The following is a 57,671-nucleotide window of genomic DNA, read 5'->3' on the forward strand; positions in this document are numbered from 1 at the left end:
CCGACGGGGTAGGCAGCGACGGGGAGGGCGCCGACGGGGTGCGTACGACGCCGAAGCCGCGCCGAGGGCCGCCCGCCGGAGCGGAGCCGCCAGCACCGGAACCCACCAGCGACTCGGCCTTGTTCACCCGGACGGTGCTCTGCTCGGCGGTGTGCCGCGGCTTGACGTGCAGGTAGTAGGTGGTCTTGACGCCCTTGGCCCAGGCCGCGGAGTAGATGTCGACCATTTCACCGATGTCGCGGGTCTCGAGGTACATGTTCCGGCTGATCGCCTGGTCGATCCACTTCTGCGCCCGCGCCGCCACCTCGATGAAGGCGTACGGGGAGAGCTGGAACGAGGTCTTGTAGACGGCCTGGAGGTCGGCCGGGACCGCCGCCAGCGCCGCGACGTCGCCTTGGGCCCGCAGCAGGTCGTCACGGACGTCCTCCCAGAGGCCGCGCGCCTTGAGGTCGGCCACCAGGTTCCGGTTGACCTCCAGGAACTTGCCGGAGCTGGTGGCGCGGCTGAACAGCTGCGAGAAGCGGGGGTCCAGCCCAGGCGTGGTAGCGGCGACCAGCCCGATGGACGCCGTCGGCGCGATGGCCATCAGGGTGGCGTTACGCATACCACCGCGCACCTTGGCCCGCAGCTCGTCCCAGTCCAGGCGGCTGGCGCGGGAGACCGTGATCGGCACGCCACGCTCCCGCTCGGCGACGTCGATGGTGTCGATGGGCACCAGGCCCTGGCTCCACCGCGAGCCGTCGAAGTTGGGGTAGGCCCCGCGTTCGCGCGCCAGGTCGGCGCTCTTGTCGATGGCGTGGTAGCTGATGAACTCCATCACGCGGTCGATGAGGTCGTAGGCCTGCTCGCTCTCGTACGACCAGCCCAGCCGCTCGACGACGTCGCTGAAGCCCATGATGCCCAGCCCGACGGCGCGGTTCAGCTCGTTGGAGCGCTCGGACTCCGGCACCGACGAGATGGTGATGTCGATGAGGTTGTCCAGCTGCCGGACGGCGAGCCGGACGCTCTCGCGCAGGCGGTCCCAGTCGACGACGCCGTCGACGAGATGCTGGGACAGGTTCACCGACGCCAGGTTGCAGACGGCGATGTTGTCGCGGTCCTGCGGCAGCGTGATCTCGGTGCACAGGTTCGACAGGTGGATGGTGCCGGTGTTGTTGTTCAGGGCACGGTTGTTGATGGTGTCCTTCCAGGTCAACCAGGGGTGCGAGGTGGTTTGGAGGCTGACCAGGATGGCCCGGAACTGCTCGCGCGCCTTGATCTTGGTGAACGTGCGCAGCTCGCCCGCCTCGGCCGCGGCGACGTACTCGGCGTAGCGCCGGCTGAACGCGGCGCCGTGGAGCTCGGGCAGGTCGGGGACCTCGAGCGGGTCGAACAGGTACCAGTCGTCGTCGCCGGCGACCCGGGTCATGAACTCGTCGGAGATCCAGACCGCGGTGTTCGCCGTGCGCACCCGGCGGTAGGGGTCGCCGGCGTTCTGCTTGAGGTCGAGGAACTGCGGGAAGTCCAGGTGCCAGTTCTCGATGTAGAAGCACAGCGCGCCGAACTTCTTGCCGCCGCGCGACACCGCACGCAGCGTCGAGTCGATGGTGTGCATGAACGGGACCGGCCCGGTCGAGACGGTGTTGTTGCTGCGGATCGGCGAGCCCTCGGCGCGCAGCTTGGTGACCGACAGCCCGATGCCTCCGGTCCCCTTCGTCAGCCACATGACGTCTCGGACGCTCTTGGCGATGTGCTCGATGTCGTCGTGCATCTCCATGACGAAGCAGTTCGACAGCTGCGCGTACGCGGTGCCGGCGTTGACCAGCGTGGAACCGGCCGCCAGGTAGTCCAGCCGCGACATCTTGTCGTAGAACGCGGTCGCTGCGGCCGTGGCGTCGGCTTCGTTCAGCGACAGCCCCATCGCGACCCGCATCCAGAAGAACTGAGGCACTTCCAGGCGGTGGCCGTCCCGGTCGTTGATCATGTACCGGTTGCTCATGGTGACCGCGCCGGTGTAGGTCAGCCGGTCGTCGCGGGACGGGTCCAGCGCGGCGGCCAGCCGGTCCACGTCGAAGTGGGTCGCGAGCCGTTCGTCGAGAAGCCCGGCGGCCACGCCGTCCGCAACGTAGCCGGCGAACCTCGTGCGGTGCAGCTGCGCCAGTTGGGCCGGTGTCTCGTAGTCGCCGAGCACTCGCTTGTAGACCGTCTTGAGCAGCACCCGGGCGGCGACCGTGTCGAACGCCGGGTCGTCGCGGACGTTCTGCAGCGCCACCTGGACGACCGCCTCGTCCAGCTGCTGGCTGGTGATGCCGTCGAAGAGGGTGATCTCGAGTTCGGACTGGAGCTGGGTGACGCGGGCGACCTGGATGTCCAGGCCGACGCTGGCGGCCTCTATGGCGGCCGCGATCTTGTAGCCGTCGTACGGCTCGACCGATCCGTCGCGCTTGACGACGTTGACGCTCATGCTCTCTCCTCGCGAGCTCGGCGGGCTCGGACCGCGGCCGGAGCGGGAGAGGCAGGAGAGATGCGCCGCCGGCGCCACGCCGGCGCGGATGCGGCCGGTGCGGCGGTGAGTACGTCGCCGTATCGTCCCCTGGCCCCTCCCTCGGGGGCCGCGGACCACCGCACACGTGGCTGTGTGCGGCGCGCTGGCAGGTCTTCGGACTCACGGGCTCGAGCGGCCACCTGGCTGATGGCTGATCACCTACTGGCCGTCGCTTCCCAGACCGGATGGTTGCGGCCCAGTGCTTCGTTGACGGCGGTCGTTCCCGTTCACCGCTGCGGGGCAGTCCCGGACTCACACCGGGTTCCCTGTTGCCTCCGTCGATCTGGGTGACCGGCGGAACCAGCTGCAGAAGCCACACTATCTGGTAGTTACAAAGATGCAAGTCACCTACATGTAGTGTCTCGCGTGTCGGGCACGTGAGTCGCATCAGCAGGCCAGCAGCCAAGCGCCGGACTTGTCACCCTTCTCCGAGATGCCGGCCGATCCGGGTCGTCGGCGGGTTGTCGCGATGTGTGAACCACATGGCCGAAACTCGCTGTCGCTCTGCGGTGCGCGTACCCCACAATGAGCGTCGGTACAGTACCCATCTCTGGAGACGCTCATGACACCGACGCCCGCCCGGCCGGCCCTGATCTGGGCCGCCCTGATCACGGTGTACGTGGTGTGGGGGTCGACCTACCTGGGCATCCGCATCATGGTCGAGGCGGACATGCCGCCACTGCTCGGCATGGGCATGCGTTTCCTCGCCGCAGGGCTGCTGCTGGCCGGATTCATCGCCGTCCGGCACGGCCCCACCCGGCTGCGGGTCACGATCCACGAGCTGCGTGGCGCGGCTACCATGGGCCTCCTGCTGCTGGTCCTCGGCAACGGCATGGTCGCCGTCGCCGAGCAGACCGTCCCCAGCGGGCTGGCCGCTCTCATCGTCGCGGCCGTCTCGCTGTGGTTCGTACTGCTGCAGGTCGCCGGTGGGCAGCGCCCTCCGGTCATGACCTGGATCGGCGTACTGATAGGCCTGATCGGTGTCGGCGTGATCAGCCTGCCCCGGGGCGGCATCGAAGGCGTCGAGCTGTGGGGAGTGCTCCTCCTGCTGTTCGCGACGATGTCCTGGGCGTGCGGATCCTACTTCTCACCCCGCCTCGGCCTGCCACGCAACGCCCTCGTGGCATCGGCCTACGAGATGCTCGCCGCCGGTGTCCTGCTGACGTTGGCTTCGGTCGTGACCGGCGAGCCCGCGGAGTTCAGCCCGGGCGCGGTGCCCGCCGACGGCTGGCTGGCCCTCGTCTATCTGATCGTCATCGGCTCGATCGTCGGCTACACCGCGTACGGCTACGCGCTGGCGAACGCGCCGCTGTCGCTGGTGGGCACCTACGCCTACGTCAACCCCGTCGTCGCCGTGTTGCTCGGCTGGGCGATCCTGTCCGAGCCGGTGACCGCGGTCGTGCTCGGCGGTGGCGCCCTGGTGGTGGGAGGCGTCTCCCTCGTCGTCAGCAGCGAGCGACCGGCCAGGCGCGCCACGACGAACGAACCCGCACCGGAGACCGCGACGGTGTGACAGCCGGCGCGGCGCCTGGTCGTGCCGCCGCGCCGCCCCGTTCCCCCGGCCGGTGCGGGCGGGCGGCACGCGAACGGCGGGCGGCGCAGGGAACGTTGCCGTCCCGCTCGCGCCGCCCGCCGTGATGCGTGCGTTCGCCCGCCCTACGTGTTGGCGAGCTCCGAGCGCGCGATGTCGATGCCGGCGGCCGGCTCCTCGTCGACCAGACTCGCACCCAGACGCGGCGCCACCCGGACCGACCGGAGCGCGTTGTCGTAGGCGTCCAGGGCCTCGTCGGCGCGACCGAGTTCGCGGTAGAGGTCGGCCAGCTCCCGCCAGGCCGACGCCGCGACCCGAGAGGCGCCCATGGACTCCAGCATCGAGGCGGCCAGCGCCGCGACGCGGATGCTCTCGTCGACCTCGCCCTGAGCGCGCAGGATGCGAGCCAGACTGAGCTGCGCCAGTGCGGTGACGACGCGCGGCTGCTGGTCGCCCAGCTCGCTCAGCGCGGACTCGGCCGCCGTGCGCGCCTCGTCGAGCCGGCCGAGCTGGAGCAGCGCGTCGGCACGTCGGACGTGGAAATTGGCGATGTCGGTCTTGCCGCCGTACCGCTTGATGTTCTCGGCGACGCCGTCGAGGATCTCCAGCGACTTCTGCGGCTCCGGCTCGCTGCCCTGCAGCAGCAGCCAGGCGTGCGCCACCCGCAGCCGGGCGAGGTTGCGCAGGTCGTCGCCCTCGCCGAACATGGCCAGCGCCCGGTCGACCAGGTTGAGCGCCAGTGCCAGCTCGCCGCGCGACTCCGCGACCAGGGAGGCGTTCCAGTACGCCGCACCGCGGGTCTGCGGGGTGCCGATCCTGTCGGCGGCGGCGACCAGTTCCGCGGCGAGCGCCTTGGAGCGCACCATGTCACCGCGGCCGCCGTAGGCGCCGAGCACCGTGCAGCCGAGACGGATGTACTCGTCGGTGCTCTCCAGGCCGAGGTCGGCCGCCGAGCGGCGGGCCTCCTCGCCGATCTGGATGGCCATGTCGAAGTCGCCCGCGCGGTCGTAGCAGCGGGTCAGCGCGATCGCGACGTCGAGCCAGGACTGGACGGCAGGAGTCTGCCGTGCCTCGTCGGCCAGCTCGCTGAGCAGGTCGATGGCACCCTCGAGGTCGCCCTTGAGCTCACGGGAGAGCGCGCGGCCCAGGCGGGCACTGCGGCTCTGCTCGTCGTTGAGCCCCGGATCCCCCACCAGCTCGGTGAACTGCTCGTACGCCTCCTCGGCGCGGCCCTCGCGCAACGCCATCTCGGCGCGGCCGAGGGAGAGGCGGGCCTTGGTGCGCACGGACGCGTCGACGCCGTCACGCAGGTACTCCACGTCGATGCGCAGCCGCTCGGCGATGTGCGCGAGCGCTGACGCGGCCGGCTGACGGCGGCCGCTCTCGACGAGGGAGACGTAGCTCGGCGACAGCATGCCCTCAGCGATCTCGGCCTGCGAGAGGCCGAGCTCCAACCGGCGGGACCGGATACGCTGCCCGACGGGCGTCGGAAGCGGCGCCTCGTCCACTGTTGCTGGCTGGTCTTCTGTCATGACAGTATTGGACTACAGCCAGTCACATTTTGCCAGTCCAAATGCCGACTTTAGGAGTTCGATCAAGGATGGGGCGTGCTAAGCGAGTTGTGATCGCCGTCGCCGCAGCGTTCGCGCTCTCGTTCATGGTGTCTGCTCCCGCCGTGGCTGGGCCGAACGAGATGAACGACCCAGGGCAGTACTGCTGCTGAAGCAGCCATAGACCGCACGGACGGCATCCGGCGTCTCGCCCCCCGAACGCTGGATGCCGTCCGTGCTCACATCACCGGTCTCGGCGGGCCGGATGCCGGATTGGCCGCCTGATCGGCGCCGTTGGCGCGACAGGCGGCCTCAGCTGGGCGGACGCCGCTCCCACGGCGCTGTTCGCCGCCCTCCTGCGCTCAACCCGCCAGCCACTGTTCGGCCAGTTCGATAAGGCGGTCGTTGGCCTCGGGCTCGGCCACCGTGGCCCGGCATCCTTCGCCGGCGAAGGGCCTGACGATCAGGCCGGCTTGCTCGCAGTGGCGGGCGAAGTCGAGCGTCCGCTCCCCCAGCTCGAGCCAGACGAAGTTGGCCTCGCTGTGAGGAATCTCCCATCCGAGCTTCCGCAGGGCCTCGCCCACCCGCTCGCGCTCGGCGACCAGGGCCGTCACCCGCTCCAGCAGTTCGGCCTCGCGCGACAGCGACTCGATGGCCGCGTGCTGGGCCACCACCGAGACGCCGAACGGCACCGCTGTCTTGCGCAGCGCGTCGGCCACGGCGTCGTGCGCCACGGCGAAGCCCACCCGCAGGCCGGCCAGCCCGTACGCCTTGGAGAACGTGCGCAGCACGCAAACGTTGGGGTGGTCGCGGTACAGCCGCAACCCGTCGACGGCGTCGGGGTCGCGCACGAACTCCCGGTAGGCCTCGTCCACCACCACGAGAACGTCCGCGGGCACTCGGCCGAGGAACCGCTCGAGCTCGTCGTGGTGCACCGCGGGGCCGGTGGGGTTGTTGGGGCTGCACACGAGGACGAGCCGGGTCCGGTCGGTGATGGCCGCGGCCATGGCGTCCAGGTCGTGACGGGCGCCCGGTCCCAGCGGCACCCGGACGGAGGTCGCGCCCGAGATGCCCACGACGATCGGGTAGGCCTCGAAGGACCGCCAGGCATAGACCACCTCGTCGCCCTCCGCGGCCGTCGCCTGGACGATCTGCTGCAGGATGCCGACGCTGCCCGTGCCGGTGGCCAGGTGCGCCGGCGGAACACCGAACCGCTCGGCCAGCGCCGCCACGAGACCTGTGGCCAACATGTCGGGGTACCGGTTCATGGTGCCCGCGGCGGCGACGGCGGCCTCGAGGACCCCCGGCAGCGGCGGGTACGGGTTCTCGTTGGACGAGACCTTGAAGGCACGTTCGGCGCCGGCTGCCGGCGCGGCGGCCGGCTTGCCCGGCACGTAGGACGGCAGGCCCTCCAGGGCCCGCCGCAGCCGCACGCCGCCGGCGCCCGGCACGGCCGGGCCGGAGGCGGCGGCGTCGTCAGGAGTCTCGTCCGTTGGGCTCATGACGGCACGATAGTCGCTCCCCAGCGGCGCCTCGGATGTGTACGCTCGGCCTCCGTGATGTCCTTCCTCGTACGCCTGATCGTCAACGGCATAGCGCTGTGGGTGGCCACTCAGATCGTCGACGGTGTGACCATCAGCTCTGACAGCACGTCAGACGAGCTCCTGACCTTGCTTGTCGTGGCACTCATCTTCGGCGTGGTCAATGCCCTCATCAAACCGGTCGTACAGCTCTTGTCATTGCCACTGCTGATACTGACCCTGGGCCTGTTCACGCTGGTCGTGAACGCGCTGATGTTCTGGTTGACCTCCTGGATCTCCGACCAGCTCGACGTGCCGTTCCACGTGGACGGATTCTTCTGGGAGGCCGTTCTGGGTGCACTGGTCGTATCGTTCGTCAGCTGGGTGCTGAATCTTCTCCTGCCGAACTGACGAACGTCCTACCAAAAGTTCATCCGTCCGGCCTTCCCGTATGGGCTCTCGGGCCATCCGGTGCAAACGCTTCTTCCGCTGCGGCGCGGGATGACGTACCTTTGGCCTAGCATCCTTCGCACGACGGATTGGGCGCCCGCGACTCGGGCGTCAACGGGGGTTCGTTGTGTCCTGACTTTCGCATGGGCATGGTGAACATATGACGATCGGCTACGGCCCCGTCGGTTCGGTCCTGACCGAGCAGCCTCCTTCCGGGCATGAGCGCAACGCCAGGCTGGGAGATCGCGGCTTCGCCGCGCCGCGCTCCGTACCGCTCGCGGTCACCACGCCGCCGGGGTATCCGGAGCCGGACACCAACCGGCACGCACTCGTGGGATCCATGGTGTTCGAGGTCGTGTACGACGACCCGCAGGGCAACCCGATGCTGGCGTTCGCCGACGGTCAATGGTTCGACGTCACGTCCATCGCGCCCCGGCCGGTCTCCGTCCGGCACGCGCTGCGGCGCGACCCGGCGTGGTCCGGCGCGGTCGTGCAGACCATCTGCCTGTGGATGCGCAGCAACCCGAATCACGAGCGGTCGTTCGATCTCGCCACCGAGCTCGCCCTGGCCGTCGGGGAGCTCGCCCGCCAGCGCCGTTGATCGGCGCGCCGGATTGTGAGTGATTCGAGCCGCCCGTTCCGTCTCTGCGTTGTCTGCGCCGGGAACATCTGCCGGTCGCCCATCGCCGAGACCGTCATCCGCAGTCGCCTGGCCGACGCCGGCCTGGGCCGCCTGGTAGTCGTCGACTCCGCCGGCACCGGCGGCTGGCACTCCGGTGAGCCGGCCGACCACCGAGCGCTGGCCGCGCTCACCCGCCGCGGCTACGACGGCAGTGCCCACCGTGCCCGGCAGTTCCGCCGCGACTGGTTCGACGACGTCGACATCGTCTTGGCCCTGGACCGCGAGAACTTCGCCGACCTCTATGCGTTGGCGCCCGACGACGACGCCCGCGCCAGGATCCAGCTGCTGCGATCCTACGACCAGCTGGCGCTGGCCGCCGAGGACACCGACGTCCCCGACCCGTACTACGGCGACGACGACGCATTCGAGCAGGTGCTGGTCATGATCGAGACCGCCGCCGACGGGCTCGTCGAGGCCATCCGCGACGAGCTGTCCCAGCCGCTTGACCCCGATCTCGCCGGGCGATGATCGACGACGAGGCTGAGCAGCTCAGCCGGCTGCTGAAGGCGACTGTGTCGTCGGTGAGCCCGGTCGGCGGTGGTTCCATCTGCGAGGCCCGCCGCGCCGAGCTCGGCGACGGCCGGACGGTGTTCGTCAAGACACGTGCGGGCGCACCAGCCGGCTTCTTCGCCGCCGAGGCAGGCGGGCTGCACCGGCTCGGCACCGCCCGCAACGGCGTCCCGGTACCGAAGGTGCTCGCCCACGACGACCACCACCTCGTCCTGGAGTGGGTCGCTACCGGCGTGCCCTCGGTCCAGGCGGCCGAGCGGCTCGGCCGCTCCCTGGCCGCCACCCACCGGCACGGCGCGGACACCTTCGGTTCCGACAGCGACGGCTGGATCGGCAGCCTGGAGCTCCCCGGCGGCCCGTGGCCCACCTGGCCGGAGCTGTGGGCGTACGGGCGCATCGAGCCGTACCTGCGCGCGGCCCGCAAGGCCGGCGCCGTAGACCGGCGCACCGTCGCCGACGTCGAACGGGTGATCACCGAACTGCCGCGGCTGGCCGGGCCGGCCGAGCCGCCGGCACTGATCCACGGCGACCTCTGGGCGGGCAACGTCTTGTGGAGCGTCACCGGTGCCACGTACCTCATCGACCCGGCCGTGCACGGCGGACACCGCGAGACCGACCTGGCCATGCTCGCGCTTTTCGGGCTGCCGCACCTGGAGCGGGTCGTCGCCGCATACGACGAGGTCTGGCCGCTGGCGCCGGGCTGGCGCGAGCGGGTCGCCCTGCACCAGTTGCACCCGGTGCTCGTGCACGCGGTCCTGTTCGGCGGGTCCTACGGAGCCCAAGCCGGGCAACTGGCCCGCGCCGCTCTGCGCGCCGCCTGATCGTTCTGCGGGGGTTCGCCGGGCTTGCGGCTCCGTCTGAGGGCGGACACGCATCCTCGGCATCACGAATGAGCTGGCCCCGTGGGTCGAGCCGGTAGGTTCTCAGTCGACCGATCGATCGAGCTGGAGATATCCGTGATCACGGCCCAAGGACTGCACAAGCGATACGGCGCCAAAGTCGCCGTCGACGACCTCTCGTTCGAGGTCCGCCCCGGCATGGTGACCGGCTTCCTCGGACCCAACGGGGCCGGCAAGTCAACGACCATGCGCCTGATGCTCGACCTGGACAACGGCAGCGGCCAGACCCTGTTCGACGGCCGCCGCTTCGGCACCATCCGCCACCCGATGCGCGAAATCGGCGCGGTCCTAGAAGCCAAGGCGTTCCACCCCACCCGCACCGCCCGCAACCACCTGCGCATGCTCGCCGCGGGTAGCGGCATCCCCGCGACCCGCGCCGACGAGGTCCTTGAGTTCGTCGGTCTCGCCGACGTCAAACGCAAGAAGCCCAAGAGCTTCTCCCTCGGCATGGCCCAACGCCTCGGCCTGGCCCAGGCCCTGCTCGGCGACCCAGGCACCCTCATCCTCGACGAACCCGCCAACGGCCTGGACCCCCACGGCATCCACTGGCTGCGTGACGTCCTCAAATCGCTGGCCGGCCAGGGCCGGACCATCTTCGTCTCCAGCCACCTGCTCTCCGAGATGTCGCTCATGGCCGACCAACTCGTCGTCATCGGCCGCGGCCGCATGATCTACAACGGCGACGTCGACGGCTTCGTCCGCGAGTTCACCCAGGCCACCGTGCTCGTCCGCACCCCGCACACCACTCAGCTCACCACCGCCCTGGGCAGCCTCGACGGCGTCACCGTCGAGGCGCTGCCCGCGGCGGCGGCCGTCGCGGCGGCCACCGCCGATCCGGTCGACCCGGCCGCGGTTGCCGCCCTGCCGGCCGGCTCGCAGCCGTCGGGGGCGCTGCGAGTGGCAGGCACCGACGCCGCCACCGTCGGCGAGGTCGCCTTCCACGCGGGCGTCCTGCTGCACGAGCTCACCACCCAGACCGCATCGCTGGAGACCGCCTTCATCACCGCCACCGGGGCCAGCGAGGAGTACGTGGCGCACGATCTGGGCCCGGCGCCGCCACCACCGCAACCGCCGCCAGCGGCCGGTGCCGAGACCACTGGGGGTGCGGCGTGACCGACGCACTGCGCTTCGAGTGGGTGCGGCTGCGCACCCTTCGGTCCACCTACTGGCTCATCGGGCTGGGCCTGCTGGTCACCGCCGGTGTGGCGTTCATCATTGCGTTCGCCACCCGCAACGATCCGCTGGACGCCACCAATGTCGCGGCGGTCCTCACCGGCGGTGCGGAGTTCGCCACGTTCATCCCGGTGTTCATGGCCATCATCGGCATCTTCGCCACCGGTCACGAGTATCGGCACGGGACCATCCAGCCCACGCTGACCGCGATCCCCCAACGCTCCCGGCTGCTCCTCGCCAAGATCATCATGACCAGCCTCGTGGCTGTGGTCGTCGTGGCACTCTCTCTCGTGATCAACCTGGTGATCGGGCTGATCTTCTGGGGTGAGGTGCCGTCGTTCGACGCTCCCCTCGACGAGGTCGTCCCCGGCTACTTCCTGCTCGTCGTGCTCTACACGATCCTCGGCCTGGCACTGGCGCAGCTGTTCCGCGGCGTGCCGTCGGCGCTGGTCGTCCTGCTGGTCACGCCGCTGCTGGTGGAAGGGCTGATCTCCGGGCTGTCGCTGGTGCCGGCGCTGGACTGGCTGCAGCCGGCGCTGAAGTTCCTACCGTTCTCGGCCGGCGCCCGGCTGCTGGCCACCGAGCCGTACGAGCCGAACGGCGGGCCCGAGTTCGACTACCTCGACCGCTGGGCCTCCGGCGGGGTGTTCGCGGTGTTCGTCGCGATCATCCTGGCCGTCGCCTGGATGCTGTTCAAGAAGCGCGACGCCTGAGCGGCCGGACGGCCCGCGGTCAGACGCGCACCACGCCGCGGGCCGTCCGGAACGACACCGCCTGCACGCCGGGCGCACCGTCCGGCGCCGACCACACCACGTCCACATCGTCGAGCGGGTGGTTCTCCGGCTCGCCCAACCACTCCGACACGCGGTGCGGGTCGCCGGCGATCTCGATGCTGAGCAGCTCGACGTCGTGCCCGCCCTTCGACGGATGCTCGGCCGGGTCGGACTCCCAGTGCACGAAGAACGGCAGCTGGGAGTCGTTCATCAGGCCCATCACGCCGATCTGGCGCCACAGCAGTTCGAACCCGTCCGGGCGCTTGCGGTTGCCGGCGACGGCGGGCCGGCCGAGCCGCCGCTCGACCGGTTCGAGCTCGTCAACGGCCACCACCCAGCCCAGCCAGCCGCCGCCGGCCTCCGACCGCGCTTTGACCGCCTGGCCGAACGGCACGTTGTCGGCGGCGGGGTGATCGAGGACCGCCACCACCTCGAGATAGTGGCCACCGGAGAGCGGGAGCACCCGGTTGCGGGTGCCGAAGCGGGGGTGCAGGCCGCCCTCGACGAGGTCGACACCGAGGTCGGCGGCGAGTTTGCCGGCCGTGGCGTCGAGTCCGTCGGGCCCCGCGGCGTACGACACGTGATCGAGGCGCATTCGTGCATCGTGGCAGCCGCACGATCCATTGGCCAACCCGACCGGGCCCACCAGGACGTGAGACCGCGGTGCGTTACGGTTGCCGACCATAGCCGGCAACAGGACCAAAGGGCGGCGAAGAACCACGAACAGCGCAATGGATCAAGTACGTTCTCTGGCATCGGTTTCAGCGACACCTGGAGGCGAGCGCGCGTGAGCATCGAGATCACCAGGACCGCTCGAAGCTACGCCGCCTATCTGGACGGAACCCGGGTCGGCGAACTCACCTATGCCCGCCGGGGCGACCAGATCGTCGCCCTGCACACCGAGGTCGACCCGGCCGCCGAGGGCAAGGGCATCGGCGGCGCCCTGGCCCGTGCCCTGCTCGACGACGCCCGCCAAAGCGGGTCCTCAGTGGTGCCGCAGTGCCCGTTCGTGGCCTCCTACCTGGACCGGCACCCGGAGTACGGCGACCTGGTGGCCAGCTGACCTCACGGCGGCATGGCGACATTGGCGCGAACACGTCACCGCTGGGCCTGGTCCCCGCCTGCCGGCCGATCCACAGTGATGTCGGGGCCGGGCGCTCCTTCCCGCCCGGCCCCACCCGAACCACCGGTGACGGCGGCGCGCAGCCGGCGGGCCGCCCGCGTCGGGTCGTCCGCGGCGGTGATGGCGCGCACCACGACGACGCGGCGGGCGCCCGCCTCAACGACCAGCTCGACGGTGCGCTCGTCGATGCCGCCGATGGCGAACCACGGCGTCGACGGGTTCGCCGCCGCGACAGCCCGGACCGTTCCGACGCCGACGGGCGGCCGGCCCGCTTTGGTGGGTGTCTCCCACACCGGGCCGACGCAGAAGTAGTCGACCTCCGGGTCGGCCTCGGCCACCGCGGCCTGGTCCACGCTGTGCGTCGACCGGCCCAGCAGCACGTTCGGTCCGAGCAACCGGCGGGAGGCCGCGACCGGCAGGTCGGTCTGCCCGGTGTGGAAGGCGTGCGCGCCGGCCAGCTCGGCCAGGTCGGCGCGGTCGTTGACGGCGACCAGCGCGCCGTACTCGGCGGCGACTCTCGCGACCAGCGGCTGCAGGGCCAGCTCGTCCGCGGCGTCGAGGGTCTTGTCGCGCAACTGCACGATGTCGACGCCGCCGGCCAGCGCGGCGTGCAGGAAGCGTTCCAGATCGCCGCGCTCGCGGCGAGCATCGGTGCACAGGTACAGGCGGGCGTCGGCGAGCCGCCGGCGCCGGGTCTCACCAGTGGACGTGGTCACGGCAGGGAGTCTGCCACCGAGCCGGCCGCGCGCACGCGCTACGGTGGGAAGTGCGCGGGAGCCCTGGCGGCAGGGCTGAGAGGGCCAGCAGGCCGACCGCTAGAACCTGACCTGGGTCATGCCAGCGGAGGGAGCGAACTCGTGAACGACGCCGTCGTGGTCGGCTGCGGCATCATCGGCGCCAGCGTGGCCTGGCGGCTGTCGCAGGTCGGTCTCTCCGTCACCTGCCTCGACCCTACGCCCGGCGACGGTGCCACCTTCGCGGCCGCCGGCATGCTGGCCCCCGTCACCGAGGCGGAGTTCGGCGACGCAGAGCTGACCGGGCTGAACCTGGAGTCCGCCCGGGAGTGGCCGGGGTTCGCCGCCGAGCTCGCCGAGGCCGCCGGAACCGAGCTCGGCTTCGGCCGCACTGGGACGCTCACCGTCGCCTACGACGCCGGCGACCGGCAGGAGCTGCGCCGGCTCATGGAGCTGCGTGCCGGCCTCGGCCTGGCCACCGAGGAGGTCTCGGTCGACGCCGCCCGGGCTATGGAACCACTGCTCGGGCCGCGGATCGCCGGTGCCGCCTGGACCCCGGACGAGCACCAGGTCGACCCCCGCCGGGTGCACGCCGCACTGCTCGCGGTTCTGGCGGCGCGAGGCGTGGAGGTGGTGCGGCGCCGGGTGGTGGCGCTGGCCGAGCAGTCGCCCGGCGGGCCGGTCACGGGCGCCGTCGACGACCAGGGCACGACGCACTCGGCCGGGGTCCTGGTGCTGGCGGCCGGGTGGGCCAGCCGCGAGCTGACGCCGTCGTCGGGCGGCTACGGAGCGGCGACGACCACCACGCCGACCCGGCCGGTGAAGGGCCAGGTACTGCGGCTGGACGCCGGCCCGGAATCGGCGTTCTCGCTGGGCCGGGTGGTGCGCGGCTTCGTCCAGTCCCGCCAGGTCTACCTGGTGCCGCGCGCCGACGGCGAGGTCGTGGTCGGCGCCACCAGTGAGGAGCAGCCCGACGATCGCCGGGTCACCGCCGGCGGCGCGTTCGGCATCCTGCGCGACGCCCGCGCCCTGGTGCCTGGCATCGACGAGCTGCCGTTGGTCGAGCTGACCGCCCGGGCCCGGCCGGGCAGTCCCGACAACTTGCCGATGATCGGCGGCTCGGGCCGGCCCGGACTGGTGCTGGCCACCGGCCACTACCGCAACGGCATCCTGCTCGCTCCGCTGACGGCCGCGGCGATCACCGCGTACGTTCGGGACGGAGCGGTACCGGCCTGGGCGGCCGCGGCCGACCCGCGGCGGTTCGTCCGCGCTGTCGGCCCGCGCCGCCTCGCACCCACGGGAGGACGACCATGACCACACTGGTGACGGTCAACGGCGACATCGTCGCGTTCGAGGACGCCGCTACCCTCGGCGACGTCGTGGCCCGGACCGTGGCGAAGCCGGACGGCTCCCACAGCGACCGCGGCATCGCCGTCGCCGTCAACCAGCTGGTGATCCCGCGGGCGGACTGGCACACCACCCCGCTGCGGGCCGACGACAAGATCGAGATCATCACCGCGGTCCAGGGAGGCTGACGTGTCCACCGACGATCCCCTCGTCATCGCCGGCACCGCACTGTCGTCGCGGCTCATCATGGGCACCGGCGGCGCGCCGAGCCTCACCGGCCTGGAGGCGGCGCTGCTGGAGTCCGGCACCGAGCTGACGACGGTGGCGCTGCGGCGGGTGCAGGCCGGCGGCGAGGACTCGATCTGGGAGCTGCTGCGGCGCAACGGCATCCGGGTGCTGCCCAACACCGCGGGCTGCTTCTCCGCCGCCGAGGCCGTGCTGACCGCGAAGCTCGGCCGCGAGGCGTGCGAGACCGACTGGGTGAAGCTCGAGGTCATCGCGGACGACATCACCCTGCTGCCGGACCCGGTCGAGTTGGTGTCGGCGGCGCGGACCCTGGTCGGTGACGGCTTCACCGTGCTGCCGTACACCAACGACGACCCCGTCCTGGCCCGCAAGCTGGCCGACGCCGGCTGCGCGGCCGTGATGCCACTGGGCGCACCGATCGGCACCGGCCTGGGCATCCTCAACCCACGCAACATCGCCGCGATCGTCGCCTCGGTCGACGTCCCGGTGATCCTCGACGCCGGCATCGGCACCGCATCGGATGCCGCGCAGGCGATGGAGCTCGGCTGCGACGGCGTGCTGCTCGCCACCGCTGTCACCCGGGCGGCGGACCCGGTCCGGATGGCCAGGGCGATGCGGCTCGCGGTCGGGGCCGGCCGCGACGCGCACCTGGCCGGCCGCATCCCGCGGCGCGAGGACGCGCTGGCGTCGTCGCCGCTGGACGGCCGGGCCAACCTCGACCTGGCCATGTGACGCCGCGGGAGTCAGACCGGCAGCGCGGTGACGGTCACGGCGGCGGGCCGCCCGCCGCGTTCGTTGCGGTAGGCGCCCGCGACCTTCGGACCGGCGCCGTAGAGCTGCAGGTGGATCCGGTCGTCCGGCTCGCTGTCGAGGTCCCAGCCGTGCCTGGTGCGCAGCAGATAGGAGCCGTCGTCGGCCTTGACATGCAGGATGCTGCCGGTGCTGTTGCGCCCCTTCTCGACGACGACGGCGTCGAGGACGCGGTCCGGGCGCTGCGCGGTCGCGGCGCGCCGCCACCGTCGTCCCTCCCGGGTGGCGAACAACCCGAGCGCCACCAGGAGTCCGAAAGCGGCCACCAGGACGAGCACGAGGGGGACGCTGAACTGCCACTCGACGTCGTCGCGGAACGCGGCACCGGTCATGGCGACGGCCATGAAACCGAGCATGAACCAGGTGGCGCGGCCAAGCCAGCGGAACGGCACACCGACCCGGCGCAACTGGCGCGATGACAGCAGCGGCTCCACCGGGTCATGGTACGCGGGCACCCGGGCGACCGATCTTCGGGTGCGGACTGTTGCCGGTTGATCGTTCCTGGCACGATTCGTCCTCATGGGTCTGATCGACGTCCTGCTGCTCGACCTCGACGGCGTGGTGCGCCACTTCGACCCGGAGGTGACGGAGGCGATCGAGAAGCGCAGCGGCCTGCCGCCGGGCAAGCTGCACGAGACGGCCTTCGAGCCGCGGCTGCTGCAGTCGGTGACCACCGGCACGATGACCCGGGCGGACTGGGTGACCCGTATCGCCGACACCGTCGGCCCGGTCGCCGCGACGGCCTGGGCGGCGCAGCGTCCCACCGTCGACCGCGACGTGCTGACCACGGCGCGTGCGGTCCGCGCCAGCGGCGTGCGGGTGTGCCTGCTCACCAACGGCACGGACCGCATCCGGGCCGAGCTGACCGAGCTGGGCATCGCCGACGACTTCGACGTGGTCTTCAACAGCGCCGAGCTCGGGGTCGCCAAACCGGACCTGCGCATCTTCATGCACGTGCTGCGCACCCTGCAGGTGGACCGGTCCGCCGTGCTGTTCCTCGACGACTCGGCGGGGCACGTCCGCAGCGCCGCGGCCGTCGGTATGCGGGCGCATGTGTTCCGCACGGCCGGCGACCTGAGCGACGCGTGCAAGACGTACCACCTGGATTGACCCGCACGGCACCGCCATCCGCTACGGTCTGAGCCACGAGGTGAGGCCGATGACCGACGTCGATGCCGTCGTCCCGCTCGACCGGGTGGAACCACCGCTGCGGGCGAACGAGAAGGACGCCCTCGTGCTGCGACTGGACTTCCTGCGCGAGACCGTCGTCAACAAGGTCGCCGGGCTCAGCACCGAGCAGGCCACGACGGCGTCGGTGCCACCCAGCACGCTGACGCCGGCCGGGATCGTACGGCATCTCATGTGCATCGAGCGGTGGTGGTTCGCCATCGACTTCGCCGCGATGGACGTCCCGGAGCCCTGGTCCGACGACGACGCCGGCGGGTTCGACCTGGCGCCCGGCGAGAGCCTCGCCACCGTCGTGCGCACCTACCTCGCCGAATGTGCCCGCTCCAACGAGGTGATCGCGGCACACGACCTCGACGAGGTGGCCCGCGGCGAAGGCATGGATTTCGACCTGCGCTATGCCGTCGTGCACGTCATCGAGGAGACCGCGCGCCACTGCGGCCACATCGACCTGTTGCGCGAGGCCATCGACGGCACCGTCGGCGAGTGACGCCACGGCGTCCCTGCCGTTGAGCTGCGGCGACGCGATCAGGTGGGCAGGGTGATGCGCACCCGGCGGAACCCGCGGCCCTTGTTCTCGACCTTCGTCACCTCGATCCGGCCGATCTGCCGGGTCGAGGCAACGTGGGTGCCGCCGTCGGCCTGGAGGTCCAGTCCGACGACGTCGACCAGTCGCACGACCTCGAGGTCGGGCGGCAGCAGGTCGGTGGCGGTCTTGATGATGGGCCCGAGCGCGTATGCCTCGTCGCGCGGCAGCACCCGGACCTGGATGGCGCGGTCGGCGGCCACCTCGGCGTTGAGCGCCTCGGTCAGGGTGTCCTTGAAGCCGGCGGGCACCTCGGCCAGGTCGAAGTCGAGCCTGGCCTGACCCGGCTCCATGTTGCCGCCGGTGACCGGCACCCCGAAGTCGCGGAACATCACGCCGCACAGCACGTGCAACCCGGAGTGGGTACGCATGAGCATGCTGCGCCGCGTGTCGTCCACCGCGCCGCGGACCTGGGTGCCCACCGGCGGCAGGGGATCGTCCGCGTCCGGGACCAGCCACAGGTCGTCGCGGGGACGGACGCCGACGATGCGGGTCTGCACGCCACCCCACAGCAGCACGCCCTGGTCCGGCGGCTGGCCGCCACCGCCGGGGTAGAAGGCGGACCGATCCAGAACCAGACCGTCCTCGGGATCGCTCGCGAGCACCGTGCAGTCCCACTCGCGCAGCGTCTGGTCGTCCAACTCGAGCCGGTGAGTCCGGCCATGATGATCGTGACGCACCTCCCCGACGCTACTCCCCCGATGAGTGGCTGGCCGATACGGCGGCGGATGTCGGCCCAAGGCTCGCACCGGGCAGACCACCGCGGGGTGGTGGCGGGGGATGTCGGCCAGGGTTCGGTCGGGCATCGGGGGTGAGGAACGAGCCCCCGCGGGCGGGGCCGGCATCGCCCGCCACCACCCCGCCCCGGGCAGGACCTGGACCCGAAGAAGGCCTCAGGACGGCAGGCTCACCGCGACGTACTTGGTCTCCAGGTACTCCTCGATGCCCTCGACACCGCCTTCGCGGCCGAAGCCACTGGCCTTGACCCCGCCGAACGGCGCGGCCGGGTTGGAGACGATGCCGGCGTTGAGGCCGACCATGCCGACCTCGAGCCCTTCGGATACGCGCAGCGCGCGCTCGAGGTCGCGGGTGAACACGTAGGCGACCAGGCCGAACTCGGTGTCGTTGGCCGCGGCGAGCGCCTCCTCGTCGGAGGAGAACGTGGAGATGGGCGCGACCGGCCCGAAGACCTCCTCGGCCAGGATGCGGGCGTCCGGCGCCACCTGCCCGAGCACCGTCGGCTGATAGAAGTAGCCGGCGTCGCCCCAGCGGCCGCCGCCGGTGACGACCTTGGCGCCGCGGTCGACGGCGTCCGCGACCAGCTCCTCGACGGTGCCGCGTTGCTTCGCGCTGACCAGCGGGCCGACGTCAACGCCGGCGTCGGTGCCGCGGCCCAAGCGCAGCGCGGACATCCGCTCGGCCAGCCGGTCGGTGAACTCCGCGGCCACCGACTCGTGGACGTGGAAGCGGTTGGCGGCGGTACAGGCCTCGCCGACGTTGCGCATCTTCGCGAGCATGGCGCCGTCGACGGCGGCGTCGAGGTCGGCGTCGGCGAAGACGAGGAACGGAGCGTTGCCGCCCAGCTCCATGGAGACCCGCAGCACCTGCTGCGCGGACTGCTCGATGAGCGTGCGTCCGACCGCCGTCGAGCCGGTGAAGGACAGCTTGCGCAGCCGTGGGTCGCGGATGATGGGCTCGGAGACCGTGCCGCTGGTCGACGTCGGGATGACGTTGAGCACGCCGTCGGGCAGCCCGGCCTCGCGCAGGATCTCGGCGAGGGCCAGCATGGACAGCGGGGTCTCGTGTGCGGGCTTCACCACCATGGTGCAGCCGGCCGCCACCGCCGGGGCGATCTTGCGGGTACCCATGGCCGTCGGGAAGTTCCACGGCATGATGAAGAACGACGGCCCGACCGGCTGCTTCATGGTCAGCAGCCGGCTGCCGCCGGCCGGGGCCTGCGAGTACCGGCCGGCCACCCGCGCGGCCTCTTCAGAGAACCAGCGCAGGAACTCCGCCGCATAGGTGATCTCGGCGCGTGACTCCTTCACCGCCTTGCCCATCTCGAGCGTCATGAGCACGGCGAGGTCGTCGCTGCGCTCCCTCACCAGCTCGAACGCCCGGCGCAGCAGCTCGCCGCGCTCCCGCGCCGCAGTGGCCGCCCACGACGGCTGCGCCGCGACGGCCGCGCTCAGGGCCGCGTCGCCATCGTCGACGGTCGCGTCGGCGACGGTCGCGATGACCTCCCCGGTGGACGGGTCCTCGACCTCGAACCGCCCACCGGAGCCGGACTCCCGCCACTCACTCCCGATCAGCAGCCCGGTCGGCACTGCGGACACCACGTCACGCTCTTTGTCGGCAGTCATGTATCCATTCCTACCCCGCCGGCGCGTGCCATGTCGCGGCCCGGTCCACCGGACTCATGAGCCGCGCCCGGGAATGGTCACCTCCGGCCCGCTCACGTCGAGGACGTCGCCGTCGATGGTCAGCTCCGCACCCAGCGTGTACGTGCCGCCGGGCAGCCCGGACAGCACGTGCAGGTATCGCACCATCACCCAGCGCAAGTCGTGGCGAGCCACCTCGGCGCCGCCGGTGTCGCGAACGACGAGCTCGGCGCCCTCGGCCGGCTCGTCCGCGGTGGTCCGGCCGTCCAGGGCGAGCATGACCGGCCGGCTCCGGCCGGAGCCGGTCACCGTCCACTCCGGCTGCCACCGCTCGACACGCACCGCCGGCGACGGTCTCGACTCACCCGCCGCGTTGGCCGCGACCGCTGTCAGCTCGTTCGCGCCGACGGCCACCGGCACCGACGCCGTCCACGTGCCGTCCGCCGCGGTGTCGGCCCGCGCCGCGACCGCGCCGTCGACCAGCACGGACACCGTCGACGGCCAGTCCGCACGGCCGGTGACCTCGACCGTCTCGGTCGCCGTCACCGCGGGCGCCTCGGCCGTCGGGGCACCGGGCGCCGTCAGCTCCGCGTCGCGGGCCCACGCCACGGCGTTGAGAAGCAGCTGGCCGCCGCCGGCGGTCCAACCGCGGCCGGGCCCGACTGCGCCGGTGACGGCGCTGGCGGAGAGCACCACCTCGACGCTGTCGGCGGTGCGCCAGTCGTAGCCGGCGGCGATGCCGGTGACCGGCTCGGCTCCCTCACGAGGCACCGTGAGGGTCGCGAGCGGGCGGCCGGCGTAGTCGTCCAGCGCGCTGTAGTAGCCACCGTCGGTGATGATGGTCGCCGGGTCGGCCAGCCCCGCGAACAGGTCGTGCGCCGGGTCGAAGCCGGTCACGGTCACCGGGCCGTCGCCGTAGCCTTGGGCTCCGACGGTGACCCGGTCGGTGTAGGTCTCCAGCAGCCGCACGCCACCCTGGTCGACACCCCAGGTGCCGGTGAAGACCAGGCTGGTCTCGGCCTCGTCGGCCGCGGTGAGCAGTGCCTCGAACGTCGCCCGGTCCGGGTCGCCGCCGTTGACGACGATCACCTCGTACGGGTCGAGGTCGCCGGCCGCGTCGCTCCAGTCCAGCTCGGCCGCCGCCACGTCCGCCGCGCGCAGGTGACCGGTCACCGTGCCGTCCACGTCGCCGAGCACCCCGACGTCCAGCGGCCGCAGCGCCACGTCGACCCGGGAGGCGTCACCGGCGCGCACCGTGATCGACGCGGACCCGGGCAGGAACCCGTCGGCGGTGACGGTGACGGCGTACTCGCCCTCGAGCAGCCCGTCGGCGGCGAACGCGCCATCGTCGTCCGTCGTCGCGGTCCAGCCGTCCGGCCCGGTCCCGGTGACGACGGCGCCCGCGACGGGCTCGCCGTCGGCCGAGGTGACGGTGCCGGCGACACCACCGCGCGGCAGCGGCTCGAGCTCGATGTCGAGCGTGACGGTCCCGGACGACGGCACCTCGACGCTGTGGATGGCCGCGGCGAAGCCGAACACCTCGACCCGGATCGTGTGCGTGCCGGCCGCGAGGCCGAGGGTGTACGCGCCGTCGGCCGCGGTGGTGACGGCGACGCCGGCCTCGACCGCGGTGACCGTCGCGCCACTCACCGGCTCGCCGCCCGACGACACGACGCCGGTCAGCTCGGCCTGCCGGGCCTGGGTGGCCCAGCCGACCGCGTTGAGGTAGATGTCCTCGGCGCCGGCGGTCCAGCCGTCGCCGGGGCGTCCGTAGCTGCTGGCGGCGAGGCCGCCGAGGAGGATCTCGACGCTGGTCGGTGAGCTGAACCGGTAGCCGACCGCGTTGCCGAGGTCGGCGCCGTCCGTCGCCGAGCGCAGGTTGGCGATCGTGGTGCCGCTGTAGCCGGTGTAGGCCAGGTACTGCTGGTTGCCGCCGGGGTTGGCCAGCAGCGGCACCGGCTCACCGACCGGGTGCCCGGCGAAGATCGGGTGCTGGGTCGCCGGCACGTAGTCCACCGCCTCCGGCACGAAGTCGTACTCCACCTCGGCCGGGTCGCCGCGCAGGTCCGACAGCGCACCGATGGCGTAGCCGCCCCACTGGCCGGCGAAGATGACCGAGACGCCGGCCGCCTGCGCCGCATCCACCACGTGGCCGAACGCAGCCCGTTCGGAGGTGAGGATCGTGCCGTTGAAGATCACCAGCCGGTAGTCCGCGACCCGGGTGGCCAGGTCGGCCAGCTGCGCTCCGGTGACCTGCTCCACGGCGTAGCCCTCGGCGGCCAGCAGCCCGGTGATCGAGCTGGACAGGTCCTTCACCACCGCGACCGGCAGCGACGCGACGAGGCTGACGTCCGCCGTCAGCGCCTGGCCGGCGGTCACCGCGATCGCCCGCTCCGACGCCTGGAAGCCGTCGGCGGTGACGCGCAGTGTCCACGAGTCCGCCGGCACGTTCATCAGCGTGAACCGGCCGTCCGCACCGGTGGTGGCCGACAGCGGGGTGTCGTTGAGGCTGACCGAGGCGCCGGCGACGGGCGCGCCGTCGCTTCCGGTGACGGTGCCCGCGACGGTCCCGGCCGGCCGGGCCGCCAGCTGGATCGAGCGGTTGAGCACCTCACCCGCGGTCACGGTCACCGCGACGTCCGCGGTGGCGTGGCCGAAGCTGGCCGCGCGCAGCGTCCACGTCCCGGCGTCCAGCGGCACGACGAAGCTGCCGTCGCCGGGCCGCGCGGACACCGTCTCGCCGGTCTCCACGACGGTGACCGTCCCGGTCAGCGCGGTGCCGCCGGCGTCGGTCAGCGCACCGCGGACCTCCGCGCCGAGGCGGTCGGCGTCCAGCGCGTAGCCCAGCGCGTTGCGCAGCAGCCGCTCCGCCTCCGGCGACCAGCTCAGCCCGGCCGCGTCGCCGTAGGACGGGTAGCCGTACGTGCTCACCGAGAGCGTGCCCAGCAGCACGTCGACGGCCCGGGCGCCGCGGTGCCGGACCCCGGCCAGGCCGCGTCCGGACTCGCCGGCCGAGCTGACCGTCGCCACGGTGGTGCCGCTGAACTCGTCGAACCAGGAGAACTCGCCCTCGTCGGCCACCAGCGGGAATGTCGCAGGCAGGCCGGCGAGCAGCGGGTGGTCCGGGTCGACACCGGTGGCCGTCACAGCGCCGTCGTCGCGGGTCTCCCCGGCGACGCCCGGGTCGCCGCCGTAGTCGGACAGGTACCGGAACGAGCCGCGGCCGAACTGGTCCAGCCAGACCGCCGGCACGCTCGCGCGGTTCAACGCGTCGGCGAACTCCGCCCAGCCCGCGGCGCCGGGGTCGAACCCGGACGACGAGCCGAGGTTGCCCACCACCAGGTCCAGCTCACCGATCCTGGCGGTGTCCTGCCAGGTCAGCGGTTCCGGAGCGTAGCCCCAGTACTCGAGGTAGCCGGCCAGCCGGCCCTGGTAGTCGTCCACGACTCCGACCACGGGCGACGCCCGCAGCTCGACGTTCGCGACCGTCTGCTCGCCGATCGAGACGGTCACCGCGACCCGGGTGCGCACATGGTCGGCCGTCGCGACCTCCAGCTCGTACGTGCCCGGCTCCACCAGGTCGATCCGATACGTGCCGTCCTCGGCCGCCGTGGTGCTCAGCCCGGTGCCCAGCAGGGTCACCGTCGCGCCGGCCACCGGGTCGCCCAGCGCCGACGGGCCGCTGATGTCGGCCTCGCCGGTGACGGTGCCGGTGACGGTGCCGGCGACGGAGCCGGTCTCGCCCGGGGACAGCTCGACATCGAGGCGGACCGTGCCGTTGCGCTCGACGGTGACGACATGCTCGACCGGCTCGTAACCGAAGGCGGTGAAGCGCAGCGTGTGCTCGCCGGCCTCGAGCGGCACGACGTACCGGCCGGCGGCGTCGGCGGTGGCCGTGCGCTCGGTCTCCAGCACCTCGACGCTGGCCGGTACCGGGACGCCGTCGACGCCGGTCACCGACCCCTCGACGCTGCCGAGCCCGGGGGCGGCCGCCCAGCGCACGGCGTTGAGGTACAGCGCGCGCCCGTCGTCGGTCCAGTCCTCGGTGGGGTTCTGCAGGATGGTCGCGGCCAGCCCGGCCAGTAGCAGGTGCACGCTGCCCGGGGTGCGCGCGGTGTAGGAAGCGCCGACACCGCGGTCGCCGCCTTCTTCGGTGATCGTGTCGGCCAGCGGCGTGCCGGAGTACCCGACGATACCGGCCGCGTACCGGTCGGCAAGCAAGATCTCCGGCTGCGCGGCCAGACCGGCGAAAAGCGGGTGGTCGCGAACGCGCGGTGCATACGAGACGATGCCCTCACCGCTCACCGGAGTGGTGCCGGCGGGGTCGCCCAGGTACTTGCGCAGCAGCCGCGCACCGCCGTCGGAGCTGAACCTGTCGTCCGGGAAGATGCCACTGACCTGGGCGGCGTCCATCGCGTCGAGGAAGGCGAGGAACGTCTCCTCTCCCGGGTCCGGCGGATCGTTGAACACGACGACGTCGAACTCGCCCACCCGCGCGACGTCGTCGAAGCCGATCGACTCGGCCGTGACCTCCGCGGCGGTCAGCAGGGCGATGACACCGTCGCTGCCGTAGTCGCCGATGACGCCGACCCGCGGCGCCGCCTCGAGCTCGACGTAGGCGAGGCTCTCCTGCCCGGCGACGACGTCGACCGCGGCCGTCGCGGTGAAGTGGCCGGCCGCGGCGACCCGCAGCTCGTACGAACCGCCGGGCACGTCGTCGATCCGGAAGACGCCGTCGGTGCCGGTGGTCGCGCTCAGCTCGGTGCCGGCCAGGCTCACCTGCGCGCCGGCGACCGCCGTGCCGTCGCGGTCACTGGTGACGACGCCGCGCACGGCGCCCAGCCCGGAGCCGGCCAGCGCCACGTCGACGGTGGCCGACCCGCCGGCCGCGACGGCGACGGCCCGCTCCACCGGCGCGCTGCCGACCCGGCTGTACCGCAGCGTGTGCTCGCCGGGCTCCAGCAGCAGCCGGTACGTACCGTCGGCGGCCGTGGTCGCGGTTCGCGCCGTCCCTGTGACCTCGACCGTCGCACCGGCCAGCGGCGCGCCGGACTCGTCGGTCACGGTTCCGTCGACGGCACCGAACGAGGCGTCGGCGGCGTAGCGGATCGCGTTGTCGAGCACCGTCTCGGCGGCGGGCAGCCAGTCGCTGTCCGGCACGCCCCAGCTGGCCGCAGCGGCCAGCGAGCCGAGCAGCACGTGCGCGCTGTCCACACCGCGTGGTGCGTAGCCGATGCCGCCGCCGGCCACGCCGTCGTCGTCGGTGTGCAGCTCAGCGACCGTGACACCGGAGTGGCCCTCGAACGCCGACCAGCCGCTGTTCGGGACCAGGATCTCGGTGCGCTCACCCAGCGGCAGCCCGGCGGTCAGCGGGTGCTCCACGGTCGGAAGCAGCGACACCCGGCCGGAGCCGCCGCTGTCGCCCGGGGCGCTGACGGGGTCGCCGACGTAGTCGACGAGGTGGTTGATGGCGCCCCAGCCCAGCGACCACTGGTCGAGCCAGACGACGCTGGTGCCGGCGGCGTCGGTGGCCGCGAGGAAGTCGAGGAACGGCTGCTGCCCCGGCTCGGTGCCGTCGGCTCCGTTGGCCACGACCACCTCGAAGTCGGCGGGGCGGGCGGCGACGTCGGCGTAGTCGGTGGCCTGTGCCTGGTAGCCCAGGTCCTCCAGGACGGCCAGGATGCGGCCGTCGTCGTCACCGACCACGGCCACCTCGTAGCGGGTGAGCGTGAGGTCCGCCGTCGCGGTCGCACCGGCGACGACGGCGACCTGCTGGCGCAGCGGCGCGTAGCCGGTCAGCTCCGCCTCCAGCACGTAGGTGCCGGCCGCGACACCGTCCAGCGCGAAGCTCCCGTCGTCGCCGGTGGTGACGGGGTCCAGCGGCGTCCCGGCCAGCCCGACGGTGACGCCGGGCAGCGGTGCTCCGGACTCGTCGCGGACCGTTCCGGTGACGGCGCCCGCCTCGACGGCGGCGAGCTCGGCGTCGACGGTGACCGTGCCGCCGGCGGCCAGCTCCACCGTCCGCGTCTGCCTGGTCAGGCCGTAGTGCGCGATGGTGACCGTGTAGGAGCCGGGCGGCTGGGTGAGCTCGAACCGGCCGGTCCGTGGGTCCGCGGTGATCTCCGTGCCGGTCTCGGCACCGGCCGCCGTGACGTGCACGGTGGCGGCGACCGGTCCGTCCGGTCCCGTGACCGTGCCGTCGATGGTGCCGGTCGGGTTGAAGGCGTGGATGTTGCCGCGCACGTCCGCGCCGACCAGGAGCCCGTCGGCGTAGGCCGGCGCCGTCGTCACGTTGCCGCCGGCCGGTGCCTCCCAGACCAGCTCGCCGGTCGCCGCGTCCAGCGCCCACAGCCGGAAGTCCAGCTGCGAGCCACCGACGACGAACCCGTCGTCGGTGACCATGACGGACGCGCTGACCGCGCCGGCCACCGCGTACTGCCAGACGGGCACGCCGGTCGCGCGGTCGTAGGCGACCACCAGGCCCAGGCCGTGCGAGCCGGCGATGACGAGGTCGCCGTAGACGGCCGGCGTGGTGCCCTGCCCGTCACCGTGCCGGTCGGCCTCCCACCTCAGCTGGCCGGTGGCCGCGTCGACCGCGAGCAGGCTGCCGCCGCCGTCGCCGTCGGTGGTGGGGATGTAGACGGTGCCGTCGACGATGCTGGCGCCGCCGATGAAGTAGTCGCCGGTGCGTGTGAGTGTCCACCGATGCGCACCGGTGGCGGCGTCGAGCGCGGTCAGCTCGCCGGCGTCGGCGTTCCCGACGACCGCCAGGCCCTCGCCGACCGCCGGACCGGCGAAGACCGAGGTGCCGACGTCGGTAGCCCACACCTGCTCGCCGGTCGCCGCGTCGAGGGCGTAGACGGTGTCCTCGCGGTCCTGGCTCGGGCCGGTCGCGGCGTAGACGACGCCGTCGACGATGCTCGGCGCGGTGTAGACGGTGAGCCGGCCGGGCGTGGGCACGGACCAGCGCTGCTCGCCGGTCGCCGCGTCCAGCCCGTAGAGTCCGCCGGCCAGCCCGCCACCGGTGACGACGAGGTCATCGACGACGGCGGGAGTGCCGCGCAGCGCGTCACCGGCCTCGAAGATCCAGAGGCGGTCACCGGTGCCGGCGTCGCGGGCGACCAGTTGCCCGCCGTCGGAGCCGAGGAACACCCGGCCGTCGGCGAGCACCGGCGAGGCGAACGTGACCGCGCTGTCGGCCTCGGCGGCCCAGCTGGGCTGGAGCGTGGACGCGGCCAGTGGGTCGCCGGTCATGCCGCTGCGGGTCGCGTTGTTCTGGTACTGCGACCAGCCCGGATCGGTCGGCTGGTCGAGCGGTTCGAGCGTGACGTCGAGGTGGTCGTCGCCGTCGACGACGACCTCCTGCGTGCGCGGCTCGTGGCCGGTCGCGCTGACCCGAAGGGTATACGTGCCCGCGGCGACGTCATCGAAGGCGAAGCCGCCGTCAGCGTCGGTGGTGGCCGGGTCGAGCCGGGTGCCGCCGAGGACGACCCGGGCGTGCTCGACCGGCGCGCCGTCGGCGGTGACGACCCCGGTGACCTCGTGCCGGTCTGCCGCGGCCAAGTCGACGTCGAGCGTCGTCGTCGCGTCGATCTCGACCGTGACGCCGGCGGTCGCGGTGACGTAGCCGTAGGCGGCGACGGTAACGGTGTGCTCGCCGGCGGCGACGGCGACGCTGTAGGCGCCGGACTCGTCGGTCGTCGCCGTCGCGGCCGTCGGAGTGTCGTCGCCGACGGTGACGGTCGCGTTCGCGACGGGACCCTCCGGGCCGGTGATCGTCCCGGTGACGGTGCCGGCGTACGCGGCCCGGGTGACCGCGGCGTAGGCGTCGACGATCCCGGTGCCGTAGTTGTCGTTGGGCAGCTCGCCCATGTGCGGCTCGGTGCGGGCGGTCTCCTCGAGCACCGTCCTGATCTCGTCGATCGTGAGATCCGGGTTGGCCGAGAGCATCAGCGCGACGACACCGGTGGCATGCGGCGCGGCCATCGAGGTGCCGGAGATGGTGTTGTAACCGTCCTCGCTCAGCTGCCGCGGCCAGGTGGAGCGGATCTGGTGGCCGGGTGCGCTGACCTGGGGCTTGCGGACACGCTCGCCGTCCCAGACCGCCGGGCCGCGGCTGGAGAAGCCGGCGATCAGGTCGTTGACGTCGGTGGCGCCGATGCCGATGGCGTTGGGGAAGCTGGCCGGCGACCCGACCGTCCCGGGTGCCGGCCCGTTGTTGCCGTTGGCGAAGACCGGCACGATGCCCGCCGCCTCCCACGCGGCGACGTCGTCCCAGAACGTGGTGGCCGCGCCGGCGTCGGAGCCCCAGGAGTTGTTGACGACGTCGGGTGCGGCCGCCGGGTCGCCGCCGGGCGCGAGCATCCACTGGAACCCGTCGTGGATGATCGACTCGGTGGAGCTGCCGGAGTCGCGGAAGATCTTCGCCGCGATCCACTGCGCGCCGGGGGCGACCCCCGTCAGCTCGCCCGGGGCGGTGCCGACGATGCTGCCGGTGACGTGGGTGCCGTGGCCGTCGCCGTCGCCGGGCGCCGGGTAGTTCTCACCGGTCGGTGCGTACCAGCTGCTTGCCGGGTCGCCGGTGGTGCCGCGCCACGACGCCGCGAGCGCCGGGTGTCCGCCGTCGGCGCCGCCGTCCATGATGCCGACGACGACGCCCTCGCCGCGCACGCCGTAGTCGCCCCACACGTCGGGCGCATTGATCGACTCCAGGCTCCAGCTGGGCAGCAGCGGCTCCCCGGGCTCCGGCTCGATCGGCTCCTCGAGCGTGATCACCTCGTCCAGGCCGACGCTGGCGACGTCCGGGTGCCGCTCAAGTGCCCGCAGCGTTCCGGCGTCGATGGTGGCCGCGACACCGTTGAAGATCCAGTACGGCGTGACGGCGGTGGCGGCGGCGTCGGCGAGCAGGTCCAGGACGGCCGGCTGGCTGGTCTCCGCGGTGTCCCGGAGCTCGCCGACGACGGTGGCCGTTCGGGCCGCGCGGGCCTCGTCGGCGACCAGCCGCTCGGTGTCGGCGTCGGGGCGGCCGGTCGTGGCAAGCAGCCGGGAACGGGCATCTGCGGCCGCGGCGCTGGCGGCCTCGGTGGCCCGGACCGCGGCGGCGTCCAGGTCCACCTGGTCTCGCAGCCGGACCACCACCGCGGCGGTGCCGTCGGCCTCGATGGTGGAGCGGACCGCGTCCTCGACCCCGGTCGGCTCGGCGGAGGTGGCGGGCGGCGGCTCGGCAGGATCGAGGCCGAACGTGTCGGGGTTCAACGGCAGGCCGGTGGTGAGGTCGAGCGGATCGGCGGGTGTTGACGTGGGCGCCGCGAGCGCGCCGGTCGCCGAGGGCAGTGGACCGGACGCCGCCGCCGTCGGCGACAGCAGGCCCCCCAGCAGCAGTGGCCCGGCAAGAGCGGCGAAGATCCTGGGCACCAGCGTCTGAACAGCCATGATGACCGCCCTTCACCATGAGGTCAGCGACCCTCGTCCCCCCCATTTGGCCGGACGAACCGCTGCATTGTGGTGCGTAACGGTATAGATCAGTCACTGAGGGTGTAAAGGCTGATTCATGCCAATGGCGGAAACCCGACACGCCGCCCGGACACCGGGATCAACCGGGCAGGTGCGTGCCGCCGCGCTGATGGGCGTCCCGGTAGGCGGTCGGCGCGACTCCGATGCGGCGGCGGAAGTGCTGACGCAGGTTGCTCGCGGTCCCGAAGCCGGTCAGCCTGGCCACCTCGGACACGTCGAGGCCGGTGGTCTCCAGCAGCGACCGGGCGTGGTCGATGCGCTCGTGGTGCAGCCAGCGCAGCGGCGTGGTTCCGACCTCGGCCTGGAACCGGCGGTGCAACGTGCTCGGGCTCATCGCCGCCCGTCCGGCCAGCGCGGCCACCGTCAGCGGCTGGTCGAGGTGCGCGAGCGCCCACTCCATGACCTCGGCGAGCGCTATACCGGGTCTGCTCGGCACCGGCCGCTCGATGTACTGCTGCTGCCCGCCGGGCCGGTGCGTCGGGAAGACCAGCCGCCGGCTGACGGCGTTCGCGACGGCCGCGCCGTGGTCGGCCTGGATCAGGTGCAGGCTCAGGTCCATCGCCGCCGCGCTGCCGGCCGCGGTCAGCACCCGGCCGTCGTCGACGAACAGCACGTCGGGCCGCAGGTGAACGCCGGGGTACCGGCGGCGGAACTCGTCGGTCCAGCGCCAGTGCGTCGTGACCGTGTGCCCGTCGAGGAGGCCGGCCTCCGCCAGGGTGAACGTGCCGGTGCAGAAGCTCACCAGCCGCGCACCGCGAGCCGCGGCCGCACGCAGGGCATTGAGCACCTCGGCACCGAAGCCGCACTCGGGGTCCGGGCGGTTCGGCGCGATGACGGTGTCGGCGGCCGCCACGTCGGCGAGCGAGCCGGGGCAGGTCAGGGTGAACAGCTGATCGCGCACCGGCACAGCGCCGTCGGCGGCGCAGACGACGAAGTCGTACCACTGGACGTCGAGCTCCGGACGGGGCATGCCGAACAGCTCCATCGCGATGCCCATCTCGAACGGGTTCGAGCCGGGCCCGACGACCAGCGCGACGCGGTGTCGTTCCCCTCGGCGAGGCTGCGAGGATCGTTGCGACATGCGCCATTTCTACTACTCGCCGGACGGCGGCGACAGCGGCAGGCTGGCGATGTGAGCAACCAGCCGATCAACCTCGACACCGCCCTGGCCTCCTTCGACGCGCTGTGGAGTCCGCGCATCGTCACTCGCGTCAACGACTACGACGTGCGCATCGCGAAGGTGGCCGGCGACTTCGTCTGGCACTCCCACGAAGACACCGACGAGTTCTTCCTCGTGCTCGACGGCGAGCTGGACATCGCGCTCCGGCAGGGCCGAACCGCCGAGCGCACCGTACATCTGAGCCGAGGCGACGTCTTCGTCGTGCCGCGCGGCACCGAGCACCGCCCGTCGTCGGCGGCCGGCGCGTCGATCCTCATGTTCGAGCCGACCGGCACCGTGAACACCGGCGACCGCCACGATGAGGTCCCCGGCCACATCGCCAGTTCCACCGGCCAGGCACTCTCCGGGTGAGGCGCGGTCAGAACAGCGGTGAGCCCCAGCGGTCGAGGTAGCTCAGCTCCTCGACCGGCTGCCGCGTGCCGGGCTTGAAGTCCTGCGACGTCGTGTACGCCACCGGCAGCAGGCCGACCTGCGTGACGCCGTCGGGGATGCCGAGGATGCGTGCGGCCTGCTCCTCCCGCTCCAGGTGGTACGACGTGAGCGTTGAGCCCAGCCCGCGCGAGCGCAGCGCCAGCTGGAAGCTCCACACTGCCGGGAAGATACCGCCGTAGAAGACGGAGTCAGCGGCGTTGCGCCCGGTCGGCCGGCCCACGACGCACGGGATGACCAATACCGGCACCCGGTCGATGATGTCCACGAGGTGCTGCCCGGACTCCAGGATCCGCTTCATCGGCGCCTCGTTCGCCGCGGCACCCGCGACGGCGATCCGGTCACGCATGTACTGCGCACCCACCTCGCGGAAGAGCTCGGCGATGCGACCTCTGGTCTCCTGGTCACGCACCACCAGCCAGCGCCAGCTCTGTGACGGTCCGGGTGTCGGCGCCTGGACGGCCAGCCGCAGGCACTGCGCGATGACCTCCGGCTCGACCTCCCGGTCCAGGTCGAGCTTGCGCCGCACCGCACGCGTGGTGCTCAGCAGGTGATCAGTGACCCTGGTGTCCATGCGGCGCCTCCTCTGGGCCTGCCGTGACGTTCAGCTCGATGCTGCTTCGGCAGCTTCCACGCGCCTCGCGGCAGCACGCAGCGCCGCCTTGAGCCTCGTGTCACTGACGAAGTCCGCACCGTAGTGGGCCGCGTCCTCGACAGCCAGCGCGGCTGTCACCTGGCGAGCCAGGTCCTCGCCATGAGGAGAGACGGCCGCCAGGCCGGCGCGACGGGCGCGGTCTTGATCCGGAGCAGGGCTGCGGACTATGGTCATGGGACAGAGGTCAGACCAGATGGGATGGTGCCATGCCAGAACAACCTCCGGACTTCCTCGCCCACCGGGTCGGTGACTCCGTCGCCGTCGCCGTGCGGAACCTGACCGCGGGACCGGCGCGGGGAGCCCACCTCGACGACCCCGGCACCATCGAGGTCACGGTCGCCAGCGACGTCCCGCTGGGTCACAAGATCGCGTTGACCGACATCGTCGCCGGCGCCGACGTCGTCGAGTACGGCGTCCGGATCGGCGTGGCCTCCACCGACATCGCGACGGGCGACTACGTGCACACACACAACCTGAGGAGCGCCAGATGGCACAGCAGCGTCGCCTGAACGGGTACCGGCGCGAGGACGGTGCCGTCGGCATCCGCAACCACACGGTCGTGATCCCGGTCGACGACCTGTCGAACGCCGCGGCCGAGGCGGTCGCCGCGGTCGTGCCGGGGGTGCTGGCGCTGCCGCACGCCTACGGTCGGCTGCAGTTCGGGCCGGACCTGGAGCTGACGTTCCGCACCCTGATCGGCACCGGCAGCAACCCCAACGTCGCCTCGGTGGTGGTCATCGGCATCGAGCCGAACTGGACGGCGCGCGTGGCCGACGGCATCGCCGCCACCGGAAAGAAGGTCGCGTCGTTCTCCATCGAGGGCAACGGCGACCTGCGCACCATCGAGCAGGCGGCGCGTGCCGCGGCCGGGTTCCTGCAGGACGACTCCGAACGCACCCGCGAGCCGGTGGAGCGCGGCGAGATCATGATGTCCATCAAGTGCGGGGAGTCCGACACCACCAGCGGCCTGGGCTCCTGTCCCACCACGGCGCAGGCGGTCGACCGGTGGGTCGACGCCGGCGGGACGGTGCTGTTCGGCGAGACGACGGAGTTGACCGGCGGGGAGCACCTGATCGCCGAGCGGTGCGTGAACGACGAGGTCAGGAAACGGTTCCAGAACCTCTACGACAGCTACATCGACATCGTGGAGCGGACCGGCGCCAACCTCCTCGGCTCGCAGCCGACGCAGGGCAACATCGCCGGCGGGCTGTCGACCATCGAGGAGAAGGCGATGGGCAACATCGCCAAGACAGGTACGAAGCCGGTGGTCGGCGCGCTGGCCGCGGCGGAGCAGCCGGCGTCCGGTCCGGGCCTGTACTTCATGGACACCTCGTCGGCCGCCGCCGAATGCATCACCTTGATGGCCGCCGCCGGTGCCGCGATCCACCTGTTCCCGACCGGCCAGGGCAACGTCATTGGGCACCCGATCGAGCCGGTCGTCAAGCTCACCGCCAACCCGCACACTGCCGCCACCATGACCGAGCACATCGACCTGGACGTGTCCGGGCTGCTGCGCCGCGAGTACGACCTGACGACGGCCGGAGACCAGCTGATGGAGGTCATCGACCGGACGGTGAACGGCCGCCTCACCGGCGCGGAGGTGATAGGGCACCGTGAGTTCTCGCTCACCCGTCTCTACCCGAGTGCGTAGCGGCACGGCGGTCGCGGCCGACCTGGTCGGCGGGGTGTGGGATCGCCCCGCCGACACGGTCCCGGTGCTGGATCCGGCGGACGGGAGCCTGGTCGGCGAGGTCGGCCGTAGCGGCGCGGCAGAGGCCACCGCGGCCGCCGATGCCGCCGCGGCGGCCTTCCCGGCCTGGGCGGAGCTGCCCGCGCGCGGCCGCACCGACCTGCTGCTGCGCGGCGCGGACGCCATCGCCGCCCGCGCCGACGAGCTCGGCCTGCTGCTCGCACGCGAGGCGGGCAAGCGGTTGCCGGAGGCGGTCGCCGAGATCGGGTTGTCCGCGGAGTACTTCCGCTGGTTCGTCGAGGAGGCTCGGCGCCCGGCCGGCGCCGTGCATCCGCACGAGGCGGCCGACCGGCGCCACCTCACGCTGCACCGGCCGAGCGGCGTGGCGGCCTGCCTGACGCCGTGGAACTTCCCCTGCTCCATCCAGGCCCGCAAGCTCGCCGCCGCGCTAGCCGCCGGCTGCACCGTCGTCGCCCGGGTCTCGGAGAAGGCGCCGCTCGCCGTCACCGAGCTGATCCGCTGCCTGGTCGACGCCGGCCTGCCGCCCGGCGTGGTCAACCTGGTGCACGGCCCGGCCGCGGAGATCACCGACGCGTACCTGGCGCACCCGGCGGTGCGCGTCGTGTCGTTCACCGGGTCGACGCCGGTGGGCGCGGCCGTCATGGCGACGGCCTCGCGGCGGATCGTGCGCCCGCTGCTCGAGCTGGGCGGCAACGCGCCGTTCATCGTCTTCGAGGACGCCGACCTCGACCGAGCGGTCGGCGCGGCGATGCTCGCGAAGTTCCGCAACACCGGGCAGTCGTGCATCGCGGCCAATCGCTTCCTCGTCCACGACACCGTGCACGACGAGTTCGTCTCGCGGTTCGCCGCGCGCATCGACGCGATGACCGTGGGCGCGGGGACGGCCGATCCGGTGCCCGACCTCGGGCCCTGCATCGACGACGACCGCGTGCGGGACGTCGCCCGGCTGGTCGAGGATGCCGTCGAGCGCGGCGGCCGGCTCGCGACCCGGGCCGCAGACGTACCCGCCGGCGGCGCGTTCCACCCACCGGCGCTCGTGGTCGACGCGCCGGAGGACTGCGAGCTGACCAGCACCGAGGTGTTCGGACCGGCCGCCGGCGTGTTCCGGTTCGCGTCCGAGGAGGAAGCGGTGCGCCGGGCGAACGCCACCGAGATGGGCCTGGCCGCGTACGCGTTCACTCGCGACGCCGACCGGCTGTGGCGGCTGGGCGAACGACTCGAGGCCGGCATCGTCGGCTTCAACCATCCGCTGCCGACCGCCGTGTTCGCCCCGATGGGCGGGGTGAAGCAGTCCGGCCTCGGCCGCGAGGGCAGCGACCTCGGGCTGGCGGAGTTCCAGGACGTCCACTACGTGGCGGTGGGCCTGTGAGCGCCGGTGCCACCGACACCGCCGAGGCGGAGATCGTCGTGGCCGAGGACGTGTGGGGCGAGCCGTTCGACCGGTTGGCGGCGGCGCGCAAGGTACGCCGCATCGACGGCCTGCCCTGCGCCGACGACCTCGCCGGAGCCGCCGCGCTGGTGGTCCGCAACCGCACCCAGGTGACCCGCGAGCTGCTGGCGGCGGCGCCCGGGCTGCGGGTGGTCGCCCGCGCCGGCGTCGGGCTGGACAACATCGACCTGGCCGCGGCCGACGACCTCGGCGTCGTCGTGGTGGCCGCGCTGGGCGCCAACGCGGTGAGCGTCGCCGAGCACGCCGTCGGACTGGCGCTGGCGGTGGCCCGGCGCATCGTCGAGCTGGACCGGTCGACGCGGGCCGGAGGCTGGCAGCGCCGGCCCGGCCGGGAACTGGCCGGCGGGGTCTGGGGCCTGCTGTCGGCCGGCGCGACCGCGCGGGCGACCGGGCGGCTGGCCCGCGGCCTCGGCATGTCGGTGCTGGCCAGCGACCCGTACTGTGACCCGGCCGACCCGGAGCTGGCCGAGCTCGGCATCGAGCTGCGGACCCTGGAGGACGTGATGGCCGTCGCCGACGTCGTCAGCATTCATCTGCCCGCGACCACGGAGACCCGCGGCCTGGTCGGCCAGCGGCTGCTCGACCTCGCCAAGCCCGGCGTGATCCTGGTCAACGTCGGCCGGGGCGAGGTGATCGACGAGGCGGCACTCGCCCAGGCGCTGCGGGACGGGCGCGTCGCCGGCGCCGGCCTGGACGTGCGCGGCGACGAACCGCCGCGGCCGGGCGAGCTGGAGACGCTGCCCAACGTCGTGCTCACCCCGCACGTGGCCGGCATCACCGGCGCGTCGCAGGCGCGGATCGCCGAGGTGCTGTGCGCCGGCATCGAGGCCGTGCTCGCCGGCGGCGCCGCACCGAGCGCCGTCACCCGGTCGGCCCGGTCCACCCGGGTGGTGGCCGCGTGATCGCCGTCGGCACCGCGCGTGACCTCGCCGCCTCGGCACTGCGCGCCGCGGGCGTACCGGCGGACAAGGCGGACCGGACGGCGCAGCTGCTGGTCACCGCCGACGTGTGGGGCGTGGGCTCGCACGGGCTGATGCGACTGCCGCGTTACCTGGCTCGCCTCGCCGCCGGCGGCCTGCGGGCCGACGCCGAGCTCACGGCGGTTCGCACCACCGGTCCGGTCGTCGCGTTCGACGGCCACGACGGGCTCGGGCACTGGCAGCTGTGGGACGCCGCCGCGGCGGCCGCGGAGCGGGCCGCCCGGTACGGCGTGGCCGCGGCCTCGGTCGGCAACTCGTCGCACTGCGGTGCCCTCGGCCTCTACACCGCGCCCGCGCTGCGCCGTGGCCTGGTCAGCCTGGTCTTCTCGACCGGCCCCGCGGTGATGGCACCGCCCGGAACCGCGACGCCGCTGCTGTCCACCAGTCCGCTGGCCGCCGGCGTGCCGGGCGCCGCGACGGGCACCACCCCAGGCAGCCAGTCCGGCGGGCACACGATCGTCGACCTGGCGACCTCGGCGGTCGCCCGCGGCCGCATCGCCGCGGCCGCCCGCCGCGGCGAGCCGCTGCCCGCGGGCTGGGCAGTCGACACCGACGGCCTACCGACGACCGACGCCGCGGCGGCGCTGACCGGCATGCTCGCCCCGATGGGCGGCGCCAAGGGGTTCGCGCTGGCCTTCCTCGTCGAGGCGCTGGCCGGGGCCGCGGTCGGGCCGGCGCTCGCGACCGGCGTGCCGGACATGTTCGACGCCGCCAGCGACACCGAGCCGCAGCGCATCGGCCACCTGGTCATCACGCTGGACCCCGCGCTCGTCGACGTGGACGGCGGCGGCCCGGACCGGCTGGCGCGGCTGCGCGCGGACGTCACCGCCGCCGGTGGACGGGTGCCCGGCGCGGGCAAACCGCTGCCGTGGGAGATCGACCCGGACGCGGTCGTCGACATCGCCGACGACGTGATCGCCGAGCTGCGATCCTGGCCGGGCGGCGACACCCACGCTCCACCGGACGGGGAGGGCACATGTGGCAGCCTGTCACGCAGCGCGGAAGCCTGACCGAGCGCATCGTCGAGCAGGTCGAGCAGCTCATCCTCGACCAGAGCCTGCGCCCGGGCGACCGGCTGCCGTCCGAGCGCGAGATGGCCGCGCTGCTCGGCGTCAGCCGCCCGTCCATGCGCGAGGCCGTCCGTATCCTGCAGGCGGGCGGCCGGTTGACGGTCCGGCACGGGCAGGGCGTGTTCGTGACGACACCGCGCTCCGAGCGTGACCTGCGCGCCCGGCTGGCGAAGGAGGAGATCACCTTCAACGAGCTCTACGCCATGCGCGAGGTGCTGGAGGTGCCGGCGGCCGGCTGGGCGGCGGAGAAGGCCAGCGACGATCAGCTGGCCTCGCTGCGCGACATCCTCGGCCGGATGGACGCGCTGCTGGCCACCGGCGAGCCGGACATGGAGCGGCTCGCCCACCTGGACATCGACTTCCACATGGGCATCGCGGCCGCCGCGGGCAACAGGTTCCTGCAGCAGAGCTCGCACGTCCTCTACGACATCCTCCGCTCGGGCATGCAGACGACGCTGGCCATCCCCGGCCGCACCGAGATCGCCCGGGCCGACCATGAGCGCATCTGGTCCGGGCTCGCCGGCCGGGACCCCGCCGCCACCCGGCGGGCCGTCCGTGCGCACATCCGCGGCGCGCACGCGGCCGCGCTGCGCCGTGTCGAGGAGCGCCAGCCCGGAGCACAGGAGGACACGTGAGCCCACCCGATCCGACTCCACGCCGGCTGACCGGCCAGGTCGCCGTCGTCACCGGTGCCGCCGGCGGCCTGGGCCGGGCCATCACCGCCCGGCTGGCCGCCGAGGGCGCGCGGGTGCTGGTGGTCGACCTGGACGCCGCCGGCGCCGAGGCGGTCGCGAAGGCCGCGCCGGACGCCGTCGTCGCCGTCGCCGCGGACCTGTCCGACCCGGCCAGCCGCGGTGAGGTCGTCCCGGCCGCGCTGAGCCACTTCGGCCGCGTCGACATCCTGGTCAACAACGCCGCCTACCACGGCGTGCGCCGGCCGTTCCTGGAGCTGCCGTCGGAGGACTGGGACCTGGTGCTCGCCACCAACCTGACCGCGACCGCCGCACTCTCGCAGGCCGCCGCGCGCGACATGGTCGGCCGCGGCAGCGGCTCGATTGTCAACATCACCGCCATCCAGGAGCGGTTGCCGCTGGCCACGCACGTCGCCTACGGCGCCAGCAAGGGCGGCGTCTCAGCGCTGACCCGGTCGCTGGCCGCCGAGCTCTCCCCGCTGGGCATCCGCGTCAACGCCGTCGCGCCCGGCATGATCGGCTCGCCGGCGTTGCGGGCCAGCAGGGGCGACGACGGTGTCGGCTCACCCACGCTGCTCGGCCGGGACGGCACCCCCGACGAGCTGGCGGCCGCGGTCGCGTTCCTGGCCTCGCCCGACGCGTCCTTCGTCACCGGCACCGTGCTCACCGTCGACGGCGGCCGCACGATCAGCCGCCGCAACGACCCGCTCGCGCGGCGGTTCGAGCCGCTGGCTCCAGGGGGCGACCAATGACCGCGACCCGGATCGAGAAGATCGAGACGTTCCAGATCCCGCCCCGGTGGCTGCTGGTCCGGGTGACGACGGCGGACGGCGCGGCCGGGTGGGGCGAGTGCATCGTGCCGAAGCGGGTCCGGGCCGTCACCGGCGCGGTCGCCGACCTGGCCGACAACGTCGTCGGCCGCGACGCGCGGCACATCGAGGACCTCTGGCAGCGCATGTACCGGGGCGGCTTCTTCCGCGGCGGCCCGATCCTCGCCACCGCCTCGGCCGGCATCGAGCAGGCGCTGTGGGACCTCAAGGCCCGCGCGGTGGGGCTGCCGGTGCACGACTTCCTCGGCGGTGCTGTCCGCGAGCGCATCCGCGCCTACGCGTGGGTCGGTGGCGATGCGCCCGCCGACGTGGTCGAGCACGCGCGCGAGCGCGTGGAACAGGGCTTCACCGCGGTCAAGATGAACGCCACGGCGACCGCGGACCACCTGGACCGGCGCGCCGTCGTCGACGACGTCCTCGGCCGGGTGGGCGCGCTGCGCGACGCGTTCGGCGCGGACCTGGACATCGCGCTGGACTTCCACGGCCGAGTGCCGCGCACCGTCGCGAAGATCCTGCTCCGCGAGCTGGAACCGTTCCGGCTGCTGTGGGTCGAGGAGCCGATCACGCCGGACACCGACGACGCGCTGCGGCACGTCGTCCCGCCGGGCTCGTCGGTGCCGATAGCGACCGGCGAGCGGCTGACATCGCGCTGGCAGGTCAAGGAGCTGCTGGCCGCGGGCGTGGTCGACATCCTGCAGCCGGACGTCTCGCTGACCGGTCTGTTCGAGCTGGAGAAGATCGCCAGGATGGCCGAGCCGTACGACGTCGCCGTCGCGCCGCACTGCCCCAACGGGCCGGTGTCGCTGGCCGCGTCCCTGCAGGTCGGGTTCTGCTGTCCGAACGTCGTCATCCAGGAGCAGAGCGGCGGCATCCACTACCACCAGGGCTACGCCGGGCTGCCGGCCGCGGACCTGTTCGACTACCTGCGCGATCCCGATCCGCTGCGCACGCCCGATGGATACTTCCGCCATGGCACGGCGCCCGGCCTGGGCATCGACGTCGACGACGACGCCGTCCAGGCCGCGGTGGCACAGTGGCGGCTGCCGGACCCGGACTGGCGGCACGACGACGGGCGGTACGCGGAATGGTGAGCTCGAGTGATCTGCACGGCATGCACGTCGCGCTGGCCACGCCGATCGGCGACGACGGCGAACCGGACCCCGCCGGCCTCGGCCGGCTGCTGGACCGGGTCAGCGACGGCGGCATCGACGCGGTCTGCCCCACCGGATCGACCGGTGAGGGTCCGCGACTCACGGTGGCCCAGCGCCGCGCCGTGACCGCCGCGGTCCGGGCGCACCTCGGGACCGGCCACCTGGTGCTGTCCGGCGCGTCGGCCATGACCCCGGCCGACGCGGTCGACGAGATCGCCGGGCTGGCCGCCGCCGGTACGGACGCGGTGCTGCTGGCACCTCCCTCGTACTACCCGATGGCGCCGGCGGAGCTGGTCGCGTGGTACCGCGCGGTGGCGGGCCGGACGGCGCTGCCGATCGTGCTGTACAACATCCCGGCGATGACGGGGGTCACGCTCGCGCCGCACGCTGTCGCCGAGCTCGCCGGGGTCCCCGGTGTGGTCGGCATCAAGGACAGCAGCCGCGACCTGGAGTACCTGCAGGAGGTGCTCTACGCGACCAGTGGCGCCGATTTCGCGGTGCTGACGGGCACCGACACCATGCTGCTGGCGTCACTCACCATCGGTGCGGTGGGCGCCATCGCGGCCAGCGCCAACCTGGTGCCGTCTCTGGGTCGGGCGGTCCATGCGGCGTTCGTGGCCGGAGACGCCGACGAGGCGGCGGCGGCGCAGCGGCGCCTGGTCGACATCGTCACCGCATGCCGGCGCGGTACGACGCCGGCGGGCTGGAAGGCGGCATTGGCCTGGGCCGGCGTCTGCTCCGCGAACTTGGTGCCGCCGGCCGCGCCACTGCCGAAGCCGGATCAGGATGCGCTCGGAGCACGGCTGGAGGAGCTCGGTGTCCGCTGATCCGGTCGAGGTCGCGGCGCCGGCCCGGCTCGGCGAGGGGCCGCTGTGGGACCCGGTCCGGGCCCGGCTGATGTGGGTGGACCTGCTCGCCTCGACCGTTCACGAGTTCGACCCGGCGACGGGTCACGACGCCGTGGTGGAATTCGACCGGCCGGTGGCGGCGCTGGCCCTGCTCTCCGGCGGCGACGGTTACCTCGTCGCGGCCGGGCTCGAGGTCGCGGTCTGCGCGTGGCCGTCGCCGCGGCTGCGCCCGGTCGCCGGTCTGGACCGAGGTGAGCGCGCGAACGACGGCGCCGTCGACCCGGCCGGGCGGTTCGTCGTCGGCACCATGGCCGACGAGGCCACCCCCGGCCAGGCCGCGCTGTACTCCGTCGCAGGCGTGACGGCGCGGGTCGTGGTCGAGGGCGTGACCATCTCCAACGGCCTGGACTGGAGCCCGGACGGCATGACGATGTACTACGTCGACACGCCCCTTGAACGCGTCGACGCCTTCGACTACGACATCGCCACCGGTGCGCTGTCCCGCCGGCGGGTCCTCGCCGACCTGCGCGACGTGCCGGGCCGGCCCGACGGGCTGACGGTCGACGCCGAGGGCGGTGTCTGGGTCGCGATGGCACGTGGCGGTGCCGCGGTGCGGCGCTTCGCCCCGGACGGCCGCGCCGACCACGTCGTCGGCCTGCCGGTGCCCAACGCGACCAGCGTCGCATTCGGCGGGCCTGACCTCGGTGACCTCTACGTCACCACGTCCCAGCTGCGAATGACCGAGGACGACCTGCGCACGTGGCCGTCCGCCGGCGCGCTGTTCCGGGTCGACGACCTCGGCGTCACCGGCCGCCCGCCGGTGCCGGCCCGCGTCCCCCTCGACCGTCCCGTCCCCCACTTCCGTTGATCCAAGATCAACGGAAGTGGGGGACGGATCTCAGTCCTCGGCGACGACGCGGATGTCCCAGGCGCTCAGGTGCAGCGGCCGGCCGGGGCCTACCGCGGCGTCGGCGAACAGGTCGGTTCCCTTCAGCAGGTCGTCCGGGAGCGTGTGCTCGTCGAAGGACCAGTTCGAGACGAACCACAGCCGCCGTCCGTCGCGTGCCCGGGCACGAGTGACGCGGACCGGCTCGGGGAGCCCCGCGCCCAGCGGCTGGACCCCGGCCGAACGCAGCACCCAGTCGCCGACCGCACGGGCCAGCGCCGCGTCCGGCAGCGTGCCGACGTACGTGACCCGCCCGGCGCCGTAGGGGTGCGAGGTGACCGCCGGGAACCGCCCGAAGTGCGGATGCGTGTAGCTCGCCAGCACCTCCGTCGACTCGTCCTCGACGACCAGCTCGTCCATCCAGCCCAGCGCCTGCGCACCGGACGCCACCTCGAACCCAGCACCGTCGCCGGCGACGCCGACCGGGGCCGCCAGGTTGGAGTACAGGTTGTAGCCGACGCCGGCCGCCTCGCGAAGCGGTCCCGGTGAGCGGACCCAGCGGGCACGCGCGTACTCGTCGGCGTACCCGGTGCGGATGGTCAGCACCAGGTGGCCGCCGTCGCGGGCGTAGTGGGCCAGTCCCTCGAGCAGCGCGTCGTCGGCCGAGTACAGCGCCGGTGCGACGACGACGGGGTACGCCGACACGTCCGCGCCGGCCCGCAGCACGACGGACTGCGCCCGGGCGTCGAAGAAGCCGCGGTAGGTGGTGTCGAAGATGCGCTCGTAGCTGCGCGGGTCTGGGCCGGCGCCGTCGGCGGTCTTCAGCGGCGGCTGGCACGCCATCGCCCAGCGGCTGTCGTAGGAGTAGAGGAACGCCACCTCGGCCTCCGGGGTCAGCCCGGTGAGGGTGTCGCCGTGCCGGGCCAGGTCGCGCCCGATGGTCGCCACCTCGTCGTAGTTGCGGTTCGGTTCCAGGTCGTGGTTGAGGATGCCGTGCGAGTAGATCTCGTGCCCGTAGTGCAGGCTGTGCCAGTGCCAGTAGGCGACCATGTCGGCGCCGCGGGAGATGGTCGAGAACGCCGCCATCCGCCACTGGCCGTCGTAGCACGGGAACACGTTGTCCGACCCGGCGATGCTGATCGGGTTCATCTCGGTGATGAAGAAGTTGGCCTTCTTGACCCCGTAGGCCATGTCCGCGCGCTGGTACAGCTGGGCCGGGCCGGTCCCCGTCGTGCGGGCGGGGTACATCGCCAGCCCGTCCACCGGCGGGTGTGCCAGGCCGTCCTGGGTGGCGTGCGGGAAGTTCTCCGCCACCACGTCCATCACGTCGCCGATGGTGTACCGGTCGGCGTCGGACTTGCCGTGGAAGCCGACGACGTCCTGGATGACGATCTGGTCCGCGCGGGCGTACTCGCGCACGATACCGACCTGCCAGGTCAGGAACTCCGTCGTCATGGCCGCCTGGAACCGCCGCCACTCGAGGTCGTAGCCGGGGCTGGTGTTGCCGGCCGGCGCCCACAGGTCGGCCCAGTCGCCCAGCCGGTGCGACCAGTACGTCAGCCCCCACAGCTCGTTGACACGATCGACCGAGCCGTACGTCCGCTTGAGATGCTCGACGAACGCATCGACGACGGCGCGGTTCTGCGCGCCCGCGGTGCCGGTCTCGTTGTCCACCTGGAACCCGATGATGCTCGGGTGCTGGGCGTAGCGCTCGAGCAGCAGCCGGGTGATCCGCTCGGCGTAGTGCCGGTAGGTCGGGTTGGTGACGTCGAAGTTCTGCCGCGCGCCGTACGGGATGGGGCGGCCGTCGCCGCGCACGGCCATGACCTCGGGGTACCGGCGGTGCAGCCACGGCGGGATCGCGTACGTCGGCGTCGTCAGGATGACCTTGATGCCGGCGGCGTGCAGCGCGTCCAGGACCCGCTCCAGCCACTCGATGTCGAACGCGCCCTCGGCCGGTTCGCACAGCGACCAGATCGAGTCGCCGATCCGGGCGTAGTCGATGCCGGCCTCGGCCATCATGCGCACGTCGTCGTCGAGGCGGTCGAACGGCTGGTACTCGAAGTAGTAGGACACGCCGTAGAGCACGAGGTTTCTCTCCTTCGCAGGTGGACGGTTCGGCCGCTGGGCGGTGCCGGTCAGCCGCGGACGGCGCCGGCGACGCCCTCGACGAAGTAGCGCTGCAGCGCCAGGAAGACCAGCACGATCGGCAGCAGTGCGATGGTCGACGCCGCGGCCATGCCGGACCAGTCGGTCATGTTCTCGCCCTGGAACGAGTAGACGCCGACGGCGAGCGTGCGCAGCTCCGGCCGTGGCAGCGTGAGCACCAGCGGGATCAGGAAGCTGTTCCACACCCTCATCAGCGAGAGGATGATCGCGGTCGCGATGGCCGGCTTGGTCAGCGGGAGCATGACCTTCCAGAAGATGCGCAGGAAGCCGGCGCCGTCGATGCGAGCCGCCTCGTCCAGCTCGTTCGGCAGCTGCCGGAAGTACCCGGCGAACAGCATGATCTGGATGACGTGCGCGCCGCCGGACTCGGCCAGGATGATGCCCCACAGCGACCCCGACAGCCCGAGCTGGTTGATCAGGTCGAACACCGGGATGATCGTGTAGCCCTCGGGCAGGAACAGCGTGGCGATCAACACCACCACGAGGACCTTCTTGCCCGGGAACGTGTACCGCCCGATGACGTAGCCGATCATCGCGGTGGTGATGGTGACGACCGCGATGGTGAACGCCGTGATGAAGATCGTGTTCCAGAAGTACGGGCCGATGTTCGCCTCGTACCAGGCCCGCGAGTAGTTTTCCCACTGCGGTTGTTCCGGCAGGACGCTGACGCTGCCGAAGATCTCGGTGTCGGTCTTCAGGGAGGCGCCGACCATCCACAGGAACGGGTAGATCCAGATCAGGCAGATCGGCAGCAGGACGATGCTGACGATGATCTCGCGCCGCCAACTGCGCCAGCCGCGGTGCTTCCTCGGCTTGGTCCCCGCCGGCTGCTGGCGACCGGCGCGCGCGGGCGCGGCCTGGCCGGACACCGTCGTCGGGACACTCATGCCTGCCCTCCCTGCTTGACGTCGCGCTGCAAGGCCGACGCCCGGCGCAGGCCCCACGCCTGCGCGAGCGTGAACACCAGGACGGTGATGCCGAAGAAGACGGCGACGGCGGAGGCGTAGCCCAGCCGCGGGGTGCTCCCGGAGGCGAAGGCCAGCCGGTAGATGTAGAGCTCGACCAGCTCGGTCGCGAACGCCGGCCCGCCGGAGGTCATCGCCTGCACGAGCGGAAACGTCTGCAGCGCGCCGACGAACGTGATGAGGACGATGACGATGCCGAACGGCATGATCAGCGGGATGGTGACGTCGCGGTGCATCCGCCAGCGCGACGCGCCGTCGACGCGGGCCGCCTCGTACAGCTCCTGCGGTACCGTCTGCAGCGCCACCAGCCAGTAGATCATCGACATGCCCATCCACTTCCAGACGAACACTCCGGAGACCGACCAGAGCGCGAGGTCGGGGTCACCGAGGAAGTCGATGGGCCGGTCGATGATGCCGATGTCGAGCAGCACCGCGTTCAGCGGGCCGTCGAACGGGTTCATGATCAACGACATGACGACGCCGACGATCGCCGTCGTCGTCACCACGGGCAGGAAGAACATGGTGCGGAAGACGGTGCGCATCCGCAGCGAGGTGTCGTTGAGCACCAGCGCCGCGAGCAGCGCCAGCGTCAGCATCACCGGGACGGTGACGAAGGTGAACGCGAACGTGCGCCCGAACGATCCCCAGAACGCCGAGTCGGCGACCGCCTCGCTGTAGTTGTCCAGCCCCACGAAGTGGCGGTCGGAGTCCAGCCCGGACCAGTCGAGGAACGAGATGTACCACGACGCGATCATCGGGTAGAGCGTGAACAGCGTCCCGAGGATCACCGAGGGCAGCATGAACGCGTAGCACCAGCGCGCGTTCCACAGTCGTTGCCGCAGCGTGCCGGCGTCGCCGCCACGGCGGGCGTCGGCCAGCTGCCGGGCCGGTCGGATGATGGCCATGCGTCTCCCCGCTCAGCGGCCCGCGTAGTCCTCGGTCGTGTAGTCCCGGGTGGGGTCCCAGTTGGAAAACACCCAGTCCTGCCGGGTCGCGGTGCTGCCGTCGCGGGTGGTGGCCTCCTGGATGGCGGCGTCGCGAGCCCGCTCGTGCCGGTCCTTCAGGTCGGTGAGCGCGGCACGGATGTCGGTGACCTCGCCGACCAGGATGCTCTGGATCACCTCGCCGAAGTTCGGGCTGGGCGCCACCTCGCGCTGGGCGACCAACGCCACGTCCGGGTTGACGATGGCCGGCTGCGGCAGCGCGGTCATGGTGTCCGCCAGGTCGAGGCAGGCGCGTGCCTGCTCGCTGTAGTCCGCGGCGCTGGCCTCGCGCGCCTCGTCGTGCATGGGCGGGTTGCCGACGCCGGTGATCTCGCCCCAGCGGGTCTGCCCGTTCAACGACGTGACATAGGCGAGGACGTGGCCGGCCACCTCCTTGACCTGACTGGTGGCCGACATCACCAGGGCGTCCGCGCCGAACGGGATGTAGCCGACGGGGAGCGGGTCGCCACCGCCCGGGGTGGGCAGCGCACCGACGCCGAACTCGAAGTCGGGGTTCTCGTTCTCCCACTGGACGGTGACCCACGGGCCGGCGAAGACCATGCCGGCGTTGCCGCGGACGACGCGCGGCCAGCACTCCGGCGCCGTCAGCGAGTTGGAGCCGGGGAACAGGCTGCCGTCGCTCTGGACGGCCAGCAACAGCTCGATGGCCTCGACGATCTCGTCGCCGGTGTGGATGAACTCGCCGGAGGGCTGCAGGATGTTGCCGGTGGCGGGCAGCCCGGCGATGCGGGCCATGTACTCGACCCACATCGAGAGCCGGCCGGGCTGGTTGATCTCGAGGATCAGCCCGTACGCCTGCCCGTCGCCGGCCTCGGTGACCTTGCGCGCGGCCTCCCGGAACGTGTCCCAGGTGAGCGGCTCGCTCTGAGGGTCGAAGCCGGCGTCGTTGACCAGCTGCTTGTTGTAGTGAACCGCCTGCTGATAGCGCTGGTCGGTGGCCAACGGCACCTGGTACAGCAGACCGTCGAAGACCTGCACGCCCTCGACTTGCAGGGTGTCCGGAAGTGCACCGCGCCACTGCTCGACGTCGGGGATGAACTCGTCCAGCGGGCTCACCCAGCCCTCGGACACCGCCTGCGCCAACGTGATCGAGCCGGGCAGCTGGATGAGGTCGTGACCCGACCCGTTGCGGAAGCCCAGCGGCACGACCTCCTCGATGCGGTTCCACGGCAGCCCGTCGTACTGGCAGGTGACGTTCTCGAACTTGGCCTGGTAGGCCTCGAAGAACGCCTCCCAGTAGGGCGCCTTGGTGTCGTTGCTGTCCACGAGCCGGAACGTGACGTCACCGGTCGGGAAGCCGCTGGGTGCGTCCGGGATGTCGAACTCGGGACCGTCACCGCCGCTGCCGCCGCCACTGGTGCCACCGCTGCTGTCACCGAATCCGCCGCCACAGCCGGCCAGGGCGGCAGCCACGCCGAGGCCGGCGCTCGCGGTCAGGAACGACCGCCGAGTGAGCCGGGCCTGTGCCTGGCGACCGAGCCGAGCCTGAGCGGAGAGGGAACGCCGCACTGTCATCGGGCCGACCTACCTTTCGAAGCTCCACGCCGAGCAATCGATTTCTAGTGGTAAGAGGTTAGACCCCCGATCTCGGCAGGGTCAATGGAGGAGAAGGGGTTTCTTCCGATCCTGCGAGGTCAGACCGGGGTCGCGAGAGGTGACGGAGCTGGGCCTGCGGTGCGATAGAGCGCCGATGCGTTCTCCGACTGCCTCGCCCGCAGCTAGGTGGTGGTGCGGCGCTTGTCCTTGTCCTCGGCGGCCAACCGGGCCAGGGCGGCGCGATGGGCGCTGCGGATGTGGGAGCGCGCCGCCCGGCCGGCGGCGGCCGGGTCGTTGCCGGCAAGCGCGTCAAGGATGCGCTCGTGCTGCGCGCGCGACTTCTCCCGCCGTCCGGGGATCAGCAGCGTCGTCTTCATGCCGGAGATGAGGATGTCGTGCAGCACATGGCTGGTCTGGCGCAGGAAGCGGTTGTCGGCGATGTCCGCGATGGTCAGGTGGAACGCGGCATCCAGCCGGGCGAGCTGCTGGAAGTCGGCGGGGTCGGCGTCGAACGCGGCGTCGAGGTCGTCGAGTATGCCGCGCAACGACTCGACCTCGGCCTCGGTGATGCGCTCGGCCGCCCACGAGGCGGCCGGCACCTCGAGCACCTCACGCATCGAGAACAGCTCGTCGATGTCGAGCTCGGGGTGGTTGAGCGCCGCGCCAAGGTCGGGCGCCTGCGGCGGCTCGGTGACGAAGACGCCGAGACCGTGCTTGACGTCGAGGCGGCCCTGGGCCTGCAGGATGCGGACCGCCTCACGCACCGACGGCCGGCTCGCGCCCACCAGCTGCGCGAGATCGCGCTCGGTGGGCAGCCGGTCACCCGGTTTGAGCTCCCCGCTGTCCAGCAGGTGCTCGATCTGCGTCACGATGCGCTGGGAGACGCTGCCCGACTCGTTAACTCGCTGCCACACCCGCAGCCACCTCCATCGACGCAGACAGCATAGACGCGTCACCACGTCCGCAGCCCGGAATCACGCCCCGGCCAGCACCAGGCCCGCGTATGCGACGCCGGCCGCGATCAGCGTCGACACCGCACCCAGCGCGGCGGACCGGCCGCCCGTGCGGATCAAGGTCCGCAGGTGGACCCCGGCGCCCAGCCCGAACATCGCACCGGCCAGCAGCAACGTCGACACCGTCTCGGCGGTGGACACCACACCCGACGGCAGTAGACCGGTGCTGCGGACCGTCGCCATCGCCAGGAAGCCGGCGACGAACAGCGGCACGACCGGCGGCCGGCGGACACCTCGTCTCGGGTCCTCGGCCGCGGCATCGGTCGCGCCGCCCGTGGCACGTCTCGCGGTGGGTTCGGCGCCTCGGTCGGCCAGTGCCACGCAGGTGACCAGCGGCGCCAGCATCACCACCCGGCCGAGCTTCGCCAGCACCGCGACGACGAGCGCGGCCTCGCCCGCGACCGCCGCCGCGGCGACCACCTGCGCCACCTCGTGCACGCTCGCACCCACCCACACGCCGAACGCCGCGTCGTCCAGGCCGAGCGGCCCCTGCAACAGCGGCAGCACCACGATGGCCAGGCTGCCGTAGAGCGTCACCAGCGCGACGCTCGTCGCGGTGTCGTCCTCGTCGGCGTCGACGACGCTGCTCATCGCCGCCACCGCCGACGCGCCACAGATGGAGAACCCGGTGGCCAGCAAGAGCGAACGGTCCCGGCCGACCCCCAGCCGCGGCCCCAGCCACCAGGTGCCCGCGAAGGTCACGACGACGGTGGCCGCCACCACCAGCAGGTGGGCCGGGCCCAGGTCCAGCAGGTCCGGCACCGCGAGCTGCAGGCCCAGCAGCACCACCCCCGCCCGCAGCAAACCCCTGGTCATCGCGGCCAGCACGGTCTGGGCGGGCCTGCTCAGCAGGTTCAGGTTGCGAGCAGTCACCCCGGCCAGCATGGCCATGGTCAGTGGGCCGACCACGCCGGCGGCCCGGCTGGCCAGGTACGCGGCACCGACCCCGGCGGCCAGCGCGATCACCGCCGGGACGGTGCCAGCTGGCCTCACGGCACGTGGCCCACGTGCAGCTCCGCGGCCGACGCGACGTTGAAGTGGCCGGCGGTGGCGGTGAGCCGGACGTACCGGGCGGTCGTCGGCGACCACGTCGCGTACTTCTGCGCCGGAGTGTCCTGCCACGATCCGGCCGCCACCTCGGTGAACGTCTGCCCGTCCGCGCTCACCTCGACGCGGTAGCTGGTGACCGTCCCGTTGAGGTTGCCGTCCTGCCGAGGCAGGTAGGCCAGGCCGCCGATGTCGTGCCCGGCACCCAGGTCGAGGGTCACGCTGGCCGGCAGCGGACCCGTCACCGCGGGCGCGGAGTGCCAGAACGTCGTGCGCTTGCCGTCGATCGCCTTGCACGGCACGTTCGGCGGGCTGTGCACGCTGCTGGCGGTGGCCGTCATGGCGTCCTGCGGCACCAGGTGGTCGAAAGCGGCCGGGGCGTCGGGCGGCAGGTCGGCCCGGTCCGGTGCCGGCGGCGTCGTCTCCAGCTCCGGTCCGGTCGCGCTCACCACGCCGAGCTCGTTGCCGGCCGCCGTCGTCTCGGCGCAGGCGTTCTCGTCGTCGGGTGCGACCAGCCGCACGTAACGGGCCGTCGTCCGGTCCCAGGCGGCCACCTTCGTGGAGCTGTCGGCGCTCCAGGTGCCATCGGCGACCAGCTCGTAGGTCTCGCCGTCGCGGCTCACGTACACCTCGTAGCTGGTGATCATCCCGTTGGTGTTGCCGTCGAGCCGCGGCTGGTAGGTCAGCGCCTGGATCGGCTGGGTGCGGCCGAGGTCGAGCGTCACCGACTGCGGGAGCCCTACCGGCGGGTTGAAGGAGGAGCTCCACATCGTCTCCGGACGGTCGTCGACGAGGTTCTCCACCTCGCGGGTCCAGCCGCGGTCGAAGCCGTGCTCGCTGGTCGCCGTCACGGTGATCTCGTCCTTGGGTACGAACCGCGGCGCCCGCGCGGTGGGTGTCACCGCGACGTCGTCGAACTGTGCCTGCTGCCAGGCGCTGACGCTCAGGGCGACGTTGCCGGTGCGCTGGGTGGTGTCGCGCACCTGGCCGAGCCGGACGCCGTCGACGTGGACGCCGAGCTCGTCGCCGTGCATGCTCAGCGCGACCTCGTGCCATTCGCCGACGCCGATGGCCTCTTCGCCGGAGGCGAGCACGACGTCGCGGCGCCCGGCGTGGTCGCGGCTGTGCAGCGCCCAGCCGTCGGTGCCGACGCGCAGGTGGTAGCCGCTGGCCTGGCTGCCCCACGACTGCCCGGACACCCGGCCGCCGACCTCGACGTACCCGGGCTCGGTCAGCATGACGTCGGCACGGACCGTGTAGTCGCCCCACCAGCGCGGATCGCCGACGAGCGTGCTCAGTGGCAGCTCACCGACCAGGCCCCAGCTGATGGGAGCCTCGGTGATCTGCTGCTGGTAACAGGTGCCGGAGCGCCCGGCCAGGCACGGAGCCGCCTCGAAGCCGCCGGCCAGGTCGGAGAAGTACCGCGCGAGCTGCCCGTGCTCGATGCCCTCGAAGTCCTCGCGGAACGGGATCGCGAGCTGCCCGGTGACGTCGGCGCTCGGCCGCGCGTCGCCCTTGGCCTGCCCGTCGGTGGTGGTGACCGAGTACACGTGTCCCGGCTCGACGTCGATGGTGGCCTGCCCGCCCTGAGGGACGACGGTGCCGACGTGGCGGAACCGGTCGGCGGGGTCGTCGGAGCCGAAGTCGGTGGACCACACCTGGAGCTCGCCGGCCGGAGCCTCGCTCAGGTCGAACGTGATGCTGCCCGGCCCGGTGGCGTCCAGGGTCTCGACGACGGCGCTGACGTCGCCGCCGTCGGGCGACAGCAGGGACACCACCGTCGCGCCGGACGACAGCCGCCGGCTGCCGGAGTCCAGGTACCGCCAGCCCGGCTGCGCGAACTGCGTGGTGTGTGCGTACGCCCAGATGCTGTCGCCGACGTCGTAGAACCCGGACCACGGCCACTCGGCCACCATCAACCCGGTGTCGGCCAGCGTGATGTTCGAGTACCAGGCGGAGATCGGGGTCCACGCCATCATCGCGGTGATGTCGGCGTCGATGTACATGCGGTTGGCGACCCGCGCGAGCGGTTCCGCCCCCGCGTCGTGCGCCATCGCGCTCAGCTCGCCGATCCACAGCGGCTTGCCCAGGTCGCGGGCGGTCTGGGTGCTCTGGCAGACCTGGTAGAGCGTGCGGTGCCCGCAGGGCGAGTGCAGGTTCGCGACGTCCACCGCGGCCCCGAACTCCGGGTTCGCGGCGAGGTCGTCGGCCACCCGCCAGCCGCGGTGCGGTTCGTCGTCGGCGGCCGCCAGCCGGACGTCCGGATGATGCTCGGCCAGTGCCCGCTCGAACGCGACGAACCAGTCCTCGTCGTAGCCGGACTCGTTCCAGCCGCCCATGTAGTCGATCTCCAGGCCCTGCTGCTCCGCGCAGTCGAGCCAGTTGATCAAGTAGTCGATGTTGTCCTGGCTCCAGAAGCCGCCCTCGAACCAGCCCGGCGCGCCCCACTGCAACCCGCTGAGGACGATGTCGGGGTTGCGCTTCCTGGCCTCCTTCATCAGCCACCACGCGTAGCCCCGGTCGCAGTCGACGTCGCCGCGGGTGCGTTCGTGGCTGGGCTCGGCACCGGACGTGGAGTTCGTGTCGGCGCCGATCTCGACCTTCAACAGCTGCAACCCCGCGCCGTAGCCGGGCTTGAACAGGTAGTCGAGGATCTGGGAGCGCTCGGGCTCGGGGTAGTCGTAGAGCAGCCGGCTGGACGCGCTGGCGCTCACCGCCCCGAGCCCGTCGAACGTCCGCCCTGGGCTCGCCGGATCGATGACGACGATGTCCTGCGTGCCCGCTGCGGCTGCCGGTGGATCGGTCGCGGCGGTTCCGTCCGCGCTGGCTGGTCCGGCTTCCACCAGCCCAACGGTCGCGACCGCCACCGCGACCAACCCGCTTGCCATCCCTGTCAACCGTCGCCGACGCCGCATGGCGCACTCCCGCTTCCGTGAGGGTCCGACATCAAAGGTCTGACCTCTGAACCCTAGAGATCAGTCGTTCGCGATGTCAATGGTCGATCGGTCACGGTGCAGGGGCGGGATTGGGTGGTTGCTGTCGTGTCGATCTGCGTCACCAGGCGATCTCGCGCCTCACCAGGCTTACAAGCATGGTGGAGCACACACGATCCTCGTGATGTCAGCGATCGTTGATGATCAAGAGGCACGGCGCACGCGAGTCTGTGCCCACACTCCCGGCGTCCCCGGTCAGCTGGTGGCGTACTCGACCAGGCGGCACAGCGTGTTGACGCCCTGGACCTGATCGATGCTGCGGACCGGTGCGGTCAGCAGCGCCGGACTGCCGACCAGGACGGCCAGCGACCTAGCACGGGAGACCGCGACGTTGAGGCGGTTGCGGTTGGCGACGAAGTCGACGCCGCGTGGGGCATCGGCGGCGGAGGAGGTGGTCAGCGAGACGATGACGACCGGTGCCTCCTGGCCTTGGAACTTGTCAACCGTGCCGACCCGGGCACGACCGTCCAGCACCGCGAGCAGCTGCCCCACCTGCGCGTTGTAGGGCGCGACCACCAGGATGTCGCGGGAGGTCAGGTCGCGCCGCACGCCGTCGGCGTCGGTCCAGAGCCGGCCGGTGAGCTGGTCGACCAGGTCGGAGACGACCGCGACCTCGGCGTCGCTGCGAACCGAGCAACCGGTGTGGGCGACAGGGAACCACCGGATCCCGGCACCGGCGAGCGGGCCGTCGCCGTGCACCTGCTGCCGCTCCAGCCCGTTGCGCGGCCCGAGCAGGCCGTCGTAGGACAGCTCGGAGACCGGGGCGCAGACGGCGGGGTGCATGCGCCACGTGGTGTCGAGGAACAGGCCGTACTCCGGCGGGATGGTGTCGTGCTCACCGAGCACGTGGTCGAGCGCGGACACGCCGGCGCCGTCGGGATGGATGCCCCGTGCCGGCTGGGGCAGCTGGCGGGGGTCGCCGAGGAGCACGACGGAGTCGGCGGCTGCCCCGGCTGCGACGGCGTTGGCCAGCGAGAACTGGCCCGCCTCGTCGACGACCAGGACGTCGACGTGGACGCCGGGCCGGGCGAACAGCCAGCCGGTGCCGGCGACCAGGTTGACCGACCCGGTGGCGAGCGCGGTCTCGACGTCGTCGTTGGACGTGGTGACCGTGACGTCGGGGTGGGCGGTGGCGTTGCCGTCGTCGGCCTTCTGGATGGCCCGGACCACCCGGCCGCGCCCGTCGGCGCCGTCGTCGGCCCTCAGCACCGCATCGAGCAGGTGCGTGATGACACGGTGGCTCAACGCGGTGATGCCCACCGTCTTGCCCGACCGCAGCAGTTCGACGACGGCGTGCGAGCCGGCGTACGTCTTGCCGGCACCGGGCGGGCCCTGGACCGGCAGCGCTCCGTAGAGTGACGGCGCCACGCGGCGCAGGGCGTCGGCGCCGCTCTCGCCCGCAAGCCGCAGCTCGACGCCGTCGGCGAGCCGGGGCTGGCGGCCGAGCAGCAGGTCACGCACGCCGCGGTAGGGCCCGTCGGCGTCGAAGCCGTGGTCGGCCACCCAGCCGCCGACGCGGCAGAGGGACGCCTCGAGCACGCCGGCCGGGATGGGGTCGGGCGCCAGCAGCCCCAGCGGATGCGGCTGCTCCTTGGCCAGTGCGCGCTTGAGCTCGACGACGCCGTTCTCGAGGTCCAGCCGGAGGATCTTGCTGGTGCCGCCGTCCGGATCGGCGTGCCCGGCCTGGTCGCCCGGGCGCAGGCGGCACTCCTGCGGCGGTATGCCGTAACGCCACACGCCGGACCGTTTCTCGGTACGCAGCAGCTCCGGCGAGTGCAGGCCGCCGAGGGTGGCGGGGTCGTCGACGAGCTCGTCGACGGCGAGCGTGCGGACCCGGAAGTACTCCCACCACTCCGCGCGGTTCTCGCGGCGGTGCCACTCGAGCAGCCCGGCCAGCAGCGCACGCGCCTGCTGCTCGGCGGTGCGGGCGGCGGGGTCGCCGGGAACACCGTCGAGCAGCTTCTCCTCGACGGCGACGAGCTCGGGGGCGCGCTCCTTGAGATGCTCGGCGGGATGGTCGGGAACGTCGGTGGGCCGCGGCACGGCATGACCGTCGTCCAGGGCCTCGGCCCGGCGGTCCTCCAGCCAGTCGCGAAGCTGCCGCGTGCTGATGCAGTCGTCGCGGTTGTAGGCCTCGATGTCGTCGAGGATGGACTGGTCGTGCTCGGCCAGCCACCGCTCGTACTCCACGATGCTCGACCCGGCGTCCTTGACCGCGGCGCCGGCGCGGCCGCGCGGATCGTAGAACCGCTCGAGGGCTTTGATGGAGTAGGACTCCGTGCCCACCCGCAGGCCCTGCCGGACTACGGCGTACAGGTCGACCAGGCGCTCGCCCCGCAGCAGGGCGTCGACCTCGTCGACGCGGGTGCCGTACCGCTGGGACAGCTCCTTGAGCCGGCTCGGCTCGTACGGCGCGTAGTGGTAGACGTGCATGCCGGGCCGGCGCTGCCAGGTGGCCATGATGTGGTCGACCACCTGCTCGAACGCGTGCTTCTCGGCGACCGCGTCGTGCGCCCACCAGGACCGGAACTCGTCGCCGACGTCGCTGATGCCCCACAGGTACTCGATGCCGTGGTCGCCGAAGAACGGGTCGCCCTCGAGGTCGAGGAACAGGTCGGCGGCGTCGGGCTCGGGCAGCAGTGTCAGGCCGCGGCGCGGCTCGACCGGCGTGACCAGCTGGTACGGAGGCACCTCCTGCGAACGGGCGGCGATCTGCAGCCGCGCCTGGGTGGCCAGCTTGCGCTTGGTGGACGCACCGACTCGCGGGACGGCGGCGAGCTCCTGCGCGGACGCGGACGCCAGCGCGTCGACGGTGTCGATGCCGGCCGCACGCAGGGCCGCGCGCTGGTCGCGGCGCAGGAACGGCACGAGGACGAGGTCGTCGTCGGCGCGCCACCGGGTGTCGCAGGTGTCGTGCCACGGGCAGATGGCGCAGTGGTTGACCCGCAGCGGGTAGGTCTGCGGCGGGTCGGCCAGCCACTGCCCGTACTCGCGCATGGCATGCCGGGCGTAGGCCGCGACGTCGACGTACGCGACGCTGACCCGCAGCCGGTTGCCGAGGATGACGGTGAGCGTCTGCGGCGGCACGCCCTGGAGGTGCTCCAGCCGCTGGGCGTACACGGCCATCTGGAGCAGCGCGGACGCCTTGACCTGGCGCGCCAGCTTGGTGTCGGCGATGTCGTACGACCACGGGCCGAGGTGGCTCGGGTGCTCGTCGTTGCGGATCAGGAAGTCGGCGTACCCGCGCCAGCGGCCGTCGTAGAAGGTGGCCTGGAAGATCCGGTCCGCACCGTCCTTCATGGCGGTGAGAGTGAGGTCCTCGGCCTCGGCCGGCCCGACCGAGCGCGGGATGCTGACCACCCGGTGCGTGGCGGACATCTCGGCCAGGACGGCGGCCTCGTGCTCGTCGCCGCGCCGGCGAACGACGCCGGCGGCAGGGTCGTCGCCGGTGGGCCGCGGACGCCGGCCCTCGGCGACTTCACGGTTCAGCGTGGTGAGGTGTGGGCATTCGAGATGGGCGACCAGGTCGGTCGGGCTCAGGACCAGATGTCCGGCGACGACGTACATGCTCACCCCTTCTGTCGATCCAAGACTGCCGCATGCCACCGACAGAATCCGTCAGCCGGCCAGCGAGCGGATGATCAGAGTCGTGGCCGACAGCGCGCAGACGACCATGACGACCACCCGCAGCAACGGGCCGTCGATTCTCCGACGCACGACGAGGGCGACGGCGAAAGCGGCGACCAGAAGCGGAGCGAGCGACAACGCCGTCGTGGTCTGGGCCATGGTCAGCTCGCCCACCACGGCGAGGGCGATCAGCGACACGGCCACGCCGACCACGAAGTAGACGCCGAGCGTCGCGCGCACGCGCGGTCCCAGTTCACGCTGGTACACCAGCGCGAGCGGCGGCCCGCCGATGGACGTCGCCGTGCCGGTGATGCCGGATAGCACACCGGCGGTGACCAGCACCGACGGACGCATCGGCAGCCGGAACGTCCGCAGCGTCAGCGCAACCGCGAGCAGGATGACCACGCCGATCGCGACGCCGAGTGCCCGGGCCGAGATCACCGTGACCACCCAGGCGCCCACCGCCGTCGCCGGCAGCCGGCCCAGCAGCGCCCACCGCAAGCCCCACCAGTCGACCTCCGCCCACTCGCGGGCGAGCGTGAACAGCGGGAGCACCAGGGTCAGCCACAGCAGGCCGCCGGGCATCAGCTCGGGCGCGACCAGCGCGATCACCGGCGCGGCGACCAGGCCCAGGCCCAGCCCGACGCAGCCCTGGATCACCGTGCCGGCGAACACCGCGACGGCCAGTACCACCATGATGTCTACCGGTGGCATCCGGCTCCAGTCGCGATCACGCCGCCCAGTCTTCCAGTGCCGCCGGTGTGGTTCGATGGCGTCAGCCGCGGGCCCGGGCGACGGCGGCCGCGACGACGGCAGTGTTGGCGGCGACCAGCTCCAGGCACTCCGCGGCGGTGGCCGTGCTGGGCGACGAGACCTTCACACCGACGTAGCGCAGCTCCGGCGCGGCGACGGCCGCGGTCACGCACGCCGTCACCTCGTCCGCCGTGAGGAGGCTGCTGGCCGCCTCGGCCGCGACCGGCACCGTTGCCGACCAGTCGCGGATGGGCGCGTGCAGGTCGGCCCAGGCCTGGCCGTCGAGGGTGTCGTCGGCGGACGCGCCGGAGAAGATCAATCCGTCCAGGCGACCGGCGGCGACGACGGAGGCCAGGTGCTCGCGCGGCGTCGCGGCACTGCGCCCCTCGATGGCGGAGCGGCCCCAGTTCACGACAACGCCGAGGCCGAGCTCGGCCGCGAGCTTCACCTCGTCGGCCAGGTCGAGGAAGCCCTTCGCGGGCTCGTGGGCGTCGGAGTGCGCGTCGGAGTGCTCGATCATGAGCCGGACGCCGCCCCAGTCCCAGGCCGCGATCTCCTCCAGCGACGCCCGGAACGCGTCGGCGGACGTGAGCGGATGCCGCGGCGCGGAGTGCAGCTCGATGCCCGTGAAGCGGCCGCCGGAGCCGCCGTTGACCTGCGCCATGAACTCCCACGCGCGCCGCAGCAGGTCGATCGCCGCGCGCCGCCCGTCGCCGTCGGCGGAGGCCAGGCCGCATTCCGGCGCGGACCCGAGCGTCATGATGGTCGCCGGGATCATGGTCAGTACGTGGCTCGTCGACGGGTCGGCGGCGCGCAGGTAGGCGAGGTCGTTCCATGGGGAGTCCGCGCCGATGTAGGGCACCTCGAGCCCGTCGACGCCCGGCAGCGCCAGCACGTCCTCGACGTAGCGCCGGAAGCCGGCGCCTGCGCCGATGTCCCGGGGAGCGGCCGCGTATGCACCGACGATCACCGACATGAGGTCTCCTCGCTGATGTTTGGTGGAGACCAGCGTAAAACGATGTGCCATGTCCCTGTCTGGCCGGGTCCGTCCAGTCACGACGGCGGCCCGGCGCCGCCGGGCGGGCCGTCCCCGTCGGGCGGGCCGTCCCCGTCGGGCGGGCGATCACTGTCGGGCCGGCCGCCGC

At 72.4% G+C, this 57,671-nt stretch carries 46 protein-coding genes and 2 riboswitches (1 of these 48 running past the window's edge); of the genes, 24 read left to right on the plus strand and 22 right to left on the minus strand.

The genetic code is table 11. The features are described from left to right. Window positions 1-2,443 (minus strand): ribonucleoside-diphosphate reductase subunit alpha (locus E1269_RS12205; protein WP_131894797.1); only part of this gene is annotated, 2,443 nt, incomplete at its 3' end. Between the two features lie 169 nt (window positions 2,444-2,612). Continuing rightward, window positions 2,613-2,844: riboswitch (cobalamin riboswitch) on the minus strand. Window positions 2,845-3,086: 242 nt separating this feature from the next. Here E1269_RS12205 and E1269_RS12210 point away from each other — a divergent pair. Then, a complete protein-coding gene (locus E1269_RS12210) occupies window positions 3,087-4,037 on the plus strand; it encodes an EamA family transporter (protein WP_131894799.1) in 951 nt (316 codons plus the stop codon). Window positions 4,038-4,180: 143 nt separating this feature from the next. Here the strand turns inward: E1269_RS12210 and E1269_RS12215 are convergent, their stop codons facing one another. Both E1269_RS12215 and hisC read right to left on the minus strand, forming a co-directional pair. Further along, on the minus strand, window positions 4,181-5,587 hold the full coding sequence (locus tag E1269_RS12215) for a helix-turn-helix domain-containing protein (protein ID WP_131894801.1): 1,407 nt from the start codon (window positions 5,585-5,587) through the stop codon (window positions 4,181-4,183). A 380-nt stretch (window positions 5,588-5,967) separates the two neighbouring features. Continuing rightward, window positions 5,968-7,107 (minus strand): histidinol-phosphate transaminase, encoded by a 1,140-nt coding sequence (gene hisC, locus E1269_RS12220; RefSeq protein ID WP_131894803.1) that lies wholly within the window; start codon window positions 7,105-7,107, stop codon window positions 5,968-5,970. A gap of 54 nt (window positions 7,108-7,161) precedes the next feature. Here hisC and E1269_RS12225 point away from each other — a divergent pair, with 54 nt between their 5' ends. The 6 genes from E1269_RS12225 to E1269_RS12250 all read left to right on the plus strand — a co-directional run bounded on the left by E1269_RS12225 (window position 7,162) and on the right by E1269_RS12250 (window position 11,552). Then, on the plus strand, window positions 7,162-7,536 hold the full coding sequence (locus E1269_RS12225; RefSeq protein WP_131894805.1) for a phage holin family protein: 375 nt from the start codon (window positions 7,162-7,164) through the stop codon (window positions 7,534-7,536). Window positions 7,537-7,735: 199 nt separating this feature from the next. Then, complete coding sequence (locus E1269_RS12230) at window positions 7,736-8,176, plus strand: hypothetical protein (RefSeq protein ID WP_131894807.1); 441 nt, start codon at window positions 7,736-7,738, stop codon at window positions 8,174-8,176. Between the two features lie 15 nt (window positions 8,177-8,191). Continuing rightward, a complete protein-coding gene (locus tag E1269_RS12235) occupies window positions 8,192-8,725 on the plus strand; it encodes a low molecular weight protein-tyrosine-phosphatase (protein ID WP_203433420.1) in 534 nt (177 codons plus the stop codon). Beyond that, window positions 8,722-9,588, plus strand: coding sequence for a fructosamine kinase family protein (locus tag E1269_RS12240; RefSeq protein ID WP_131894811.1), 867 nt, complete (start codon window positions 8,722-8,724; stop codon window positions 9,586-9,588). Before E1269_RS12235 ends, E1269_RS12240 begins: the two co-directional genes overlap by 4 nt. Before the next feature lie 135 nt (window positions 9,589-9,723). After that, window positions 9,724-10,779, plus strand: a complete 1,056-nt coding sequence (locus E1269_RS12245; protein WP_203433422.1) for an ATP-binding cassette domain-containing protein — start codon at window positions 9,724-9,726, stop codon at window positions 10,777-10,779. Beyond that, window positions 10,776-11,552, plus strand: coding sequence for an ABC transporter permease (locus E1269_RS12250; protein ID WP_162606372.1), 777 nt, complete (start codon window positions 10,776-10,778; stop codon window positions 11,550-11,552). The genes E1269_RS12245 and E1269_RS12250 overlap by 4 nt, the downstream gene beginning before the upstream one ends. Before the next feature lie 19 nt (window positions 11,553-11,571). Here the strand turns inward: E1269_RS12250 and E1269_RS12255 are convergent, their stop codons facing one another. Next, window positions 11,572-12,207, minus strand: a complete 636-nt coding sequence (locus tag E1269_RS12255; RefSeq protein ID WP_131894815.1) for a VOC family protein — start codon at window positions 12,205-12,207, stop codon at window positions 11,572-11,574. 192 nt (window positions 12,208-12,399) lie between these two features. Between E1269_RS12255 and E1269_RS12260 the strand changes: the two genes are divergently transcribed. Next, on the plus strand, window positions 12,400-12,675 hold the full coding sequence (locus E1269_RS12260; RefSeq protein ID WP_131894817.1) for a GNAT family N-acetyltransferase: 276 nt from the start codon (window positions 12,400-12,402) through the stop codon (window positions 12,673-12,675). A gap of 35 nt (window positions 12,676-12,710) precedes the next feature. Here E1269_RS12260 and thiE read toward each other — a convergent pair whose 3' ends face one another. Next, a complete protein-coding gene (gene thiE, locus E1269_RS12265) occupies window positions 12,711-13,451 on the minus strand; it encodes a thiamine phosphate synthase (protein ID WP_131894818.1) in 741 nt (246 codons plus the stop codon). 44 nt (window positions 13,452-13,495) lie between these two features. Then, window positions 13,496-13,601, plus strand: a riboswitch (TPP riboswitch). Here thiE and thiO point away from each other — a divergent pair. The 3 genes from thiO (at window position 13,593) to E1269_RS12280 (ending at window position 15,794) form a co-directional block, all read left to right on the plus strand. Beyond that, window positions 13,593-14,783 carry a glycine oxidase ThiO gene (thiO, locus tag E1269_RS12270; RefSeq protein ID WP_131894820.1) on the plus strand — a complete coding sequence of 397 codons (1,191 nt, stop codon included), beginning with the start codon at window positions 13,593-13,595 and terminating at the stop codon, window positions 14,781-14,783. (Overlaps the previous riboswitch by 9 nt.) Next, window positions 14,780-15,004 (plus strand): sulfur carrier protein ThiS, encoded by a 225-nt coding sequence (gene thiS / locus E1269_RS12275; RefSeq protein WP_131894822.1) that lies wholly within the window; start codon window positions 14,780-14,782, stop codon window positions 15,002-15,004. The genes thiO and thiS overlap by 4 nt, the downstream gene beginning before the upstream one ends. Window position 15,005: 1 nt before the next feature. Beyond that, window positions 15,006-15,794, plus strand: a complete 789-nt coding sequence (locus E1269_RS12280) for a thiazole synthase (protein ID WP_275264421.1) — start codon at window positions 15,006-15,008, stop codon at window positions 15,792-15,794. 11 nt (window positions 15,795-15,805) lie between these two features. Here the strand turns inward: E1269_RS12280 and E1269_RS12285 are convergent, their stop codons facing one another. Beyond that, window positions 15,806-16,306: a hypothetical protein gene (locus E1269_RS12285; RefSeq protein ID WP_131894824.1), complete on the minus strand. Its 501-nt coding sequence runs from the start codon at window positions 16,304-16,306 to the stop codon at window positions 15,806-15,808. Window positions 16,307-16,391: 85 nt separating this feature from the next. Between E1269_RS12285 and E1269_RS12290 the strand changes: the two genes are divergently transcribed. Together E1269_RS12290 and E1269_RS12295 are read left to right on the plus strand one after the other, a co-directional pair. Further along, window positions 16,392-16,982, plus strand: coding sequence for an HAD family hydrolase (locus E1269_RS12290; protein WP_131894826.1), 591 nt, complete (start codon window positions 16,392-16,394; stop codon window positions 16,980-16,982). A gap of 49 nt (window positions 16,983-17,031) precedes the next feature. Beyond that, entirely contained in the window at window positions 17,032-17,547 is a 516-nt protein-coding gene (locus tag E1269_RS12295; protein ID WP_131894828.1) for a DinB family protein, read from the plus strand. Window positions 17,548-17,585: 38 nt separating this feature from the next. Here E1269_RS12295 and E1269_RS12300 read toward each other — a convergent pair whose 3' ends face one another. From E1269_RS12300 to E1269_RS12315, 4 genes are all read right to left on the minus strand, one after another. Further along, entirely contained in the window at window positions 17,586-18,323 is a 738-nt protein-coding gene (locus E1269_RS12300) for an alanyl-tRNA editing protein (RefSeq protein WP_131894830.1), read from the minus strand. Between the two features lie 213 nt (window positions 18,324-18,536). Continuing rightward, window positions 18,537-20,006, minus strand: coding sequence for an NAD-dependent succinate-semialdehyde dehydrogenase (locus tag E1269_RS12305; protein WP_131894832.1), 1,470 nt, complete (start codon window positions 20,004-20,006; stop codon window positions 18,537-18,539). Window positions 20,007-20,060: 54 nt separating this feature from the next. Further along, on the minus strand, window positions 20,061-29,456 hold the full coding sequence (locus E1269_RS12310) for a carboxypeptidase regulatory-like domain-containing protein (RefSeq protein ID WP_131894834.1): 9,396 nt from the start codon (window positions 29,454-29,456) through the stop codon (window positions 20,061-20,063). Between the two features lie 160 nt (window positions 29,457-29,616). Next, window positions 29,617-30,618: a GlxA family transcriptional regulator gene (locus E1269_RS12315; RefSeq protein ID WP_131894837.1), complete on the minus strand. Its 1,002-nt coding sequence runs from the start codon at window positions 30,616-30,618 to the stop codon at window positions 29,617-29,619. 51 nt (window positions 30,619-30,669) lie between these two features. On the opposite strand from E1269_RS12315, the gene E1269_RS12320 reads away from it, so the two are divergent. After that, complete coding sequence (locus E1269_RS12320) at window positions 30,670-31,068, plus strand: cupin domain-containing protein (RefSeq protein ID WP_131894839.1); 399 nt, start codon at window positions 30,670-30,672, stop codon at window positions 31,066-31,068. Window positions 31,069-31,075: 7 nt separating this feature from the next. Here the strand turns inward: E1269_RS12320 and E1269_RS12325 are convergent, their stop codons facing one another. Continuing rightward, window positions 31,076-31,720, minus strand: a complete 645-nt coding sequence (locus E1269_RS12325) for a nitroreductase family protein (protein ID WP_131894841.1) — start codon at window positions 31,718-31,720, stop codon at window positions 31,076-31,078. Window positions 31,721-32,007: 287 nt separating this feature from the next. Here E1269_RS12325 and E1269_RS12330 point away from each other — a divergent pair, with 287 nt between their 5' ends. The 10 genes from E1269_RS12330 to E1269_RS12375 are packed head-to-tail and all read left to right on the plus strand — an operon-like array spanning window position 32,008 to window position 41,401. Beyond that, on the plus strand, window positions 32,008-32,310 hold the full coding sequence (locus E1269_RS12330; RefSeq protein ID WP_131894843.1) for a UxaA family hydrolase: 303 nt from the start codon (window positions 32,008-32,010) through the stop codon (window positions 32,308-32,310). After that, window positions 32,289-33,452 (plus strand): UxaA family hydrolase, encoded by a 1,164-nt coding sequence (locus tag E1269_RS12335; protein WP_131894845.1) that lies wholly within the window; start codon window positions 32,289-32,291, stop codon window positions 33,450-33,452. Before E1269_RS12330 ends, E1269_RS12335 begins: the two co-directional genes overlap by 22 nt. Then, on the plus strand, window positions 33,445-34,881 hold the full coding sequence (locus E1269_RS12340) for an aldehyde dehydrogenase family protein (RefSeq protein ID WP_203433424.1): 1,437 nt from the start codon (window positions 33,445-33,447) through the stop codon (window positions 34,879-34,881). Before E1269_RS12335 ends, E1269_RS12340 begins: the two co-directional genes overlap by 8 nt. Next, the gene (locus E1269_RS12345; protein WP_131894847.1) at window positions 34,878-35,864 is read left to right on the plus strand and encodes an NAD(P)-dependent oxidoreductase; all 987 of its coding nucleotides are present in this window, start codon (window positions 34,878-34,880) and stop codon (window positions 35,862-35,864) included. Before E1269_RS12340 ends, E1269_RS12345 begins: the two co-directional genes overlap by 4 nt. Beyond that, window positions 35,861-36,952, plus strand: a complete 1,092-nt coding sequence (locus E1269_RS12350) for an Ldh family oxidoreductase (protein WP_131894849.1) — start codon at window positions 35,861-35,863, stop codon at window positions 36,950-36,952. Before E1269_RS12345 ends, E1269_RS12350 begins: the two co-directional genes overlap by 4 nt. Beyond that, window positions 36,919-37,647 carry a FadR/GntR family transcriptional regulator gene (locus E1269_RS12355; RefSeq protein WP_131894851.1) on the plus strand — a complete coding sequence of 243 codons (729 nt, stop codon included), beginning with the start codon at window positions 36,919-36,921 and terminating at the stop codon, window positions 37,645-37,647. Before E1269_RS12350 ends, E1269_RS12355 begins: the two co-directional genes overlap by 34 nt. Continuing rightward, window positions 37,644-38,456, plus strand: a complete 813-nt coding sequence (locus tag E1269_RS12360) for an SDR family NAD(P)-dependent oxidoreductase (protein WP_162606373.1) — start codon at window positions 37,644-37,646, stop codon at window positions 38,454-38,456. The genes E1269_RS12355 and E1269_RS12360 overlap by 4 nt, the downstream gene beginning before the upstream one ends. Then, window positions 38,453-39,625 (plus strand): galactonate dehydratase, encoded by a 1,173-nt coding sequence (gene dgoD, locus E1269_RS12365; protein ID WP_131894855.1) that lies wholly within the window; start codon window positions 38,453-38,455, stop codon window positions 39,623-39,625. The genes E1269_RS12360 and dgoD overlap by 4 nt, the downstream gene beginning before the upstream one ends. Beyond that, entirely contained in the window at window positions 39,619-40,512 is an 894-nt protein-coding gene (locus E1269_RS12370; RefSeq protein ID WP_131894857.1) for a dihydrodipicolinate synthase family protein, read from the plus strand. The genes dgoD and E1269_RS12370 overlap by 7 nt, the downstream gene beginning before the upstream one ends. Further along, window positions 40,502-41,401 (plus strand): SMP-30/gluconolactonase/LRE family protein, encoded by a 900-nt coding sequence (locus tag E1269_RS12375; protein ID WP_162606374.1) that lies wholly within the window; start codon window positions 40,502-40,504, stop codon window positions 41,399-41,401. The genes E1269_RS12370 and E1269_RS12375 overlap by 11 nt, the downstream gene beginning before the upstream one ends. Before the next feature lie 30 nt (window positions 41,402-41,431). Here the strand turns inward: E1269_RS12375 and E1269_RS12380 are convergent, their stop codons facing one another. The 11 genes from E1269_RS12380 to E1269_RS12430 all read right to left on the minus strand — a co-directional run. Next, a complete protein-coding gene (locus E1269_RS12380; protein ID WP_162606375.1) occupies window positions 41,432-43,507 on the minus strand; it encodes a beta-galactosidase in 2,076 nt (691 codons plus the stop codon). A gap of 50 nt (window positions 43,508-43,557) precedes the next feature. After that, a complete protein-coding gene (locus E1269_RS12385; protein WP_131894863.1) occupies window positions 43,558-44,475 on the minus strand; it encodes a carbohydrate ABC transporter permease in 918 nt (305 codons plus the stop codon). After that, window positions 44,472-45,458, minus strand: a complete 987-nt coding sequence (locus tag E1269_RS12390; protein WP_131894865.1) for a carbohydrate ABC transporter permease — start codon at window positions 45,456-45,458, stop codon at window positions 44,472-44,474. The genes E1269_RS12385 and E1269_RS12390 overlap by 4 nt, the downstream gene beginning before the upstream one ends. Window positions 45,459-45,470: 12 nt before the next feature. After that, a complete protein-coding gene (locus tag E1269_RS12395) occupies window positions 45,471-47,072 on the minus strand; it encodes an ABC transporter substrate-binding protein (protein WP_131894867.1) in 1,602 nt (533 codons plus the stop codon). Window positions 47,073-47,275: 203 nt separating this feature from the next. Then, a complete protein-coding gene (locus E1269_RS33790) occupies window positions 47,276-48,007 on the minus strand; it encodes a FadR/GntR family transcriptional regulator (RefSeq protein WP_203433426.1) in 732 nt (243 codons plus the stop codon). Between the two features lie 60 nt (window positions 48,008-48,067). Then, the gene (locus E1269_RS12405) at window positions 48,068-49,072 is read right to left on the minus strand and encodes a YeiH family protein (RefSeq protein WP_203433428.1); all 1,005 of its coding nucleotides are present in this window, start codon (window positions 49,070-49,072) and stop codon (window positions 48,068-48,070) included. A gap of 23 nt (window positions 49,073-49,095) precedes the next feature. Continuing rightward, window positions 49,096-51,996, minus strand: coding sequence for a discoidin domain-containing protein (locus tag E1269_RS12410; RefSeq protein WP_162606376.1), 2,901 nt, complete (start codon window positions 51,994-51,996; stop codon window positions 49,096-49,098). Window positions 51,997-52,341: 345 nt separating this feature from the next. Further along, entirely contained in the window at window positions 52,342-55,713 is a 3,372-nt protein-coding gene (locus tag E1269_RS12415) for a TM0106 family RecB-like putative nuclease (protein ID WP_131894873.1), read from the minus strand. A 51-nt stretch (window positions 55,714-55,764) separates the two neighbouring features. Then, on the minus strand, window positions 55,765-56,487 hold the full coding sequence (locus E1269_RS12420; protein WP_131894874.1) for a sulfite exporter TauE/SafE family protein: 723 nt from the start codon (window positions 56,485-56,487) through the stop codon (window positions 55,765-55,767). Window positions 56,488-56,548: 61 nt separating this feature from the next. Further along, a complete protein-coding gene (locus E1269_RS12425; RefSeq protein ID WP_162606377.1) occupies window positions 56,549-57,502 on the minus strand; it encodes a DUF4862 family protein in 954 nt (317 codons plus the stop codon). 77 nt (window positions 57,503-57,579) lie between these two features. Next, window positions 57,580-57,671: the end of an MFS transporter gene (locus tag E1269_RS12430; protein WP_131894879.1), read on the minus strand. It continues 1,186 nt past the right edge of the window; only the last 92 of its 1,278 coding nucleotides appear in the window; its start codon lies off the right edge, out of view; it ends in the stop codon at window positions 57,580-57,582.

Source organism: Jiangella asiatica, from assembly GCF_004349065.1.
In the GTDB taxonomy this organism is placed as follows: domain Bacteria; phylum Actinomycetota; class Actinomycetes; order Jiangellales; family Jiangellaceae; genus Jiangella; species Jiangella asiatica.

What these genes read in the sequence shown, in the direction of transcription:
- E1269_RS12315 (WP_131894837.1), bottom strand. Translation starts at nt 30,618, where the DNA reads ATGTCGCAACGATCCTCGCAGCCTCGCCGAGGGGAACGACACCGCGTC.
- E1269_RS12330 (WP_131894843.1), top strand. Translation starts at nt 32,008, where the DNA reads ATGCCAGAACAACCTCCGGACTTCCTCGCCCACCGGGTCGGTGACTCC.
- E1269_RS12295 (WP_131894828.1), top strand. Translation starts at nt 17,032, where the DNA reads ATGACCGACGTCGATGCCGTCGTCCCGCTCGACCGGGTGGAACCACCG.
- E1269_RS12385 (WP_131894863.1), bottom strand. Translation starts at nt 44,475, where the DNA reads ATGAGTGTCCCGACGACGGTGTCCGGCCAGGCCGCGCCCGCGCGCGCC.
- E1269_RS12390 (WP_131894865.1), bottom strand. Translation starts at nt 45,458, where the DNA reads ATGGCCATCATCCGACCGGCCCGGCAGCTGGCCGACGCCCGCCGTGGC.
- E1269_RS12255 (WP_131894815.1), bottom strand. Translation starts at nt 12,207, where the DNA reads ATGCGCCTCGATCACGTGTCGTACGCCGCGGGGCCCGACGGACTCGAC.
- E1269_RS12420 (WP_131894874.1), bottom strand. Translation starts at nt 56,487, where the DNA reads ATGCCACCGGTAGACATCATGGTGGTACTGGCCGTCGCGGTGTTCGCC.
- E1269_RS12215 (WP_131894801.1), bottom strand. Translation starts at nt 5,587, where the DNA reads ATGACAGAAGACCAGCCAGCAACAGTGGACGAGGCGCCGCTTCCGACG.
- E1269_RS12325 (WP_131894841.1), bottom strand. Translation starts at nt 31,720, where the DNA reads ATGGACACCAGGGTCACTGATCACCTGCTGAGCACCACGCGTGCGGTG.
- E1269_RS12290 (WP_131894826.1), top strand. Translation starts at nt 16,392, where the DNA reads ATGGGTCTGATCGACGTCCTGCTGCTCGACCTCGACGGCGTGGTGCGC.
- E1269_RS12395 (WP_131894867.1), bottom strand. Translation starts at nt 47,072, where the DNA reads ATGACAGTGCGGCGTTCCCTCTCCGCTCAGGCTCGGCTCGGTCGCCAG.
- E1269_RS12425 (WP_162606377.1), bottom strand. Translation starts at nt 57,502, where the DNA reads ATGTCGGTGATCGTCGGTGCATACGCGGCCGCTCCCCGGGACATCGGC.
- E1269_RS12230 (WP_131894807.1), top strand. Translation starts at nt 7,736, where the DNA reads ATGACGATCGGCTACGGCCCCGTCGGTTCGGTCCTGACCGAGCAGCCT.
- E1269_RS12335 (WP_131894845.1), top strand. Translation starts at nt 32,289, where the DNA reads ATGGCACAGCAGCGTCGCCTGAACGGGTACCGGCGCGAGGACGGTGCC.
- hisC (WP_131894803.1), bottom strand. Translation starts at nt 7,107, where the DNA reads ATGAGCCCAACGGACGAGACTCCTGACGACGCCGCCGCCTCCGGCCCG.
- dgoD (WP_131894855.1), top strand. Translation starts at nt 38,453, where the DNA reads ATGACCGCGACCCGGATCGAGAAGATCGAGACGTTCCAGATCCCGCCC.
- E1269_RS12240 (WP_131894811.1), top strand. Translation starts at nt 8,722, where the DNA reads ATGATCGACGACGAGGCTGAGCAGCTCAGCCGGCTGCTGAAGGCGACT.
- thiS (WP_131894822.1), top strand. Translation starts at nt 14,780, where the DNA reads ATGACCACACTGGTGACGGTCAACGGCGACATCGTCGCGTTCGAGGAC.
- E1269_RS12370 (WP_131894857.1), top strand. Translation starts at nt 39,619, where the DNA reads ATGGTGAGCTCGAGTGATCTGCACGGCATGCACGTCGCGCTGGCCACG.
- E1269_RS12355 (WP_131894851.1), top strand. Translation starts at nt 36,919, where the DNA reads ATGTGGCAGCCTGTCACGCAGCGCGGAAGCCTGACCGAGCGCATCGTC.
- E1269_RS12310 (WP_131894834.1), bottom strand. Translation starts at nt 29,456, where the DNA reads ATGGCTGTTCAGACGCTGGTGCCCAGGATCTTCGCCGCTCTTGCCGGG.
- E1269_RS12210 (WP_131894799.1), top strand. Translation starts at nt 3,087, where the DNA reads ATGACACCGACGCCCGCCCGGCCGGCCCTGATCTGGGCCGCCCTGATC.
- E1269_RS12305 (WP_131894832.1), bottom strand. Translation starts at nt 20,006, where the DNA reads ATGACTGCCGACAAAGAGCGTGACGTGGTGTCCGCAGTGCCGACCGGG.
- E1269_RS12415 (WP_131894873.1), bottom strand. Translation starts at nt 55,713, where the DNA reads ATGTACGTCGTCGCCGGACATCTGGTCCTGAGCCCGACCGACCTGGTC.